Source organism: Aquabacterium sp. (assembly GCF_041909175.1).
Classification (GTDB): domain Bacteria; phylum Pseudomonadota; class Gammaproteobacteria; order Burkholderiales; family Burkholderiaceae_C; genus Aquabacterium.
The window spans coordinates 1-56,461 of sequence record NZ_JAYRDZ010000006.1; the positions used below are offsets into that span (position 1 = coordinate 1).

52 protein-coding genes (1 of these 52 cut by a window edge) are annotated in these 56,461 nt (G+C 60.2%); 32 read left to right on the forward strand and 20 right to left on the reverse strand.

Annotated features, from left to right (window positions below):
* The first annotated feature begins 169 nt into the window (after positions 1–169).
* The gene (locus ACE3PH_RS09970; RefSeq protein WP_374318447.1) at positions 170–829 is read left to right on the forward strand and encodes an EcsC family protein; all 660 of its coding nucleotides are present in this window, start codon (positions 170–172) and stop codon (positions 827–829) included.
* Between the two features lie 144 nt (positions 830–973).
* The gene (locus ACE3PH_RS09975) at positions 974–1,903 is read left to right on the forward strand and encodes a DUF4238 domain-containing protein (protein ID WP_374318449.1); all 930 of its coding nucleotides are present in this window, start codon (positions 974–976) and stop codon (positions 1,901–1,903) included.
* Between the two features lie 715 nt (positions 1,904–2,618).
* Here ACE3PH_RS09975 and ACE3PH_RS09980 read toward each other — a convergent pair.
* Together ACE3PH_RS09980 and ACE3PH_RS09985 are read right to left on the reverse strand one after the other, a co-directional pair.
* Entirely contained in the window at positions 2,619–3,950 is a 1,332-nt protein-coding gene (locus tag ACE3PH_RS09980) for an NRAMP family divalent metal transporter (protein WP_374318451.1), read from the reverse strand.
* Positions 3,951–4,232: 282 nt separating this feature from the next.
* Positions 4,233–5,519 carry an HD-GYP domain-containing protein gene (locus ACE3PH_RS09985; RefSeq protein ID WP_374318453.1) on the reverse strand — a complete coding sequence of 429 codons (1,287 nt, stop codon included), beginning with the start codon at positions 5,517–5,519 and terminating at the stop codon, positions 4,233–4,235.
* A gap of 262 nt (positions 5,520–5,781) precedes the next feature.
* On the opposite strand from ACE3PH_RS09985, the gene phaR reads away from it, so the two are divergent.
* The gene (gene phaR / locus ACE3PH_RS09990) at positions 5,782–6,366 is read left to right on the forward strand and encodes a polyhydroxyalkanoate synthesis repressor PhaR (RefSeq protein WP_374318455.1); all 585 of its coding nucleotides are present in this window, start codon (positions 5,782–5,784) and stop codon (positions 6,364–6,366) included.
* Here phaR and ACE3PH_RS09995 read toward each other — a convergent pair.
* Entirely contained in the window at positions 6,343–7,041 is a 699-nt protein-coding gene (locus ACE3PH_RS09995; RefSeq protein WP_374318457.1) for an arylesterase, read from the reverse strand. The two genes, phaR and ACE3PH_RS09995, sit on opposite strands and share 24 nt — an antisense overlap.
* Between ACE3PH_RS09995 and ACE3PH_RS10000 the strand changes: the two genes are divergently transcribed.
* Together ACE3PH_RS10000 and rlmB are read left to right on the forward strand one after the other, a co-directional pair.
* Positions 7,040–7,780: an ABC transporter ATP-binding protein gene (locus ACE3PH_RS10000; protein ID WP_374318459.1), complete on the forward strand. Its 741-nt coding sequence runs from the start codon at positions 7,040–7,042 to the stop codon at positions 7,778–7,780. The genes ACE3PH_RS09995 and ACE3PH_RS10000 overlap by 2 nt on opposite strands.
* Positions 7,777–8,511, forward strand: a complete 735-nt coding sequence (gene rlmB / locus ACE3PH_RS10005) for a 23S rRNA (guanosine(2251)-2'-O)-methyltransferase RlmB (RefSeq protein ID WP_374318460.1) — start codon at positions 7,777–7,779, stop codon at positions 8,509–8,511. The genes ACE3PH_RS10000 and rlmB overlap by 4 nt, the downstream gene beginning before the upstream one ends.
* On the opposite strand, the gene ACE3PH_RS10010 is transcribed toward rlmB, so the two are convergent.
* The 5 genes from ACE3PH_RS10010 to bfr all read right to left on the reverse strand — a co-directional run bounded on the left by ACE3PH_RS10010 (position 8,512) and on the right by bfr (position 12,215).
* Positions 8,512–9,684 carry an MFS transporter gene (locus tag ACE3PH_RS10010; RefSeq protein WP_374318462.1) on the reverse strand — a complete coding sequence of 391 codons (1,173 nt, stop codon included), beginning with the start codon at positions 9,682–9,684 and terminating at the stop codon, positions 8,512–8,514.
* Positions 9,685–9,734: 50 nt separating this feature from the next.
* Positions 9,735–10,742, reverse strand: a complete 1,008-nt coding sequence (locus ACE3PH_RS10015; RefSeq protein ID WP_374318464.1) for a D-2-hydroxyacid dehydrogenase family protein — start codon at positions 10,740–10,742, stop codon at positions 9,735–9,737.
* Positions 10,743–10,809: 67 nt separating this feature from the next.
* Positions 10,810–11,274: a hypothetical protein gene (locus ACE3PH_RS10020; RefSeq protein WP_374318465.1), complete on the reverse strand. Its 465-nt coding sequence runs from the start codon at positions 11,272–11,274 to the stop codon at positions 10,810–10,812.
* 126 nt (positions 11,275–11,400) lie between these two features.
* A complete protein-coding gene (locus ACE3PH_RS10025; protein WP_374318466.1) occupies positions 11,401–11,625 on the reverse strand; it encodes a bacterioferritin-associated ferredoxin in 225 nt (74 codons plus the stop codon).
* Between the two features lie 113 nt (positions 11,626–11,738).
* Positions 11,739–12,215 carry a bacterioferritin gene (gene bfr, locus ACE3PH_RS10030; protein WP_374318468.1) on the reverse strand — a complete coding sequence of 159 codons (477 nt, stop codon included), beginning with the start codon at positions 12,213–12,215 and terminating at the stop codon, positions 11,739–11,741.
* 213 nt (positions 12,216–12,428) lie between these two features.
* Between bfr and carA the strand changes: the two genes are divergently transcribed.
* The 4 genes from carA to ACE3PH_RS10050 all read left to right on the forward strand — a co-directional run bounded on the left by carA (position 12,429) and on the right by ACE3PH_RS10050 (position 17,937).
* Positions 12,429–13,607: a glutamine-hydrolyzing carbamoyl-phosphate synthase small subunit gene (carA, locus tag ACE3PH_RS10035; RefSeq protein ID WP_374318471.1), complete on the forward strand. Its 1,179-nt coding sequence runs from the start codon at positions 12,429–12,431 to the stop codon at positions 13,605–13,607.
* Entirely contained in the window at positions 13,600–16,866 is a 3,267-nt protein-coding gene (gene carB / locus ACE3PH_RS10040; protein WP_374318473.1) for a carbamoyl-phosphate synthase large subunit, read from the forward strand. Before carA ends, carB begins: the two co-directional genes overlap by 8 nt.
* Before the next feature lie 131 nt (positions 16,867–16,997).
* Entirely contained in the window at positions 16,998–17,474 is a 477-nt protein-coding gene (gene greA, locus ACE3PH_RS10045) for a transcription elongation factor GreA (protein WP_374318475.1), read from the forward strand.
* A gap of 13 nt (positions 17,475–17,487) precedes the next feature.
* On the forward strand, positions 17,488–17,937 hold the full coding sequence (locus ACE3PH_RS10050; protein ID WP_374318477.1) for a DUF4149 domain-containing protein: 450 nt from the start codon (positions 17,488–17,490) through the stop codon (positions 17,935–17,937).
* A gap of 34 nt (positions 17,938–17,971) precedes the next feature.
* On the opposite strand, the gene yhbY is transcribed toward ACE3PH_RS10050, so the two are convergent.
* Positions 17,972–18,445: a ribosome assembly RNA-binding protein YhbY gene (gene yhbY / locus ACE3PH_RS10055; RefSeq protein ID WP_374318479.1), complete on the reverse strand. Its 474-nt coding sequence runs from the start codon at positions 18,443–18,445 to the stop codon at positions 17,972–17,974.
* Between the two features lie 17 nt (positions 18,446–18,462).
* Between yhbY and ACE3PH_RS10060 the strand changes: the two genes are divergently transcribed.
* From ACE3PH_RS10060 to glmM, 4 genes are all read left to right on the forward strand, one after another.
* The gene (locus ACE3PH_RS10060; protein ID WP_374318481.1) at positions 18,463–19,137 is read left to right on the forward strand and encodes an RlmE family RNA methyltransferase; all 675 of its coding nucleotides are present in this window, start codon (positions 18,463–18,465) and stop codon (positions 19,135–19,137) included.
* A 228-nt stretch (positions 19,138–19,365) separates the two neighbouring features.
* The gene (gene ftsH, locus ACE3PH_RS10065) at positions 19,366–21,267 is read left to right on the forward strand and encodes an ATP-dependent zinc metalloprotease FtsH (RefSeq protein ID WP_374318482.1); all 1,902 of its coding nucleotides are present in this window, start codon (positions 19,366–19,368) and stop codon (positions 21,265–21,267) included.
* A gap of 66 nt (positions 21,268–21,333) precedes the next feature.
* Positions 21,334–22,185, forward strand: a complete 852-nt coding sequence (gene folP / locus ACE3PH_RS10070) for a dihydropteroate synthase (RefSeq protein ID WP_374318485.1) — start codon at positions 21,334–21,336, stop codon at positions 22,183–22,185.
* A complete protein-coding gene (gene glmM, locus ACE3PH_RS10075) occupies positions 22,182–23,513 on the forward strand; it encodes a phosphoglucosamine mutase (protein ID WP_374318487.1) in 1,332 nt (443 codons plus the stop codon). The genes folP and glmM overlap by 4 nt, the downstream gene beginning before the upstream one ends.
* 107 nt (positions 23,514–23,620) lie before the next feature.
* Here the strand turns inward: glmM and ACE3PH_RS10080 are convergent, their stop codons facing one another.
* Positions 23,621–24,127: a fasciclin domain-containing protein gene (locus ACE3PH_RS10080; protein WP_374318489.1), complete on the reverse strand. Its 507-nt coding sequence runs from the start codon at positions 24,125–24,127 to the stop codon at positions 23,621–23,623.
* Between the two features lie 238 nt (positions 24,128–24,365).
* Here ACE3PH_RS10080 and pstS point away from each other — a divergent pair, with 238 nt between their 5' ends.
* From pstS to phoR, 7 genes are all read left to right on the forward strand, one after another.
* Positions 24,366–25,400: a phosphate ABC transporter substrate-binding protein PstS gene (pstS, locus tag ACE3PH_RS10085; RefSeq protein ID WP_374318490.1), complete on the forward strand. Its 1,035-nt coding sequence runs from the start codon at positions 24,366–24,368 to the stop codon at positions 25,398–25,400.
* Between the two features lie 187 nt (positions 25,401–25,587).
* A complete protein-coding gene (gene pstC, locus ACE3PH_RS10090) occupies positions 25,588–26,547 on the forward strand; it encodes a phosphate ABC transporter permease PstC (protein WP_374318492.1) in 960 nt (319 codons plus the stop codon).
* Positions 26,544–27,404, forward strand: coding sequence for a phosphate ABC transporter permease PstA (gene pstA, locus ACE3PH_RS10095; protein ID WP_374318494.1), 861 nt, complete (start codon positions 26,544–26,546; stop codon positions 27,402–27,404). Before pstC ends, pstA begins: the two co-directional genes overlap by 4 nt.
* A gap of 38 nt (positions 27,405–27,442) precedes the next feature.
* Positions 27,443–28,228: a phosphate ABC transporter ATP-binding protein PstB gene (pstB, locus tag ACE3PH_RS10100; RefSeq protein WP_374318496.1), complete on the forward strand. Its 786-nt coding sequence runs from the start codon at positions 27,443–27,445 to the stop codon at positions 28,226–28,228.
* Positions 28,229–28,277: 49 nt separating this feature from the next.
* Positions 28,278–28,985 carry a phosphate signaling complex protein PhoU gene (gene phoU, locus ACE3PH_RS10105; protein WP_374318498.1) on the forward strand — a complete coding sequence of 236 codons (708 nt, stop codon included), beginning with the start codon at positions 28,278–28,280 and terminating at the stop codon, positions 28,983–28,985.
* A gap of 27 nt (positions 28,986–29,012) precedes the next feature.
* Entirely contained in the window at positions 29,013–29,711 is a 699-nt protein-coding gene (phoB, locus tag ACE3PH_RS10110) for a phosphate regulon transcriptional regulator PhoB (RefSeq protein WP_374318500.1), read from the forward strand.
* Positions 29,712–29,726: 15 nt separating this feature from the next.
* Positions 29,727–31,061, forward strand: coding sequence for a phosphate regulon sensor histidine kinase PhoR (gene phoR / locus ACE3PH_RS10115; RefSeq protein ID WP_374318502.1), 1,335 nt, complete (start codon positions 29,727–29,729; stop codon positions 31,059–31,061).
* 32 nt (positions 31,062–31,093) lie between these two features.
* Here the strand turns inward: phoR and ACE3PH_RS10120 are convergent, their stop codons facing one another.
* The 4 genes from ACE3PH_RS10120 to trxA all read right to left on the reverse strand — a co-directional run bounded on the left by ACE3PH_RS10120 (position 31,094) and on the right by trxA (position 35,090).
* Positions 31,094–32,779: a hypothetical protein gene (locus ACE3PH_RS10120; RefSeq protein WP_374318504.1), complete on the reverse strand. Its 1,686-nt coding sequence runs from the start codon at positions 32,777–32,779 to the stop codon at positions 31,094–31,096.
* A 93-nt stretch (positions 32,780–32,872) separates the two neighbouring features.
* Positions 32,873–33,127 carry a type B 50S ribosomal protein L31 gene (locus ACE3PH_RS10125; RefSeq protein WP_374318506.1) on the reverse strand — a complete coding sequence of 85 codons (255 nt, stop codon included), beginning with the start codon at positions 33,125–33,127 and terminating at the stop codon, positions 32,873–32,875.
* Between the two features lie 95 nt (positions 33,128–33,222).
* Positions 33,223–34,485, reverse strand: a complete 1,263-nt coding sequence (gene rho, locus ACE3PH_RS10130; protein ID WP_374318508.1) for a transcription termination factor Rho — start codon at positions 34,483–34,485, stop codon at positions 33,223–33,225.
* Between the two features lie 275 nt (positions 34,486–34,760).
* The gene (gene trxA / locus ACE3PH_RS10135) at positions 34,761–35,090 is read right to left on the reverse strand and encodes a thioredoxin TrxA (RefSeq protein WP_374318510.1); all 330 of its coding nucleotides are present in this window, start codon (positions 35,088–35,090) and stop codon (positions 34,761–34,763) included.
* 310 nt (positions 35,091–35,400) lie between these two features.
* Between trxA and ACE3PH_RS10140 the strand changes: the two genes are divergently transcribed.
* Complete coding sequence (locus tag ACE3PH_RS10140) at positions 35,401–37,158, forward strand: serine/threonine protein kinase (protein WP_374318512.1); 1,758 nt, start codon at positions 35,401–35,403, stop codon at positions 37,156–37,158.
* Here ACE3PH_RS10140 and ACE3PH_RS10145 read toward each other — a convergent pair.
* The gene (locus ACE3PH_RS10145; RefSeq protein WP_374318514.1) at positions 37,148–38,182 is read right to left on the reverse strand and encodes a quinone-dependent dihydroorotate dehydrogenase; all 1,035 of its coding nucleotides are present in this window, start codon (positions 38,180–38,182) and stop codon (positions 37,148–37,150) included. The two genes, ACE3PH_RS10140 and ACE3PH_RS10145, sit on opposite strands and share 11 nt — an antisense overlap.
* 11 nt (positions 38,183–38,193) lie before the next feature.
* Between ACE3PH_RS10145 and ACE3PH_RS10150 the strand changes: the two genes are divergently transcribed.
* Together ACE3PH_RS10150 and ACE3PH_RS10155 are read left to right on the forward strand one after the other, a co-directional pair.
* Positions 38,194–38,376, forward strand: coding sequence for a hypothetical protein (locus tag ACE3PH_RS10150; RefSeq protein ID WP_374318516.1), 183 nt, complete (start codon positions 38,194–38,196; stop codon positions 38,374–38,376).
* Complete coding sequence (locus ACE3PH_RS10155; RefSeq protein ID WP_374318518.1) at positions 38,373–40,715, forward strand: Tex family protein; 2,343 nt, start codon at positions 38,373–38,375, stop codon at positions 40,713–40,715. Before ACE3PH_RS10150 ends, ACE3PH_RS10155 begins: the two co-directional genes overlap by 4 nt.
* A 3-nt stretch (positions 40,716–40,718) precedes the next feature.
* On the opposite strand, the gene ACE3PH_RS10160 is transcribed toward ACE3PH_RS10155, so the two are convergent.
* A complete protein-coding gene (locus ACE3PH_RS10160; RefSeq protein WP_374318520.1) occupies positions 40,719–41,531 on the reverse strand; it encodes an SDR family NAD(P)-dependent oxidoreductase in 813 nt (270 codons plus the stop codon).
* A 128-nt stretch (positions 41,532–41,659) separates the two neighbouring features.
* Between ACE3PH_RS10160 and ACE3PH_RS10165 the strand changes: the two genes are divergently transcribed.
* The 3 genes from ACE3PH_RS10165 (at position 41,660) to ACE3PH_RS10175 (ending at position 45,653) form a co-directional block, all read left to right on the forward strand.
* On the forward strand, positions 41,660–43,135 hold the full coding sequence (locus ACE3PH_RS10165) for a flavin-containing monooxygenase (RefSeq protein ID WP_374318522.1): 1,476 nt from the start codon (positions 41,660–41,662) through the stop codon (positions 43,133–43,135).
* 73 nt (positions 43,136–43,208) lie between these two features.
* Positions 43,209–44,279, forward strand: coding sequence for a patatin-like phospholipase family protein (locus ACE3PH_RS10170; protein WP_374318524.1), 1,071 nt, complete (start codon positions 43,209–43,211; stop codon positions 44,277–44,279).
* Positions 44,280–44,297: 18 nt separating this feature from the next.
* Positions 44,298–45,653 (forward strand): hemolysin family protein, encoded by a 1,356-nt coding sequence (locus tag ACE3PH_RS10175; protein WP_374318526.1) that lies wholly within the window; start codon positions 44,298–44,300, stop codon positions 45,651–45,653.
* Here ACE3PH_RS10175 and ACE3PH_RS10180 read toward each other — a convergent pair.
* The gene (locus tag ACE3PH_RS10180; protein ID WP_374318527.1) at positions 45,623–46,759 is read right to left on the reverse strand and encodes an iron-containing alcohol dehydrogenase; all 1,137 of its coding nucleotides are present in this window, start codon (positions 46,757–46,759) and stop codon (positions 45,623–45,625) included. The genes ACE3PH_RS10175 and ACE3PH_RS10180 overlap by 31 nt on opposite strands.
* A gap of 198 nt (positions 46,760–46,957) precedes the next feature.
* Here ACE3PH_RS10180 and ACE3PH_RS10185 point away from each other — a divergent pair, with 198 nt between their 5' ends.
* The 6 genes from ACE3PH_RS10185 (at position 46,958) to ACE3PH_RS10210 (ending at position 54,060) form a co-directional block, all read left to right on the forward strand.
* A complete protein-coding gene (locus tag ACE3PH_RS10185; protein ID WP_374318529.1) occupies positions 46,958–47,689 on the forward strand; it encodes a TetR/AcrR family transcriptional regulator in 732 nt (243 codons plus the stop codon).
* Positions 47,690–47,763: 74 nt separating this feature from the next.
* Positions 47,764–49,173 carry a 3-oxoacyl-ACP reductase gene (locus ACE3PH_RS10190; RefSeq protein ID WP_374318531.1) on the forward strand — a complete coding sequence of 470 codons (1,410 nt, stop codon included), beginning with the start codon at positions 47,764–47,766 and terminating at the stop codon, positions 49,171–49,173.
* A gap of 6 nt (positions 49,174–49,179) precedes the next feature.
* Positions 49,180–50,040 (forward strand): MaoC/PaaZ C-terminal domain-containing protein, encoded by an 861-nt coding sequence (locus ACE3PH_RS10195; protein ID WP_374318533.1) that lies wholly within the window; start codon positions 49,180–49,182, stop codon positions 50,038–50,040.
* 51 nt (positions 50,041–50,091) lie between these two features.
* Positions 50,092–51,381, forward strand: coding sequence for an acetyl-CoA C-acetyltransferase (locus tag ACE3PH_RS10200; protein WP_374318536.1), 1,290 nt, complete (start codon positions 50,092–50,094; stop codon positions 51,379–51,381).
* A 65-nt stretch (positions 51,382–51,446) separates the two neighbouring features.
* A complete protein-coding gene (locus ACE3PH_RS10205) occupies positions 51,447–53,168 on the forward strand; it encodes an AMP-binding protein (RefSeq protein WP_374318997.1) in 1,722 nt (573 codons plus the stop codon).
* A gap of 13 nt (positions 53,169–53,181) precedes the next feature.
* Positions 53,182–54,060, forward strand: coding sequence for a YbgC/FadM family acyl-CoA thioesterase (locus ACE3PH_RS10210; protein WP_374318538.1), 879 nt, complete (start codon positions 53,182–53,184; stop codon positions 54,058–54,060).
* On the opposite strand, the gene ACE3PH_RS10215 is transcribed toward ACE3PH_RS10210, so the two are convergent.
* The 3 genes from ACE3PH_RS10215 to ACE3PH_RS10225 form a co-directional block, all read right to left on the reverse strand.
* Complete coding sequence (locus ACE3PH_RS10215) at positions 54,047–54,988, reverse strand: NRDE family protein (protein ID WP_374318540.1); 942 nt, start codon at positions 54,986–54,988, stop codon at positions 54,047–54,049. The genes ACE3PH_RS10210 and ACE3PH_RS10215 overlap by 14 nt on opposite strands.
* A 28-nt stretch (positions 54,989–55,016) precedes the next feature.
* The gene (locus ACE3PH_RS10220; protein WP_374318542.1) at positions 55,017–55,298 is read right to left on the reverse strand and encodes a DUF4936 family protein; all 282 of its coding nucleotides are present in this window, start codon (positions 55,296–55,298) and stop codon (positions 55,017–55,019) included.
* 183 nt (positions 55,299–55,481) lie between these two features.
* Positions 55,482–56,461: the 3' portion of a folate-binding protein YgfZ gene (locus ACE3PH_RS10225; protein ID WP_374318544.1), read on the reverse strand. 1 nt of this gene lie beyond the right edge of the window; 980 of the gene's 981 nt are visible here — the last part of the coding sequence; only part of the start codon is in view: it crosses the right edge, with 2 bases visible at positions 56,460–56,461; the stop codon is at positions 55,482–55,484.

Consider the following 56,461-nt stretch of genomic DNA (forward strand, 5'->3'; position numbering starts at 1 on the left):
CCATGGACTTCCCCTTCCGGATGAAAAACAGATGAGTTATTCGCACTTCCCATCTTGGTCATTTCAGACCGGTTGCCAAGCTCACCCTTGGCTAGTTCGGGACGGGGAAGTCCCTTTCATTCGTTAGACATCGCATTTCCAAGCGCAAAATTACTTACCTGGAGGGCCCATGAACGCCGTGGTTGAACAAGAGAAGCCAACTCTACTTAAAGCGATCGAACTGGTATTGGCCGATCCTAAAAATATCAAGCAAGAAACAATCAGTCTACTAGAAAAAATCAAAGTTGCACACCCAAGCAAGAGCAACAAAGAAGTTAGGAAGATCGCTTCGGAGAAAGTCATCTCCAACTACAGTTACTATGCAGCGTTCTCGGGAGGCGCTACAGCGCTTACAGGCGTTATCCCTGGGCTGGGAACCGCAATTGCAACATTTGGTGGCGCCACGGCTGATGCCGCACTTTCAATGAAATTTCAGATTGAAATGACGATGGCGTTAGCCACTGTCTACGGGCACGACATATTGCTTGAGGAAGAAAAAAGGCTCTGCCTTATTGTCGCCGGACTTGGTGCCATTAGTGAGGCAGCAAAAGAAGGGGGCAAAAGTGTAGGCTCGAAGGCATTCGTGAAGTTGGTTCAAGAAAATCTTAAGGGAGCAACACTTCAGGCAGTCAAAGAAATTTTCAAACGGGTTGGCATCACATTTTCCAGAAAAGCGCTGGAGAAAGCTATCCCTTTTGGGATTGGGGTGGTAATAGGGTTTAGCGCGAACAAGGGTCTGACCTGGTATGTCGGCACAAAAGCACGGGATTTCTTTTCTATTGAAGAGTAATTTACCTGCGCCAGCGATGTCTAACTGGTCGTTCAGCGCGGACGCCACTACAGGCCATGCCTTCGGCATTCTCATGGCCTGTACGGTACCCTCCGCACTTCGCGCTCCGGCGCCGGTTAATTAGGGCGTTGGGCCTTTATCGATATGCGCACATTCCAGAAAACCGCCCAGCCAAAGCATCGTCATCACTACGTTTGGAGGCAATACCTTCGCGCTTGGGCTAAATCGGAAAAAATATGGTGCCTGACCAACCGTGCCACTGCAAACCCGAATTTAATGAACATTGCTCAAGAGCGAGACTTCTACAAATTTCGCCACCTTGATCAAGCGGATATAGATTTTGTGCGGAAACTCGTTGTTGAGCAGGCAATTCCCGGCCTACGCCCACTTCACGAACGCACACTTAATCAGTATCTCAATGCGCAGCATGCTCTTGTCAAATCCGAGTCCGCCCGCAGCCAAATCGAGAGCATCGACCATGCCGCAAAAGTACTAGAGTGCAACTACCTCGAAGATTGGCATGCCGAAATTGAGGCCAGAGCTATTACACATTTAGCTTGCTTGCAAGAGGGCGATGCCACCTTCTACCAAAACAGCGACGCATGCATCGATTTTGCAACCTTCATGGCCGCACAGCACCTAAGGACGCAGAAGCATCGCGATGCAGTAGTTCATCCAAAATCACCTATTGACCCAAACAGAATTCGCAGAACGTGGCCGCTGGTATCACAGATGCTCGTAACCAACATCGCGTGGTCTATGTACGTAAACCGTAAAGAGCAGCCACTGCGCGTCATTCATAATGCTACTGGCATAAGCTTTCTGACTGCTGATCAGCCCGTACTCAACACACTGGCAAATCCTGAAACTCCTGATACGCCACCGACTCAATCTGCGCTCTACTACCCTATCTCTCCTGCAAAGGCTATTCTCATTGGAAACGATCCCGAAATCGGGAACAGTCTTCACATTCAAGCCTCTACTCAACTTGTGGGATCGTTAAACAGAAGGGTCATTGCAAACGCTCACCGCCATGTGTTTGCAGTGACTGAAGAAGAGTTGCTTACATCATGAAGATGAGCACAGGTAAACATATGGCTTGCTTCCAATCCATCACTAGCCTAGATTCAAGCATCAAGAGTAACACCGCAGGGGTTTGTGTGTTCTCGACACCCCATCCTTCGCACCCCAGCCTAAAGCGTCGTTCAACGCGGACGCGAAGCTTGTCTGACTTTTGTGGACATTTAGACCTAACGGAGAATGTCCCCTATGGCCTAAAAATAGGTCTCAAACTCGTCGGCCGATATTCAGGTTGACTTCAAGCTCAAGGCTGTCTCCATGAGCGACCCGTCCGTTTCTTGATCGAAAACGTCGCTGCTTTCCTTTGCATTCACCCCTTCATGCTCTCGCGTTGGCTCAAGCAGGGCTGGACTGCTGTTGCCGGTGCTTGCGTCAAACGTTTGGCTAATAAAAATCCAGCGTCCCCGCTCCGGTGGTAAGGTGGCAGCAAACCAAAGAGAAAGCATGCAATGGCAAAGCCAAATTACCAGTTCGAAAAGCGTCAACGCGAGCAGCAGAAAAAGCAGAAAAAGGCTGAGAAAGCTCAGCGCAAGGCCCAGCCCGCACAGACGGACCAGTCAAGCGTCCCATCTCCAATTCAGTCAACCTCGTCTACTGACTGAATCATGGGCAAGAGCGCGCTTTCAATGCGCGCTCTTTTCCGCTTTTGCGCCGTAAAAAAAGGGCCACAGCCACAAGATGGTCAAGAAGCCAAAGAAGGACAACAGGCTTACGAAGTAAACGCCATCAACACCACCGCGATGGCCATCACGCCGGTGGCCGCCCAGCCGAGCACGCGGTGCAGGCGCGAGATGGTCAAGTGCCCCATGATGTCGCGAGACTGGCCAATCCACATCATCACGACCATGATGGGCACAGAAATCACGCCATTGACGATGGCGCTCCACACCAGGGCCTTGATGGGGTCCACCTCAAACATGCTCAGCACGGTGCCGATACCGGTGGCCGCCACGATGATGCCGTAGAAGCCGCGTGCTTCATGAAAGCCGTTCGACAAGCCGGCCTGCCAGTCAAACACCTCGCTCACGGCATAGGCTGCTGACCCGGCCAGCACGGGCACGGCGAGCATGCCGGTGCCGATCACCCCCAGGGCAAACAGCATGAAGGCAAATTCGCCCGCCACAGGGCGGAGCGCTTCGGCAGCCTGGGCCGAGGTCTGGATGTCGCTGATGCCATGCATGTTCAGCGTCACGGCGGTGGCCAGCACTATGCACAGGGCAATGAGGTTGGAAAACAGCATGCCCACGAAGGTGTCCTGCCGGATGCGAGACAAATGCTCCTCTGCATAGGCCGGTTCATGGTGCAGGGCGGCGGTGTCCGGGCGGCGCCGGGCGTCTTCCACTTCCTGAGCGGCCTGCCAGAAGAAGAGGTAGGGGCTGATGGTGGTGCCCAGCATGGCCACCACCATGCTGGCATAGGTGCTGATCGACATGCCGGCGGGCATGAAATGCCATGGCTGGATCGATTCCCGCATGGCTTGTTGCCAGGGCACATGCACCACCAGGATCACGGCCACATAGGAAAACAGCGCCAGCGTGAGCCATTTCAGGATGCGGACCGAGCGTTCGTACGAGAAAAACACCTGCCCCAGCATGCTCAGCAGCCCAAAGCCGACGATGTAGGGCCATACATGGCCCCCGGTCAGCAGGCGAGCCGCCTCGGCCATGGCGCCCACGTCGGCCGCAATGTTGATGGTGTTGGCCACCACCAGCAGGCACACCAGCATCAGCGACAGCCAGCGCGGGCACACGCGTGCAATGTTGGCAGCCAGCCCGCGGCCTGTGACCCAGCCAATGCGGGCTGACAGCATCTGGATGCCGATCATCAGCGGCGTGGTCAGCAGCAGCGTCCAGACCAGGCTGAATCGAAACTGAGACCCAGCCTGCGAGTAGGTGGCGATGCCGCTGGGATCATCGTCGGCTGCGCCCGTGATCAGACCCGGTCCCAGGCGGTTGGCGAAGGCTTTGGTTTGCGGCAGATTGCGGCGTGCAGAGGCCACTGCACGAGCCAGAATGGGGTTCGTGGCGAAACGTTCTTGCATGGGGTGCTCCCGACGGCGCCCGTGTCCTGGGCAAAAGCGCCGTGTGCCCACATGTGGGTGTGGGCTGATGTGTTGTCATACCGGGATCGCGCGTTGGCGCAACAAACCACTGTGTGGTTTCCCGGACGGTGAGGGCGAGACCTTCACCGTCCGGTTCTGTCAAACACGTCTTGGTGACGTGCTCACAGACTGGACGGCAAAGGCCAGCGACTAGGGGCTGGGTTCATGGCTTTGGCCGTCAAGTTGAGAAGCGGCGGATTATGTCGGAAGCCTTGTGCGGAATCAAGCCGCCATCGCCATGGACGTCTCTGTCGTGAAGTAGTACGACAGCCGCTTGCGTGGCGCCAGGTAGTCGTAGGCGGCTTGCGGCAATTGGGTCGGCTTGATGGTCTTGCTGACCACCACATCGGGCTCTTGCTCCAGGTCCACGAGGATGGCATCTTCTTTTGGCACAGCCGGGTCGTAGACCAGCAGGGTGGGCTTGAGGGGCCGGCTGCTGTTCACCGATACCACCATGCCCAGTGCGCCGTTGGACAGCACGACGATGGTGCCTGGCGGGTAGACGCCCATGCATCGCACAAACGTGGTCATGGCCATGGGGTCGAAATGCATGCGTTGTTGCGCATACAAGATCGACAGTGCCTCGTGAGGGGTCATCGCCTTGGCCGGGTTGGGCGGGTTGCACAACTCGTCGTAGGCGTTCACCAGCGCCACAATGCGGGCCAGCAAGGACAGCTGCGGCGCCAGCAGCTTTTGCGGGTAGCCGGTGCCATCGGTGCGTTCATGGTGCTGGGCAATCACCAGCAGCGATTCGGGCGGCAACTCCAGTTTCTTGCCGATGTCGACGCCGTACATGCAGTGCTGCTGAAACAGGGCCAGTTCCGCCCGGTTCATGGGCTCCAGCTTGCGGACGATGCGATCCGGGATTTCCTGCTCGCCCACGTCATGGAACAAAGCACCCAGGCCGAGCAGCTTGATGGCCGCCGCGGGCGCTTTCATTTCCTTGGCCAGCATCATGGACAGCAGGGTGACGTTCAGCGAATGGTGGTAGACGTCTTCGCCGCCAATCTTGTCTGCCATCAACTGGATCGCGATGTCGGCGTCAACGAGCATCGAGTCCGCCATGGAGTTGATCAACTCCGTTGCCTGCTCCTTCACCTGAAACGGCTGAGCAAAGACGTTCTGGTTGATCAGCCGGATGGTGCGGGTGGTGGAGAGAAACTCTCTTTCACAGGCAGACACCTTGGCGCGCTGGGCCGCCAACCGCTCCAGCCGCTCGCGCTTGGCCTGGTAAGCGGGGTCGTCCTCGTGAGACACGGCAGGCACTTCTGGTGGTGGCGGCTCTTGAGCAGGCGGCGGCAGTGGCTCCACATCGCTTTTGGATGGCGAAAAGCGGATGCGCTCCAGCCCGAGCGCCCGGATGGTCGAGATCTGCTCTTCGTTCTTGATCTTGAAGCTTGAAAAAGTGAAGGGGTGCTCGACCCAGGTCAGGTCCAGGTGGATGTAGAGGCCCACACGCAACTGACTCGGCGTGATGAAATGATCACTGCCTTCTGCTTTACCACTCACTGCTTCATTCTCCAGGCTCACAGGGCATCCGTTCGACTTGTTTTGATGGCGTATCCGAGGGGCATGACCATTCCCGCCCCACAGACATAAGGGAATACCGCTGTGCTTATTTTCGGCATCCGCAATGGATGCTTGAGGTTTGCAACTGTACGAAAGGTGTCAGTGGATTGCTTGTATGTCGTGGCGACTTGTGTGGATAGCCTTTGCCTAATGGCAAGGCCTGTGCCTAAAATGAACCACTAGCCATTGAACAGAGCCTCACATGAGTACTTCCCGCCGCTCTCCTCGTGCAGCCGCGTCTGCCCAGACTGAAAACGCTGTGCCAGAGCAGGAGACCGAGCAGGCCGATGCGCCGGTTCCTACGGGCGTGCGGGCGATCAAGAAGTACCCGAATCGTCGTCTCTACGATACACAGACCAGCAGCTACATCACCTTGGCTGATGTCAAGGCCATGGTGCTGGCGTGCGAAAACTTTGTGGTTGTTGATGCCAAGACGGGTGAGGATCTGACACGCAGCATCCTGCTTCAGATCATCCTGGAGGAGGAAACTGGCGGTGTGCCGATGTTCTCGACGCAGGCACTGGCACAGATCATCCGGTTTTACGGCAACACCATGCAGGGCTTGATGGGCAGCTACCTGGAAAAGAACATCCAGTCGTTCATCGATCTGCAGTCGCGCCTGACCGAAAACTCCGTGGTGAACCTGCAGGCGCCGCTCATGCAGAACTTCATGGGGGGCTACGTGGAGCAGTCCCGCCAGATGTTTTCTCAGATGCAGGAACAAATGAGCAAGCAGGCCGAAACCCTGATGGGTGGGCTGGCCTCAACGCTGACGCCCAAGAAGTAAGGGTTTCAAACCCTGCCAGATGTTGTCCAGCATCTGTGGGTGTGCTTTGGCCAGTGGGTGAATGCCGTCTGCCTGAAACCAGTTGAGGGCGTCGGGCCGGTCTGCCACGCCCTTGAGCAGGAAAGGCACCAGCGCGCATGAGCGCGCCTTGGCCACGGCAGGAAAGATGGCTGCGAAGTCATCGCTGTAGCGCTTGCCAAAATTGGGCGGCACCTGGATGCCGATCAGCAGCACCTTCGCGCCAGCGGTCTGTCCGAGTTGAATGATCTGGTTCAGGTTGTCTTTCGTGCTGCTCAACTGCAGGCCGCGCAAGGCATCGTTGGCGCCCAGTTCAACCAGCAGATGGGTAGGGCGGTGCTGCTTCAGCAGGGCAGGCAGGCGTGTCAGCCCGCCTGAAGTGGTTTCACCACTGACGCTGGCATTGACGACGGTGGCTGCGATGCCTTCATCATGAAGCCGCTTGTCCAGCAAGGCGACCCAGCCCGTACCTCTGGCCAGCCCGAATTCGGCAGACAGACTGTCACCGAGCACCAGGATGCGAGCCGGTTGGGTGACGCCGGTGGGTTTGGCTGCGTACGCCAGCACAGGCAAGGCGGTGCTCAACCCTGCAGCCAGCGCGATCAGGCGGCGTCGCGTAAAGTCGGGCTCGTGCTTTTCTGATTTCATCTTGTTCATGACAGCAATACCAGTGAAGGTGGCCAGTACGGAGCCTGTGTTGACCGCGTCGGGCTTGGCCAAGACCGTCGAAGACTCCTCGGGGCCGCTGACGATTCTGCACAAAATTGATCTCACGCTGTTGCAAGGGGAGACGGCAGCCATTGTCGGCGCCTCTGGTTCAGGCAAAAGCACATTGCTGTCCTTGCTGGCGGGGCTTGATGTTCCCAGCGCGGGCGAGGTGGTGTTGTGCGGGCAGTCGCTGTTCGATCTGGATGAGGATGCCCGCGCCATTCACCGAAGTCTGCATGTGGGTTTCGTCTTTCAGAGCTTTCAGCTGCTCAGCCATTTGACCGCGCTGGAAAACGTGATGCTGCCGCTGGAGTTGCGTGGTGTGCGCGATGCACGCGCGCAGGCCGAGGCGATGCTGGCGCGTGTCGGGCTGGGTGGCCGCCTGCACCACCGGCCGACGACCTTGTCTGGTGGCGAGCAGCAACGCGTGGCCTTGGCTCGGGCTTTTGTGGTTCGGCCACAGATCCTCATGGCGGACGAGCCAACCGGCAGCCTGGACCACGCCACAGGCCAGACGATCATGTCCTTGATGTTCGATCTGAACCGGGAGCAGGGCACGACCCTGGTTCTGGTGACCCACGACATGCAACTGGCGCAACTGTGTCAGCGCATTTTCCGCATCGATGAGGGCCGGCTGAGCGAAGAAGCGCGCCGAGACCAGCTGGGCTCAGGTACGATCCCGGCATGAGTCTCAAACCACTATTCGGCTTCCATGCCGTGTCGGTGCGCATGAAAGTGGCGCCCCAAACCATTCGTGAAGTGCATGTGGACGCTTCGCGCCGCGATCAACGCATGCGCCAGTTTGTCGAGCGTGCAACCGAGGCCGGGCTGCGCCTGATCGAATCTGACGATGACGCGCTGCAAAAGCTCTGCGGCAACCACCGCCACCAAGGTGTGGTGGCCAAGGTCGAAAGCCTGCCTCAGGTGAAGTCGCTGGACGACTTGCTGGACAGCCTTGAGGAGCCGCCGCTGCTGCTGGTGCTCGATGGGGTCACAGATCCCCATAACCTGGGTGCTTGCCTGCGGGTGGCCGACGGCGCTGGCGCACATGCCGTGATCGCACCGAAGGATCACGCCGTGGGGATCAATGCCACGGTGGCCAAGGTGGCCAGTGGTGCGGCTGAAACGGTGCCTTATTTCATGGTGACCAATCTGGCCCGCACGCTCAAGGAGCTCAAGGAACGCGATATCTGGGTGGTCGGCACTTCAGACGACGCACCCCAGACCCTTTACGGCGCTGATCTGCGTCGACCCACCGCGCTGGTGCTCGGCGCGGAAGGCTCTGGCATGCGACAGCTCACCCGCAAGAATTGCGATGAGCTGGTCAGCATCCCGATGATGGGTGGCGTCGAGAGTCTGAACGTGTCTGTCGCCAGCGGAGTCTGCCTGTATGAGGCGCTGCGCCAGCGCGGTGCCTGATCACTCTGGAACAGCCAGCCGGGCATGCCGGCGCTGTTCCATGGTGTCCTGGACGCGCCAGATCTGAAAGCTGATGGCGCAGCCCAGGGCGAGCCACAGCAGGGCCAGCCAGTGAAGTTGGGTGTAGCCCGAGCGTGCAATCAGCCAGCCGCCGCCCGTTGCGCCCATCGCCTGGCCCATGTAAATGGCTGATGTATTGAGCGAGAGCAGGGCAGGGGCCAGTCGCGGCGAAATGCCCCCCATGCGGGCCTGTTGACCTGAGTTGGTCGCAAAGCCGCCAAGCGCCCAGGGAATCAAAACCACAGCCAGGCCGATCACTGAGGTGGCCAGCGGCCACACCAGCAGACTGATGGCCATCATCGCCAGCGTGATGGTGACCGCCCTGGGCGCCCCCACCTTGTCGATGATCTGGTTGAGCACCAGGTTGCCGCTGAGCGCCAGGGCGCCGAACCAGGCAAACAGCAAGCTGATCTGTTCGGTGCTGGCACCAAAGCCGTCCTTGTAATAGGGGGCGGCGTAGGCCAGGATGGTGAACTGCCCACAGCTTTGCAGCGCGGTGATGGCCACCAGGCCGATCAGCATCGGGCTGGAGAACACCTTTTTCCATGATCGCGATGAGATGGCAGGGGGCTTGATGCCGGCTGGCATGCTGTGGTGCACAGCCCAGGCCGACAGAAACCCGCCAGCAGCCACCAGCGCCATGGCGGTTCGCCAGCCGAAATGCTCACCGATCCAGGCCGCCATCGGCATGCCGGCCACCGATGCGATGGACCAGCCCATGAACACAAACGTGATCGCCCGCCCTCGGTGCGCCGGTGTACTCATGAAGCCCATGGCTGCAGCAGCTTGTGGTGTGAACACGGCGGCAGAGAGCACCGTCAGCGCACGAAAGGGCAGCAACCACTCGTAGTTGGGGGCCACCGCACACAGGATGTGACCCACGCCGTACCAGGTCATGGTGATCGTGAGCAGGCGCCGGCGGTCCATGCGGCCCACCATGCCCGCCATCACCGGGGCACCAATGCCCATCACCAGCGAAGCAATGGCGATCAGGTGCCCACCTTGTTGTACGGACACCCGCAGGTCATGAAGCAGGTCATTGAGTGTGCCGGCTACGACCATGACGCCGCAGCCAATCACGAAATTGCCAAAGAGCAGGGCCCAACGGGCCATGCTCATGTCATGGGCAGACCGGGCTCGCTCTACTTCCATCGTCTACGGGCTCAGCGCTGGGCGCTCAGGGCTTCGGGGTTGACGATGTTGGTCGGGTGGCCGTTGAGGTAGTTCAGCAAGTTGTCAAAAGCCGCGCTGAAATACTGCTCGTAGCTGTCTTGCTCGACAAAGCCGATATGGGGCGTGCAGACGGCGTTTTCGAGCCTCAGCAATGGGTGGCCTTGCAGGATCGGTTCGCTCTCAAACACATCGACTGCGGCCATGCCGGGGCGCCCGCGGTTCAGTGCGGTGACCAGGGCATTTTCTTCGATCAGTTCGGCCCGTGAGGTGTTGACGAGCAAGGCGGTTGGCTTCATCCGGCTCAGGTCATCCAGAGTGATGCCGCCACGAGAGTCATCCGTCAGGCGCAGGTGCAGCGACAGCACGTCGCTGGTCTCGAAGAAGGCTTCCCGACTGGGGGAGGTGCGCAGCCCGTCTGTTTCTGCTTTGGCGCGAGAAGCCTCGCTACCCCAGATCTGCACGTCCATGCCAAAGGCCTTGCCGTAACCCGCAACGAGTTGCCCGATACGGCCATAGCCCCAGATACCCAGCGTCTTGCCTTTGAGGACCATGCCGAGCCCAAAGTTGGTGGGCATGGACGACGACTTCAGGCCAGACTGTTGCCAGGCCCCGTGCTTGAGGTTGCCAATGTACTGGGGCAACCTGCGCATGGCGGCCATCACCAGTGCCCAGGTCAGTTCGGCGGGTGCTTCCGGCGAGCCTACGCCTTGTGCCACCGCAATGCCCAGCTTGGTGCAGGCTTCGACATCGATGTGGTTGCCAACCGGCCCGGTCTGGCAGATCAGTTTCAGCTTGGGGAGCTTTTCAAGCAGGGCGCGCGGGAACTGCGTGCGCTGGCGAATCAATACCAGGGCTTCGGCGTCTCGCAGCCGAATAGACAACTGCCCAATGCCCTTGACGGTGTTGGTGTAGACCTTGGCATTGAGGCCATCCAGCTTGGATGCGCACTTCAGTTTGCGGACGGCGTCTTGGTAGTCGTCCAGGATGATGATGTTCATGAGGGCGGTTCGCAGTAAGCCCTCTATTTTGCAACGTGTACCGGGTGAGCGGGTGTGTCTGTTTGCTTCACCATTGCGTCGTGTGTGACGACCGTTGCTCGGTGCTCCTGGCTGTAATGCGTACGGGAAAGTGGGCGTTCAGGATGTCCAGGCGGGCAGAGGCAATGGCCTGACCTCGGTGCATGGCAACCACATTGAACAAGTCTGCGCGCAAGTGCCACAACTCTCGCAGCGAGTTGGCGCGCTGGACCGCATCGCGTGCGACGGTTGCGGAGGGGGAGTGCAGATCCCACAGTGCTCTGCAGAATTCATCCTTGATGGCATCGAGCCCGACGGCTCTTGCGGATGGCGATGCCTCAGCGCTCACATCCAGATCCCAAAGCCAGTTCCACAGGCGCTGCATCGTTTTGCGCCACATGGGGGTGGTGCGGGTCGACAGGGTCGGGGGGCAGACTTCCAGCCAATGCATGTCCTCGTCATCAGCAGCATGGCGTGCATCCGAGGCGGGGTGGATCTGGAAAAAAGAAGCCATGTCTGTCCCTTTCGCCGTTGGTCGAGCAACGGCATGGGAAGACTATCGTCCGATTAACGCAGGACTTGATGGGAAAACGGGGGCATTCCTGCCAAGTATTCCGGGGTTTGCGGGTTTCCGTCTGGCTCAGGCAAAGGCGGGCATCATGGCCGGTGCAGCCACGGTGATCTCGTTGGACGGCGCCACGGCATGGCGTGCGCGGTGGAACTCTGCTTTGGCGCAGTCGTGGCAGCGTCCACAGCAGGTGCTGACACCGGTTTCAAACTGAAGATCGTCAAACGAGGAGCAGCCAGCCTGGGCGTGACGCTGGATGTCGCGGTCAGAGACTCTTTGGCAGACACAGACAATCATGATGGCAACCCGTTGAACGTATTGTTGCCATTCTAAATGAGAACGATTCGCGGTCAATGGGGAAAATAAAAGCCCCTGATGCCTGTCAGGGGCTTGCGGCTATGGGGCCGGAATCAGCTCGGTTCACCCATCTGCGACTGGAGGTAGTTCTGGATGCCAACCTTGTCGACCAGATCGATCTGCGTCTCCAGGAAGTCGATGTGCTCTTCGGTGTCGTCGAGAATCATCTGGAACAGATCGCGCGAAACGTAGTCACGCACCGATTCGCAATAGGCGATGCCTTCCTTGACCGTGGCTTGAGCTGCGGTTTCGAGCTGGAGGTCGCAGCGGAGGATCTCCGGCACATCTTCACCGATCAGCAGCTTGCCGAGGTCCTGCAGGTTGGGCAGGCCGTCCAACATGAAAATGCGCTCCATGAGCTTGTCGGCGTGCTTCATCTCGCCAATCGATTCTTCGTATTCCTTGCGGGCAAGCTTGTCGAGCCCCCAGTGCTTCAGCATGCGATAGTGCAGAAAATACTGGTTCGTGGCGGTCAGTTCGTTCTTGAGCTGGGCGTTCAAGAGGGTGATGACTTTGGGGTCGCCTTTCATGGGAGCTCCTTGTTCTTCGGTTAGGGGAGATGCCAGCTTAGGTGAACTAGGCCAGCATAGGTTATACTTTACAGGTTTACCCGCAACCAACCCCGCCTAGCGAAACCCGATCTGTTTCCTCAACCGGATTCAATCTCGCTCCACTGTTTGCAGCCTATTTGCAACACGAGCGCGGGTAGAGCTTGGCGCGCACAACAAACGGAGAATTCACCCGTGCTGCCCGTACTGCCCCAAGCTCTTCTGGCCCTCGCAGACGGCACGGTCTTTTTCGGCGCGTCGATCGGTCACACCGGTCACACAGTCGGCGAAGTGGTGTTCAACACCTCGCTGACTGGCTACCAGGAAATCCTCACCGACCCTAGTTACTCTCGCCAGATCGTCACCCTGACGTATCCGCACATTGGTAACTACGGCGTCAACCGTGAGGACGTGGAAGCGTCGAAAGTCCATGCCGCTGGTCTGATCATCAAGGACCTGCCTGTTCTGTCTTCCAACTTCCGCCAGACCGAAACGCTGTCCCAGTATCTGCAGGCCGAAGGCACGGTGGGCATTGCCAACATCGATACCCGCAAGCTGACCCGTCTGCTGCGCACCAAGGGTGCCCAGAATGGCTGCATCGTTGCACTGCCGCTGGGTGAGGCGATCACTGACGCCATCGTGGCCGACGCGGTGGCCAAGGCCAAGGCTGCGCCGAACATGGCGGGCCAGGATCTGGCACAGGTGGTGACCCGGTCCGACGTGGTCGTCTGGGACGAGACCGAGTGGAAGCTGGCCAACACCGAGTTGGACGGCAAGCCGGGCTTCGGCAAGCAGACGGCGCCCAAGTTCCACGTGGTGGCTTATGACTTCGGCGTGAAGCGTAACATCCTGCGCATGCTGGCCGAGCGTGGCTGCAAGGTCACTGTGGTGCCTGCCAAGACGCCGGCTGCCGACGTGCTGAAGTACAACCCTGATGGCATCTTCCTGTCGAACGGCCCTGGCGATCCGGAGCCCTGCGACTACGCGATTGCCGCCGCCAAGGAATTGATCGAAACCGGCATCCCCACTTTCGGGATCTGCCTGGGTCACCAGATCATGGCCCTGGCCTCTGGCGCCAAGACCTTCAAGATGAAGTTCGGTCACCATGGTGGCAATCACCCGGTGAAGGACCTCGACAACGGCCGCGTCAGTATCACCAGCCAGAACCACGGTTTCGCAGTGGATGAAAAGACGCTGCCCGCCAACCTGCGCGCCACGCACATCTCGCTGTTCGACGGCACGCTGCAAGGCCTGGCCCGCACCGACAAACCTGCTTTCTGCTTCCAGGGTCACCCTGAAGCCTCGCCCGGACCGCATGACATCAGCTATCTGTTCGATCGCTTCGTGGCATTGATGGAGAAGAAGAATGCCTAAGCGTCAAGACATTAAAAGCATCCTGATCATTGGTGCCGGCCCGATCATCATCGGTCAGGCCTGTGAGTTCGACTACTCTGGCGCCCAAGCCTGTAAGGCTCTGCGTGAAGAGGGCTACAAGGTCATCCTGGTCAACAGCAACCCTGCGACCATCATGACCGACCCGAACACGGCCGATGTCACCTACATCGAGCCCATCACCTGGCAAGTGGTTGAGCGCATCATCGCCAAGGAGCGTCCGGACGCGATCCTGCCGACCATGGGTGGCCAGACCGCGTTGAACTGCGCTCTGGACCTGCACAAGCATGGCGTGCTGGACAAGTACAAGGTCGAGATGATCGGTGCCAACGAGCACGCGATCGAAAAGGCCGAAGACCGCCAGAAGTTCAAGGAAGCCATGACCAAGATCGGTCTGGATTCCGCCAAGTCGGGCATTGCCCACACGCTGGAAGAAGCTTGGGCAGTGCAAAAGCGCATCCAGGCTGAAATTGGCGGCTCGGGCTTCCCGATGGTGATCCGTCCTAGCTTCACGCTGGGTGGCACGGGCGGCGGCATTGCCTACAACCCGGAAGAGTTCGAAGAGATCTGTAAGCGCGGTATCGACCTGTCGCCCACCAGCGAACTGCTGATCGAAGAGTCTCTGATCGGCTGGAAAGAGTACGAAATGGAAGTGGTTCGCGACAAAGCGGACAACGCCATCATCGTCTGTTCGATCGAGAACCTGGACCCCATGGGTGTGCACACGGGTGACTCCATCACCGTGGCGCCGGCCCAGACCCTGACCGACCGCGAATACCAGTTGCTGCGTGATGCATCGATCGCCATCCTGCGCGAAATCGGCGTGGAAACCGGTGGTTCGAACGTGCAGTTCTCGATCAATCCGGACAACGGCCGGATGATCGTGATCGAAATGAACCCCCGCGTGTCGCGTTCGTCCGCGCTGGCCTCCAAGGCCACGGGCTTCCCGATTGCCAAGATCGCAGCCAAGCTGTCGGTCGGCTACACGCTCGATGAGCTCAAGAACGACATCACCGGCGGTGCCACCCCGGCTTCGTTTGAGCCGTCGATCGACTACGTGGTCACGAAGATCCCGCGTTTCGCCTTCGAGAAATTCCCTCAGGCTGACAACCGCCTGACCACCCAGATGAAGTCGGTGGGTGAAGTGATGGCCATGGGCCGCACTTTCCAGGAATCGTTCCAGAAGGCTTTGCGTGGCCTGGAAACCGGCATTGACGGCCTGACCGAACGCAGCAACGACCGCGAGGAAGTGCTGGAAGAAATCGGTACGCCTGGCCCTGAGCGCATCCTGTTCCTGGGTGATGCATTCCGCCTCGGCCTGAGCCTGGAAGAGGTCTTTGAGGAAACCAAGGTCGACCCCTGGTTCCTGGCCCAGATCGAAGAGCTGATCAAGATTGAAGGTCAGGTCAATGCCCGCAAGCTGGAGTCCCTGTCGGCCGACGAGTTGCGTTATCTGAAGAAGAAGGGCTTCTCGGATCGCCGCCTGGCCAAGCTGCTGGGTACCGACCAGCACGCCGTGCGCAAGGCCCGTCACGCCATGGGTGTGCGCCCTGTGTACAAGCGCGTCGACACCTGTGCGGCCGAGTTCGCCACGCAGACAGCCTACATGTACTCCACGTACGACGAGGAGTGCGAAGCCGAACCGTCCGACAAGAAGAAGATCATGGTGCTGGGCGGTGGCCCGAACCGGATTGGTCAAGGTATCGAGTTCGACTATTGCTGCGTCCATGCCGCGCTCGCCATGCGCGAAGACGGCTACGAGACCATCATGGTCAACTGCAACCCCGAGACCGTGTCGACCGACTACGACACCTCGGATCGCCTGTACTTCGAGCCCGTGACGCTGGAAGACGTGCTGGAAATCGTGGCCAAGGAAAAGCCGGTTGGTGTGATCGTTCAGTACGGTGGCCAGACCCCGCTGAAGTTGGCGCTGGACCTCGAAGCCAATGGCGTGCCCATCATCGGCACCACGCCTGACAGCATCGACATCGCCGAAGACCGCGAACGCTTCCAGGCGCTGCTGCACAAGCTGGGCCTCAAGCAGCCGCCCAACCGCACTGCTCGTACCGAAGAAGCCGCGCTGCAACTGGCGCAGGAAATCGGTTATCCGCTGGTGGTTCGCCCGTCTTATGTGCTGGGTGGCCGCGCGATGGAAATCGTGCACGGCGACAAGGACCTGGAGCGCTACATGCGCGAAGCCGTCCGTGTTTCCGAGAAGTCGCCTGTGCTGCTGGACCGCTTCCTCGATGACGCGGTCGAAGTGGACGTGGACTGCATCAGCGATGGCACCGACACCATGATCGGCGGCATCATGGAACACATCGAGCAAGCTGGTGTGCACTCGGGTGACTCGGCCTGCTCGCTGCCTCCTTACACCTTGAGCGCAACGCTGCAAGACGAACTGCGTCGCCAGACGGCCCTGATGGCCAAGGCCCTCAATGTGGTCGGTCTGATGAACGTGCAGTTCGCCATCCAGGGTGATGTGACCCAGGGGCTCGACAAGTGCACGGTCTACGTGCTGGAAGTGAACCCCCGCGCTTCGCGGACGGTGCCCTACGTCTCCAAGGCAACCGGTCAGCCGCTGGCCAAGATCGCAGCCCGCTGCATGGCTGGTCAGAAGCTGGTCAACCAGAAGTCGCCTGACGGCAAGCCACCGCGTGAAGTCGTGCCTGCGTACTACAGCGTCAAGGAAGCCGTGTTCCCGTTCAACAAGTTCCCGGGTGTGGACCCTGTCCTCGGCCCTGAAATGCGTTCGACCGGTGAGGTGATGGGCGTGGGCGATACCTTCGGTGAAGCCATGCTGAAGTCGCAGCTGGGCGCTGGTTCGCGCCTGCCGAGCAAGGGCACGGTCTGCATTTCCGTCAAGGAAAGCGACAAGGCCCGTGCCGTGGCCGTGGCCAAGGACCTGGTGACCCTGGGCTTCAGCCTGGTGGCAACCAAGGGTACCGCTGCCGCGATCGCCGCAGCCGGCATCCCGGTCAAGCCGGTGAACAAGGTCAAGGACGGTCGCCCGCACATTGCTGACGCCATCAAGGCTGGTGAAATCCAGTTGGTATTCACAACCGTGGAAGAGACGCGTACGGCCATCGCTGATTCGCGCAGCATCCGTACGGCTGCACTGGCCAACCGTGTGACCTACTACACCACCATGGCAGGTTGCGAAGCGGCAGTCGAAGCCCTGAAGCATCAGGATGCGCTTGTGGTGTATTCACTGCAGGAATTGCACGCCAAGTTGAACTAAACTGTGCGCTCCGGTCGACCTGTAACAGGTCGGCCGCTTTCACATATCACGCGGGCCGCCCCCGGCAACCATCTTCGATGGCTACAGGGAGCGGCTCCGTTTTTTTGAGAACACAACCCTGAGAGACAACCATGTCGACCATTCCTCTGACCAAGCGCGGTGCTGAAAAACTCAAGGAAGAGCTGCATCGCCTCAAGCACGTCGAGCGGCCCGCAGTGGTGATGGCCATCGCGGAAGCCCGCGCCCAGGGTGACCTGTCTGAAAACGCCGAATACGATGCTGCCAAGGACAAGCAAGGCTTCATCGAAGGCCGCATTCTGGAAATCGAAGGCAAACTGTCTGCAGCCCAGGTCATCGATCCCTCGTCGCTGGACGCCGGTGGCCGTGTCGTGTTTGGTGCGACCGTTGAACTGGAAATCGAAGCCACGGGCGACATCGTGACCTACCAGATCGTGGGTGAAGACGAGGCCGACCTCAAGCATGGGCTGATTTCCATCAGCTCCCCGATCGCGCGTGCGCTGATCGGCAAGGAGGCAGGCGACCTGGCTGCCGTGCAGGCACCTGGTGGCGTGCGCAACTACGAAATCGTTGAAGTTCGCTACATCTGATCAGGGCTGCCCCATGAAGCTGCTTCGCTTCCAATCCTGGCTCGCCGGGCTCTGGGCGGGTGCCTTGCTGGCTATCGGGGGTATCGCCGCGCCCAGCCTGTTTGCAGTGCTTGACAGGCAGCTGGCGGGGAAGGGTGCAGGGCAGATCTTCTCGATCGAGGCCAAGGTGTCCCTGGCCTTTGCGATGCTGATGTTCCTGTCCGAGCGCCGCCGAGTCCGAGATCAGGCCGAGGCGTCTGGCAGTCAGTCGGTGATGACTGGCAACCTGTTGATCGTGCTGGCGGTGCTGTTCCTGACCGTGTTTGGCGAGTTTGGTTTGCACCCGATGATCGAGGCGGCCAAAGCTGGGCAGCCGACTGCGCTGTCATTTGGCGCGCTGCACGGCATCTCTGCGTCCATGTACTGGGTGAAAACCGTGCTGGTGACGTGGCTGGCGTGGCGCCTGACGGGCCAGCAGCGCTGACCCGTTCTGGCTTCAACCAGCGGATGGCGGCTGATCAGCCGCCTTTTTTCTTGACGCTGGTGACGCGCTTTTTGGCGCGCTTGATCAGGCCGCCGGCGGTCACACGCTGGTTACCCATCACGGTCACCTTCTTGATCTCCGGACGGCGCGTGCCGCTCTTGGAGAACTTGAGGATCTTCACGACACGGGTGCCGGCACCCTTGTCTTCATCCTTGTCGGACTTGTCCTTTTCGGGAATAGGGCGCCACAACACGAGCAATTTGCCAATGTGCTGAATAGGCGCTGCATTCAGTTGGTCGCACAATTGCACGAACATCTCGTTTCGGGCCTCGCGGTCATCACCGAGAACACGCACCTTGATCAGGCCATGGGCCTTCAGGGCAGCGTCGGTCTCCTTGACGACGGCAGGGGTCAGGCCATCGTTCCCAATCATGACGACGGGATCGAGGTGGTGAGCGTCGGCGCGATGGACCTTACGCTGGGCTGTAGTCAATTCAATAGCAGGCATCCCTCTATTATCGAGCCATGAAAGTCAAAACGAAAAGTAAAAAGGTCAACAAGGCCTGGTTGAATGACCATGTGACCGATCCTTACGTGCGTATGGCGCAAAAAGAGGGCTATCGCGCCCGTGCTGCCTACAAGCTCAAGGAGATCGACGAAACCTTGAATCTGATCCGCCCGGGGCAGCTTGTGGTGGACCTGGGCTCCGCTCCTGGTGCCTGGAGCCAGTATCTGCGCCGGCGTTTTGCCCCGAAGGAGGCCGGCATTGGCGGCGCGGCAGTTGGCCATCTCAACGGCACCATCATTGCGCTGGACCTGCTGCCCATGGAGCCGATCGAGGGCGTCAGCTTCATTCAAGGCGACTTCCGCGAAGACGGCGTGCTTGCGCAGTTGGACGAATTGGTGGCCGGACGCCCGGTCGATGTGGTCGTCTCGGACATGGCCCCCAACCTGAGTGGCATCGAGTCGTCGGACGCGGCCCGGGTGGAGCACCTGATCGAGCTGGCCATCGATTTCGCGACACACCACCTGAAACCCGATGGTGCCCTGGTCTGCAAGGTGTTTCACGGGAGTGGCTACAGCCAGCTCGTCGAGTTGTTCCGCGAACATTTCCGTGTGGTGAAGCCGATCAAGCCCAAATCCTCCCGAGACCGTTCATCAGAGACTTTTCTGGTCGGTATTGGCCTGAAAAAAACCTGATCCACGTCTGAAAAGCCGAGGACGCCGTGTTTAATGGCGTAAATCCTCAGACGGCTTATGGAATCGGACAAGCACGTGGGGGCTTGACTCGCATAGAATCATCCCCATGTACCGCGAAGATTGCCAGTGTGGCTGCAAGGCCGGCTTGGTAATTTTTCATAATTTGCAGGTGGCCACCGGGTGCATGGGCACCAATCATCTGCAAAGCGTTAGGAAGAAGGAGCCGCGGTGAACAATCAATGGTTCTCCAAAATTGCTGTCTGGCTGGTTGTGGCACTGGTGTTGTTCACCGTGTTCAAGCAGTTCGACCGCGTCACGACCTCTGGCAACCAGATTGGTTACTCTGATTTCCTTCAGGAAGTCAAAGCCAAGCGCATCAAGAATGTGGTGCTGCAAGAGGGAAACAGTGGTACGGACATCATTGCCACGACCATTGATGACAAGCGTCTGCACAGCACCGCCACCTATCTGGATCGTGGTCTGGTCGGTGACCTGATCAACAACGGTGTCAAGTTCGACGTCAAGCCCCGTGAAGAGCCCTCATTGCTTATGAGCCTGCTGGTCTCGTGGGGTCCGATGTTGCTGCTGATCGGCGTCTGGATCTATTTCATGCGCCAGATGCAGGGCGGCGGCAAGGGCGGGGCGTTCAGCTTCGGCAAGAGCCGCGCCCGCATGCTGGACGAGACCAACAACACCATCACCTTTGCAGACGTCGCAGGTTGCGATGAAGCCAAGGAAGAGGTGAAGGAGCTGGTCGACTTCCTGCGTGATCCCCAGAAATTCCAGAAGCTGGGTGGCCGCATTCCCCGTGGTGTGCTGATGGTTGGCCCTCCGGGTACCGGTAAAACGCTGCTGGCCAAGTCCATTGCGGGCGAAGCCAAGGTGCCGTTCTTCACGATCTCGGGTTCCGACTTCGTGGAAATGTTCGTCGGTGTGGGCGCTTCGCGCGTCCGTGACATGTTCGAACAAGCCAAGAAGAATGCACCGTGCATCATCTTCATCGACGAAATCGACGCCGTTGGTCGCCACCGCGGTGCCGGCCTGGGCGGCGGTAACGACGAGCGCGAGCAGACCCTCAACCAGATGCTGGTCGAGATGGATGGTTTCGAGACCAACCTGGGTGTGATCGTGATTGCGGCGACCAACCGTCCCGACATCCTGGATCCGGCCCTGCTGCGCCCAGGTCGTTTTGACCGCCAGGTCTATGTGACCTTGCCCGACGTGCGCGGTCGCGAACAAATCCTGAACGTGCACATCCGCAAGGTGCCTGTTGGCCAGGACATCAAGCCTGACATCATCGCCCGCGGTACGCCTGGCTTCTCCGGGGCAGATCTCGCCAACCTGGTCAATGAAGCGGCGCTGTTCGCTGCGCGACGCAATGGTCGTGTGGTCGAAATGGTCGACTTCGAAAAGGCCAAGGACAAGATCATGATGGGCCCTGAGCGCAAGTCCATGGTCATGCCCGAGGAAGAGCGCAAGAACACGGCCTACCACGAGGCCGGACACGCTCTGGTGGCACGCCTGCTGCCCAAGACCGACCCGGTCCACAAGGTCACCATCATCCCGCGTGGCCGTGCCCTCGGTGTGACCATGCAGTTGCCGGAAGGTGACCGCTACAGCATGGACAAGGGCCGCATGCTGTCGACCATCTCGGTGCTGTTCGGCGGCCGTATCGCCGAAGAGGTGTTCATGGATCAGATGACCACCGGCGCCTCGAACGACTTCGAACGTGCCACGGCCATCGCCCGCGACATGGTCACCCGCTACGGGATGACAGATGAGCTTGGCCCCATGGTCTATGCCGACAACGAAGGCGAAGTGTTCCTTGGGCGCTCGATCACCAAGACGACCAACATGTCTGAAGAGACCATGCAGAAGGTCGACAAGGAGATCCGCAAGATCATCGATGAGCAATATGGCGTTGCACGCAAGCTCATCGAAGACAATCAGGACAAGATGCACGTGATGGCCAAGGCGCTGCTGGAGTGGGAAACCATCGATGCCGAGCAGATCGAGGACATCATGGCCGGCCGTGAGCCCCGTCCGCCGAAGGACTGGACCTCGCGCTCTACGCCTGGAGGCGGTACCAAGCCACCGATGAGCGCTGATGGCGCTCCGGCAACGGCCTGACAAGCAGTTCTTCATGCAACATGCAACGGGGCTTTGGCCCCGTTGTTGTTTTCGGAGCAGGATTCGATGAAGTGGCAAACGACACGCTTCGCAATCGACCTCTCACGGCCCAAGGTGATGGGTATCGTGAACGTCACGCCAGACTCGTTCTCGGATGGTGGTCAGCACGCGGAGGTGCGGTCTGCGTTGCAGCACTGCGAGCAACTGATCCGTGACGGCGCAGATATTCTGGATATCGGTGGTGAGTCCACCCGGCCAGGTTCACCTACCTTGGCACCCGATGAGGAATGGGCTCGACTGGCTGATGTGCTCGCCGAGGCCGTGAAGCTCGGGGTGCCTGTTTCGGTGGACACCTGCAAGACCGAGGTGATGGCGCGCGCCCTGGATCTGGGTGTGGACATCATCAACGACATCCGTGCTCTGGAGGCGCCAGGTGCCGAGCAGGTGGTGCTCGAGCATGGTCATTGCGGCGTGTGTTTGATGCACATGCTGGGTGTGCCAGCCACCATGCAGGAGCAGCCAAACTACGGGGACGTGGTCTCCGAGGTGCGCACGTATTTGTCAGCGCGTGCAAAAAAGCTGCTGAATGGCGGGATGGTGCGGGATCGCATCTGCCTTGATCCGGGGGTTGGCTTTGGCAAGACGCCTGAGCACAATCTTGACCTTCTGCGAAGACAATCGGATCTGCTGAGTCTGGGGTGGCCCTTGTTGGTTGGCTGGTCTCGCAAATCGACCATTGGCTACGTCACAGGCAAGCCCGTCGAGCAACGTCTGGCGGGCAGCTTGGCTGCAGCTTTGGCGGGTGTTCAGCGCGGCGCACATGTGGTGCGCGTTCATGACGTGGCCGAGACCGTGGATGCATTGAAGGTCTGGCAAGCCGCAGGTATGTATGCCGTGGCAGAAGAAGGAAAAAAATGACTAGAAAATATTTCGGTACCGATGGCATCCGCGGTACGGTGGGCCAGTCGCCAATCACGCCTGATTTCGTGCTGCGCCTGGGGCATGCAGTGGGTCAGGTGCTCAAGCGCACCCAGGCGCGTCCTACCGTGCTCATCGGCAAGGACACCCGCATTTCTGGCTATATGCTGGAATCTGCCCTGGAAGCTGGCTTTGCGTCAGCTGGCGTGGATGTGTTGTTGACCGGGCCTCTGCCTACGCCAGGGGTGGCCTACCTGACACGGGCTTTGCGCCTGAGTCTGGGCGTGGTGATCAGCGCGTCCCACAACCCCTTCGGCGACAACGGGATCAAGTTTTTTTCGGCGCATGGTGAAAAGCTGCCTGATGAATGGGAGCTTGAAGTCGAGTCTGCCCTGGAGTTGGCGCCCAGTTGGGTGCCCTCAACGGATCTGGGACGTGCGCGCCGTCTGGAGGACGCACGAGGTCGCTACATCGAGTTCTGCAAGGCCACGTTTGCCAATGACCTGTCCCTGCGTGGGCTCAAGATCGTGGTCGACTCGGCTCATGGTGCAGCCTATCAGGTGGCGCCTGAGGTGTTTCACGAATTGGGCGCAGAGGTGATCCGCATTGGCGGTGCGCCAAATGGTTTGAACATCAATGATGGCGTTGGCGCCACCCATCCTGCTGCATTGATCGAGGCGGTCAAGGCCCATAACGCCGATTACGGTATCGCATTGGATGGGGATGCTGATCGCCTCCAGTTGATCGATCGTGCCGGGCGCCTGTTCAACGGGGACGAGCTGCTGTATGTACTGGTCGCTGACCGGCTGGAGCGCGGCCAGGCGGTTCCCGGCGCGGTGGGCACACTTATGACCAACATGGCTGTTGAGTTGGCGCTGCAAGACCGCGGCGTGTCATTCGTGCGTGCCAAGGTGGGGGATCGCTATGTGCTGGAAGAGCTGATCTGTCGTGGTTGGCAATTGGGCGGTGAGGGCTCGGGGCATCTGATCGCGCTGGATCGGCATACCACTGGCGACGGCATTGTCAGTGCGCTGCAGGTGTTGCAGGCTGTGGTGCGCTCAGGCCGGAGCGTGGCTGACTGGCTCAATGGCGTCCACCTGTTTCCCCAGTGCCTGATCAATGTGAAGCTGCAGCCTGGTCAGGATTGGAAGTCCAGTCAGGCACTGTCGGCCGCCCAGGAGTCGGTGCAAAAGCAATTGTTGGGTCGTGGTCGTGTCCTGATCCGACCCTCCGGTACGGAGCCTTTGTTGCGTGTGATGGTCGAGGCGCAGGATCTCGAGCTCGCCCAGCGTTGTGCAGAGCAGTTGGCCAAGGCGGTTACCAGCTGAGTGCAGCCTTGAAATAAAAAAAGCCGGCTGGGCAACCAGACCGGCTTTTTTTGATGACAGCGTTTGCGCCGGTTCGCGGCGGTTGCCGCGAACATGGGGCTTCTTATTTACTTCTTGGGGGCGGACAGCACCGTGTCGATGACGTGCACGACACCGTTGTCAGCCTTGATGTCGGCCTTGGTCACCAGGGCGTTTTCGACCGTGATGAAGTCGCCTGCCTTGGCGATGTTCAGCTTGGCGCCGTTGAGGCTGTCCACCGACACGTTTTCCTTGATGTCAGCGGCGGTCAGCTTGCCGTTCACAACGTGGAAGCTCAGGGCTGCCTTCAGGGCGGCAGGGTCCTTCTTCAGGTGAGCCAGCTTGTCGGCGGGCAGGGCCTGGAAGGCTTCATTGCTGGGCGCAAACACGGTCACGGGGCCCGCACCCTTCAGAGTGTCAGCCAGACCGGCTTCGTTGACCAGTGCGTAGAAAGTAGACAGCTCGGGGGCCTGCGCGGCGGCGGCCACCACGGTAGCAGGTTGTGTGGCGACATTGGTGGCGCAGCCAGCCAGGGTCAGCATGGCGCTGAAGACGGCGGTGGCCAGCAGGCGGGTAGACGTGCTGCGGATGGTCATGTTGTAGGTCTCCGGGTTACGACGAGATTCGATCCACGGACCTTCCGTGGACACTGTCGCGCACGATATAAAGCGAATATGACATTCGCGTGACCGCGCAGTGACCAAATAGTCATATATGGATGCCCGATAGATTTATGACAGCTTGCCCCAAAGGTGTCATAGAGTCGTCACAATGGACTTCTACAGTTCGCCGTGTGAAATCTGTCTCTCACAGGTCTTTTCGAAAGGCAAACTCATGAAATTCAAGATGATTCGCGCCACGGTGGCTGCTGCCATGGCTCTGTCTGCTGGCCTGGCTATGGCTCAGGATGTCACGGGTGCTGGCGCGACTTTCCCGGCTCCGGTGTACGCCAAGTGGGCTGACGCCTTCAACAAGGCAACCGGCGTGCGTATCAACTATCAGTCGGTTGGTTCTGGTGCTGGCATCAAGCAAATCAAGGCCAAGACGGTTGACTTCGGTGCGTCGGACATGCCCCTGAAGGACGAAGACCTGAGCAAGGATGGCCTGATGCAGTTCCCGACCGTGATCGGCGGTGTGGTGCCTGTTGTGAACATCAAGGGCATTCAGCCTGGTCAGATCAAGATGACTGGCGAAGTGCTGGCCAACATCTATCTGGGCAAGATCACCAAGTGGAACGATGCTGCTCTGGTCGCTCTGAACCCCGGTGTGCCGTTGCCTGATGCGCCGATCGCTCCGGTGCGCCGCGCCGATGGTTCTGGCACCAGCTTCATCTTCACGAACTACCTGTCCAAGGTCAGCCCCGAGTGGAAGACCAAGGTGGGTGAGGGTACGGCTGTGAACTGGCCTACCGGTGCGGGTGGCAAGGGCAACGAAGGCGTGTCGGCCTTCGTGCAGCGCCTGCCGAACTCGATCGGGTATGTCGAGTACGCCTATGCCAAGCAAAACAAGATGTCTCACGTTGCCATGAAGAATGCCGCTGGCACCTTCGTGCAGCCTGATGACGCTACGTTCAAGGCTGCAGCAGCCAGCGCTGAATGGAACAAGACCTTCTACCAGGTTTTGACCAACCAGGCTGGCAAGGAAGCCTGGCCTCTGACCGGCGCCACTTTCATCCTGATGTACAAGACCCAGGAAAAGCCCGCCCAGGCCGCTCAAGCTCTGAAGTTCTTTGACTGGGCCTACACCAACGGCGACAAGACCGCTTCCGATCTGGAATACGTCGCGCTGCCTGCTTCGGTGAAGGACCTGATCCGCAAGCAGTGGGCTCACATCGCCGATGCCTCTGGCAAGGCTGTGTCCTACAAGTAAGCAAGATAAGTACTGCACTTTGACCAGTTGAAGTGCCAGGCCGGGCGTCCAGTGGGCGTCCGGCTGTTTGTCGGTTGAATGAAGTTTGAAGCTGTTACCGGGATGGAGGCTTGTTGATATGACTGCGATACTCCCGGCATCTCTCGATCGAGATGCTGTTTCTCTATCCAAGGCCAAGCCGAATCCCATGACCAATCCCCCCCCAAGAACTGTGACCAAACCCTGGGCTGACTGGGTGTTTGCAGCCGCCGCGCGCGCGTCTGCCGTGATCACGTTGCTCCTGCTGCTCGGCATCATTGGCTCCCTGATTGTGGGCGCCTGGCCTGCTATTCGTGAATACGGGATCAGTTTCCTGTGGCGCAGCGAGTGGGACCCTGTGCAGGATAGTTATGGCGGTTTGGTGATGATTTACGGCACGCTGATGACCTCAGCGATTGCCTTGTTGATTGCGGTGCCGGTGAGCTTCGGCATTGCCATGTTCTTGACGGAGCTCTCTCCCAACTGGCTGAAGCGTCCCCTGGGTATTGCCATTGAGTTGCTGGCCGCTGTGCCATCCATCGTGTATGGCATGTGGGGCTTGCTGGTTTTCGGCCCGATCCTGTCGACCTATGTGCAGCAGCCGCTGCAAGGTCTGACAGCAGGCATTCCGTACATCGGTGCCTTGTTTTCTGGCCCGCCTGTTGGCATCGGCATCCTGTCTGCCGGCATCATCCTGGCGATCATGATCATTCCCTTCATCGCATCGGTGATGCGTGATGTGTTCGAGGTGACGCCCCCGATGCTGAAGGAATCGGCCTATGGTCTGGGCTCGACCACCTGGGAGGTCGTGTCCAAGATCGTGCTGCCATACACCAAGACGGGTGTGGTGGGCGGCATCATGCTGGGGCTGGGCCGTGCGCTGGGTGAAACGATGGCCGTCACCTTCGTGATCGGCAACATGAACCAGTTGAATTCCTTGTCCTTGTTCGAGGCTGCCAACAGCATCACTTCGGCGCTGGCCAACGAATTTGCCGAGGCAGGCGAAGGGCTGCACCAGGCTTCGCTGATTTACCTGGGCTTGGTGCTGTTTTTCATCACCTTTGTCGTGCTGGCCTTTTCCAAGGTTCTGCTGGCCCGTCTGCAAAAGAATGAAGGAGCTCGTTCATGAGTTCTGCTGCGCTGCAAGCCATGCGCGTCGCCAAGTACAAGCGTCGTGCTCGCACCAATGTCATCGCTTTGATCCTGTCGCTGGGCGCCATGGCCTTTGGCCTGGTCTGGTTGATCTGGATCCTGGTTGAAACCGTCCGGCTCGGCCTGGGCGGCATGGCCTTGGCCACGTTTACAGAGATGACGCCGCCTCCTCAAGAAGCCGGCGGTCTGGCCAATGCCCTGGTGGGCTCGCTGATGATGGTCGGTCTGGCGACCTTGATCGGTACGCCCATCGGGGTCATGGCCGGCGTCTATCTTGCCGAGTATGGTCAGCGCGGCTGGTTGGGGAGTGTCACGCGTTTCATCAACGACATTCTCCTGTCAGCTCCGTCGATTGTGATCGGCCTGTTCATCTATGCAGTGGTCGTCGCCCGCATGAAGACATTCTCGGGCTGGGCCGGCGTGCTGGCCCTGGCGCTGATCGTGATCCCTGTGGTCATCCGGACGACCGAGAACATGCTCGTGCTGGTGCCCAATGCCCTGCGTGAGGCCGCCTATGCGCTGGGTACGCCGAAATGGCGCGTGATCGGTTCGATCACGCTGAAGTCTGCCCGAGCCGGTGTGGTGACAGGGATCTTGCTGGCGATCGCCCGGATTTCCGGTGAAACCGCGCCGCTGCTGTTCACGGCCCTGTCTAACCAATTCTGGTCTGCCGATCTGGGGCAGCCTATGGCCAGCCTGCCGGTGACGATCTTCAAGTTCGCCATGAGCCCTTACGAAAACTGGCAACAGTTGGCCTGGGCTGGCGTGTTCCTCATCACGATCGGTGTGTTGGCGCTCAACATCATTGCGCGCACGCTGTTCCGCCAGCGCTGATCCCGCCTGGCATGTATTGAATATCCGGAGATTCCGACATGGATGCGAAGGTTCAAACCCCCGTCACCCCTCAGGCCAAGATGGCCGTGCGCAATCTGAACTTTTACTACGGCAAGTTCCACGCGCTGAAAAACGTCAACATGGAGTTGCCGGACAAGAAGGTCACGGCTTTCATCGGTCCTTCTGGTTGTGGCAAGTCGACCTTGCTGCGTACCTTCAACCGCATGTTCGAGCTGTACCCCGAGCAGCGTGCCGAAGGTCAGATCCTCCTGGATGGTCAGGACATCCTGTCCAGCAAGGATGATGTGTCGCTGATTCGCGCCAAGGTCGGCATGGTGTTCCAGAAGCCGACGCCGTTCCCGATGTCGATCTATGAAAATATCGCGTTTGGCGTGCGTCTGTTTGAAAGCCTGTCTCGTTCCGAAATGGATGAGCGCGTCGAATGGGCGCTCAAGAAGGCGGCACTCTGGAATGAGGTCAAGGACAAGCTGAACCAGAGTGGTTCCGGTCTGTCCGGTGGTCAGCAGCAGCGTCTGTGTATTGCCCGTGGTATCGCCATCAAGCCGGAAGTGCTGCTGCTGGATGAGCCGTGCTCGGCGCTGGACCCCATCTCGACAGGCAAGGTCGAGGAGCTGATCCACGAACTGAAGAACGATTACACGGTGCTGATCGTGACCCACAACATGCAACAGGCTGCGCGTTGCTCGGATTACACCGCCTACATGTACCTGGGAGAGCTGATCGAGTTCGGTCCGACAACGGACATCTTCATGAAGCCCACCAAGAAGGAAACCGAAGACTACATCACGGGTCGTTTCGGCTGATTCCTCACCTGCATTACTCGAATCACATCTATCTCAGACGGAGATCCACATGACGGAAAAGCACTTGTCCAGCCAGTTCGACATGGAGCTGAGCGGCATTTCGACCCGAGTGCTCGAAATGGGCGGCCTGGTCGAATCTCAAGTGGCGCTGGCCATCTACGCCTTGACCCATTTCAGTGGCGAGACTGCCAGCCAGGTGCTGGAGGCTGAAGAGCGTGTGAACCAGATGGAAGTGGACATTGACGCTGACTTGTCGGCCATCATCGCCCGCCGTCAGCCTACCGCCCGCGACCTGCGCCTGCTGATCGCCATCTCGAAGACCATCGGTAACCTGGAGCGTGTGGGCGACGAAGCCGCTCGCATCGCCCGTACCGTGCAACGCCTGATCAACATGGGTGTGTCCAGCCGCTTGCGCTTGCCAGTGTCGGATGTGTCCTTCGAGGCTGATCTGGCGACATCGTCGCTGCGCAAGTCGCTCGATGCCTTTGCCCGCCTGGATACCCAGACTGCGGTGGAAGTCATCAAGGCGGACAACGAAATCGATGCCGAGTTTGATGGGCTGATGCGCAAACTCATCACCTACATGATGGAAGACCCCCGCACCATCTCGACGGCCATTGACCTGGTGTTTGTGGCGAAGGCCATCGAGCGTGTGGGTGACCATGCCAAGAACCTGGCAGAGCAGGTGATTTACATCGTCAAGGGAACGGACGTGCGTCATAACTCCCCAGCGACGGTGGAGTCCATCATCAAATAAGTCAAAAAGACAAGCGGGAGGAGACCCATGAGCCGAGTTTTAGTTGTCGAAGATGAGGTGGCCATTGCAGAGCTGATTGCGCTGAATCTGCGCCATGCCGGCTTTGAGGTGACCGTCGCCCCCGACAGCGATTCCGCCCAGTTGGAGATCGACCGCGTCCTGCCGGACCTGGTGTTGCTGGACTGGATGTTGCCGGGTCAATCCGGGCTGGTGCTGGCCAAGCGCTGGCGTACCGAGGCGCGGACCAAGGATCTGCCCATCATCATGCTGACGGCGCGCGCGGAAGAGGTGGACAAGGTGGCTGGCCTGGATGCGGGCGCTGATGACTACCTGACCAAGCCGTTTTCAACTCATGAGTTGATGGCGCGGGTCCGCGCGGTGTTGCGTCGCAAGGCGCCCCAGGCTCTTGATTCGGCCGTGGAGGTCGCAGGTCTGCGTCTGGACCCCGCTACGCGCCGTGTGTCTCGCTCTGATCAGGAAGTGAAGATCGGTCCGACCGAGTTCAAGCTGCTGCACTTCTTCATGACGCATCCTGAGCGGGTACACAGCCGTGCCCAGTTGCTGGATCGGGTCTGGGGTGACCATGTGTTCATCGAAGAGCGTACGGTGGATGTGCATGTCAAGCGTCTGCGTGAAGCACTCGCACCAGTGGATCGCTCGCAGTTGATTGAAACAGTGCGTGGTGCCGGCTATCGCTTGACCCAGCAGGTGAGCAACGTCGCCTGATTGAACGCCCTCTCGATGGTAGATACGACAAATTCCTGGCTGCTGTCCCGTGTCAGCGCCCGTTTGATCACGGCCCTGCTGGGGGGCGGACTGGGATGGTGGTTTGGTACGCATATTGGCTATCCAGCGACCACCAGTGTGTTTGTAGGGGCTGCCGCGGTCCTGTCGCTCACGGTCTTTGACACGCTCAAAGGCTACAAGCTGCTTGACTGGTTGCGCACCCCCGAGGCAGAGACCCCAAATCTGCCTGGTCTTTGGGGCGAGGTTGGACACCGCATCTACCGTGTCCTGCGCAACAAGGACATGCAACTGGCTGAGGAGCAGCGGCGGCTCCAGCAATTTTTGTCAGCCATTCAGGCCTCTCCAAATGGCCTGTTGTTGCTCGACGAGAACGAACACATCACCTGGATCAGCGATGCCGCGGCAGATCACTTCGGTCTCGATCCCGTTCGCGATTTGCGTCAGCGCGTGACCAACCTGATCCGCCAGCCGGCATTTGTCCAGTACCTGCAGTCTCGCGACTACAAAGATCCGGTGAAATGTCTGATGCCGCGTGGCATGCAAGGCTTCATATCGGTGCAGGCTCGGCGCTATGGCGATGGGCAGACGCTGATCCTGTCGCAAGACATCACCGAGCGAGAGCGCGCCGACAACATGCGACGCGATTTCGTGGCCAATGTGTCGCACGAAATCCGCACGCCGCTGACTGTGCTCAGCGGGTTCATCGAGACGCTCGCTTCACTGCCTTTGACCGAGGTGGAGCGAACCAAGGTGATTGGTTTGATGTCGCAGCAAGCTGATCGCATGCAGACGCTGGTGGCGGATCTGCTGACCTTGGCTCAGATCGAGGGGAGCCCTCGGCCCGCATCTGACCGGTGGACACCCATCGCCAGTTTGATGCGTCGCCTGCAGGTCGATGCAGAGGGCTTGTCCCGCGGCCGTCACCCCCTGACGTTCACGATAGACAGTCAGGGCAGGGAGGTGGAGTTGGCTGGTGTGGAAAGTGAATGGATCAGTGCCATGGGCAATCTGGTTTCCAACGCCATTCGCTACACCCCGGATGGGGGCAGCGTCGATGTGCGCTGGGCATGCCTGCCTGAAGGTGGGGGCGAGTTCAGCGTGCGTGATGGGGGCATTGGCATCGAGGCGGAGCATATTCCTCGATTGACTGAGCGCTTCTATCGGGTCGACAGCAGCCGTTCACGTGGGACCGGGGGAACCGGTCTGGGCTTGTCTATTGTCAAGCACGTGGTTCAGCGCCATGGTGGTGAGATGCGGATCACCAGTGAACCTGGCCGGGGCTCCACCTTTTCAATTCAAGTGCCTGCAGCCCGAGTCAAGGCGCATTGAAGAAGGCTTGCAAGAGCCGGCTACCAGTGGGATCAATTGGCGCGCCGGAAAATGGCCACCGACTCGGAGTTGCGTGTCCGCTGGTTGACGCGCGCAACCAGCGTCCAGCCAGCCACTTCAGGTGAGCGGGCCTTGGCCGGCAACGTGATCATCAGGGTGCCGCAGCGAGCAGGAACATCGTTGATGGCCCAGGTGCCATTGACTTCATAGTTGCCAAAATATTCCAGGGCCGTGAGCAAGCCGGTCGATGCCTCGGGTGCGGCAACGCACGTTTTGGGCTGAATGTAGGTCTGCACGCGGGTCATGAACAGACGGTAACTGCGAGCCTGGTCAACCGGTGGCAGCATCAACGTCATGGCCAGAAGCCACCACAGCGCAACGCCGCCAGCGGGCAGCACCAGGCTCTTCCACAGAGCGTGGGTGTGGCGTGAGGTGCGCCAACGCACCAGTGCCAGCCACAGGACCGAGCCAAGCAGCGCAGCGAACAAGGCCACGATGGAAAAGTCGTTCACGTAGCCGGGTACCAGCTTGCTGACGTTCGCGGCCATCTGTGCTGGGCGCCCAGTGAACATCGCGCCATATGTAAGCCAGACCAGGATGGCGCCAGCGGTGAAGAAGCAGACAGAGAACCAGTCGAGGGCCGCACCCAGGCTGCGTTGCAGAATGGGCAGCGCGAATGCGGCAAGGATGGACAGGGCCGGCAGGGCCAACAACAAGGCACGATCACTGGCGCCCATGGCCAGGCTGGACACCATGGCGATGAGCGCCACGCACAACGGCACGGCAATGTGCCGGCGCAGCACCTGGCGGCGCCAGTGCCATACGGTCAGTGTGGCCAGGGGCAGGGTAGGCCAGGCAAACCAGGCTGCAAGTCGCAGAAGGTCCGCCAGGTGGAGGCCAAAGGTCACCCGGAGTTGCCATCCTGACAGACCCGCGAAGGTCAACCAGCTTGCCAAGGCGGCTGCGAGGAGGGTTGCGCCGACCACCCAGATGCGATGGTGGTGCATGCCGTCATCATGAGACAGGCTGCACACTGCCGTGCCTGCTACGCCCAGCAACACCGCCACCGTGGGGCTGCCACTCAAGGCCATGCATGCCAGACCGCCCAATGCTGTCAATCTGGCGGCGAGTGGTTTGGCAGGTGCGACGGCCAGGCTGAACAGGAACATGGTGCTGCCGAGCAACTGCAGCAGCTCGGGGGTCGTTTCATGCCCGAGCAACAGCAAGCCCAGGGTAGCGATCAGCGCCAGCAGCGCGCCATCCGCGACAGCTCGCGCATAGTCTTGTGGCTGGGCTTCGCCGCCGAAGGCCAGAGGCAGGGGTTGCGCGGCATCTGTACGGGCCAGGTAATAGCAGGTGTACCAGGTCAAGGCCAGTACTGCGGCCAGAATGAACGCAAATGGAATGCGCGCAGCGAGAGCCGGGTCCAGCCAGGGGCTGGTCAGTGAAATGGATGCTGCACCAAGCCAATACGGCAAGATGCCCCCGCCCGACGGCAGGACGCCACCGATATTCGGGTGCAGCCAGGAGGCCTGCCCGAGCGCGATGCTCCACATGTGGCCGAAGGCCGTGATATCCGCATTTTTCCAGGGGTCGCGGCCGAATAGCCCCGGCAGCACATAGGCCGCGCAGAACAACAGCAAAGCCCAGCGAGGCAGTCGCCGAACCGCTTTCTGGGTGACCAGGGCGGGAGAAATGACGGAAAACGTGGAGGGCATCGGCAGGTGCAAAACAAAAAGGCAGCCGAGGCTGCCTTTTGATCAGTGTGATTGATTCAGCAGGCGTGCTTGGCGCACATCCTAGCCGACCAATTACTTCTTGAGGTGCGCAAACTTGTTGCGGAACTTCTCGACGCGGCCGCCCAGCGAGTCGACGCTCTTTTGGGTGCCGGTGTAGAAAGCGTGCGATTCAGAAGAGGTTTCGAGCTTGAACAGGGGCAGCTCACGACCATCTTCCAGCTTGATCGATTCCTTGGTGGGGGCGCAAGAACGGGTCACGAACTTGAAGCCGTTGGATTGATCAACGAAGCAGACTTCGCGGTAATCAGGGTGGATGCCTTGTTTCATCTCGAACCTTTTGCTGTGAATTTTTGACGTGGAAGCCACGTGCGCCCTATGCGCTCGCACTTTCCGACAGCCTGAAAAACCTCAGATTATAGCACTTATCCGCCGCGGCGCATCATGTCGAAGAACTCGTGGTTGTTCTTCGAGGATTTCATCTTGTCGAGGATGAACTCCATCGCCTCGATTTCGTCCATGGGATAGAGCAGCTTGCGCAAAATCCAGCTCTTTTGCAGGATCTCCGGCTTCAGGAGCAGCTCTTCACGGCGGGTGCCCGACTTGTTCAGCAGAATCGACGGGTACACGCGCTTTTCCGACATGCGGCGATCCAGGTGGATTTCGCAGTTGCCGGTGCCCTTGAACTCTTCGTAGATCACTTCGTCCATGCGGCTGCCAGTGTCGACCAGTGCGGTGCCGATGATGGTTAGAGAACCACCTTCTTCCACGTTACGGGCGGCGCCAAAGAAGCGCTTGGGGCGTTGCAGGGCGTTGGAGTCCACGCCGCCTGTCAGCACCTTGCCGGAGCTGGGCAGGACGTTGTTGTAGGCGCGTGCCAGACGGGTGATCGAGTCCAGCAGGATGATCACATCCTTCTTGAGTTCGACCAGACGCTTGGCGCGCTCGATCACCATTTCTGCGACCTGCACATGGCGCTGGGCCGGTTCGTCGAAAGTGGAACTGATGACTTCGCCTCGCACGGTGCGCTGCATTTCCGTCACTTCTTCCGGGCGTTCGTCGACCAGCAGCACGATCATGTGCGCGTCGGGATAGTTGGCGGTGATGGCGTGCGCCAGATTTTTCATCATCACCGTCTTGCCGCTCTTGGGTGGCGCGACCAGCAGCGCACGCTGGCCTTTGCCGATCGGGGCAATCAGGTCAACGATGCGGCTCGTGATGTTCTCATCGCTGCGCACCTCGCGTTCGAGCTTGAACTGCTCGTCAGGGAAGAGCGGCGTGAGGTTTTCGAACATGATCTTGTTCTTGTTCACCTCAGGAGCCAGGCCATTGACGCGATCTACCTTCACCAGTGCGAAGTAGCGCTCGCCATCTTTGGGCACGCGCACTTCGCCTTCGATCATGTCGCCGGTGTGCAGGTTGAAGCGGCGCACTTGGCTTGGCGACAGGTAAATGTCGTCGGTGCTGGCCAGGAAGCTGGCATCCAGCGCGCGGAGAAAGCCGAAGCCGTCAGGCAGCACTTCGAGGACGCCGTCGCCGAAGACCTGTTCGCCCGCCTTGGCGCGCTTTTTCATGATCGCGAACATCAGCTCTTGCTTGCGCATGCGAGCGACGTTCTCGATTTCCAGGCCTTCAGCCATCTCGACCAGTTTCGAGATGTGCAGTGCCTTCAGTTCGGAAAGGTGCATGGATAGTGACCCTGTGCGTAACCCATATCGGCTGGCGTGCGGAGCAAGCCCTGAACAGTCAGGCAATCGGGTGTCGAGGGGTGGACAAAAAATGACCGGAGGTCAAACGCTTTTGTCGGGAGCCGGCAGTCTGGGTGATCCGCTCATGTACGGAGAGCCATTCATGAGCGTTGACTGTTGCTCCACCATTGGGCTGTTGGGCCGTCAGGTGTGACGCTGACTGGCCGATGTTTTTCAGCCAGTTAGGTGATTATAGGTGTGAAAAACCCTGGAAATTACAGGGTGGCGTCAATGAAGGCTGTCAATTGAGCCTTCGAGAGCGCCCCGACCTTGGTGGCGGCCAGTTGGCCACCCTTGAAGATCATCAGTGTGGGGATGCCGCGGATGCCGAACTTGGCCGGCACTTCACGGTTTTGGTCAACGTTCATCTTGGCGATGCTCAGACGACCGCTGTAGTCTTTGGCCACTTCGTCCAGGATGGGGGCGATCATCTTGCATGGGCCGCACCATTCGGCCCAGTAATCGACCAGAACGGGGGTGGCCGACTGCAGAACATCTGCGTCGAACGAGGCGTCGGTAATGTGCTTGATCAGGTCGCTGCTCATTTAGAAATATCCTAGGTAACGCCGCCGGTCTTTGTACATCCAAGGGGGTGTCCGGGGCACGTTGAGAAGATTCTGACACAGAAGATGACCACTCTGCAGGCGAGTTCAAGAGCCATTTTTGCTATGAGTGTCATAGCCGTGTTTGATGACTGGATGACACAGGATGCTCTAAATCGCTTTACCTTTAGAAAAATAAGGACGATTCCGGCTTGTAGTTGATGGATCGCATGGTTACAAATGCGTTCCAATAGCGACTATTGCTGTACGTGCCCCCAAGGGTTTGAGGCCAGATTTCCTCGTTGATGCTTTCATGACCGCAGTCGCGCCCCCCAATCCACCGCAGGTGATCTCTCGGTTCGGTCGCTATGAGTTGCGGCAGATGTTGTGCCGTACCTTGGCTGCGAGCACCTGGTTGGCGTTTGACCCGCGCGCGGGTCTGGATGTGCTGCTGTATGTGCCCCGGGTTCAGCCTCGTTCACCGCGGGATCTGGACGAGTGGCTGCAGGATGTCCAGTCTGGAGCGAGGTTGCAGCATCCGCGCTTGGTGGAGGTTCTGGAAACGGGCGTGCACGAGGGCTGGCCTTATGCCAGCGCGCACCGTGACGGGCGATTGACGCTGCAGGAGCATTTGGCTCAAAACGGGGTGCCATTGCCTGCAGAGGCTGCTGGATGGATGTCTGACGCCCTGGAAGGGCTTGCCTATGCCCACGAGGCTGGGGTCGTGCACCGTGATATTGGCCTGCACAGTTTGCTGATCGACAGCACAGGGCGTGTCAGTATGGCCGGGTTGGCTGTCGGGCTGATGGCTGATACGCCGGGAAGACCGCGTGGTGCCCCAGTGCGGCAGCATGTGCGTGAAGAGGCCGAGCGCGATGTGCTCATGGCCGGTTTGCTGCTTCATCGTTTGCTGGTCGGTCAACCGGCTCTGGATGATCCTGACCTGGGTAGTGCAGCACAGCGTGTTGGGCCTGAAATTGTCAGATTGCCCTGGAGTGGTGCCCATCCCATACCGGATACCTTGCGCGCGATCGTCAACCGCGCGACGGACCGCCAACAACGTCAGCGCTACCTGAATGCCCGCACCTTGCTGTCGGCATTGCAGGGTTGGATCAAGACCAACGAAGAGGAGTCCGGCGGGCCATTGGCTTTGCTGCTGGATCGCCTGAACACGGTCGGCAATCTGCCCAGTCGGCCGCGTGCTGACAAGGCCTTGTTGCAGTCGCTTGGTCAGGAATTGATGCGGGTGGATGACATTGTCGAGGTCATCACACGCGATCCCGGCCTGGTCTGGGAGTTGCTGCGCAGCGTGAATACCGCGCGGTTTCAGAACGGCACGGGCGAAGATCGGGTGACCACGATCACGCGGGCGATTGTGCTGTTGGGCCAGCAGGGGCTGCGGCGCGTGCTGGGCAGCTTGCGGCCCTGGCCTGGTGCACTGGCCATAGCCGGCCAGACGGCAGGGCTGGAGGCGGGTTCAGCGCAAGTCGCGCTGGGCAAGGCCTTGCGCAGGGCTTGTATATCTGGCCAGATGGCCAGGTTGCTCGCACCTTTTTCCATCAGCGATGAAGAGTCGCTGGTGGCGGCCATGTCACAACGGCTGGGTGAGTTGCTGGTGCTGTATCACTTCCCAGAGGAAGCTGCCCAGATCGAGCGTCTGATGCAGCCTGGGCCCCCGCAGCCGGGTAATACAACACCAACGCCAGGCATGTCAGCGGAAGCTGCAGCGGGTGCGGTGCTGGGCATTGATCTGACTGAACTGTCAGTGGCCGTCATGCGGCATTGGGGTATGGATGACCGCTTGCAGCACGCGGCACGGCCGCTTAATCGGACCCTTGCCGTACGCAAACCCGATGACGCTGTCGAGACGCTCCGTGCTGTGGCCAGCCTGGCTGACGAGTTGGCCGACGCGATCGGGATGGACCCCGCCAAGCAGCAGCATGTGATTCATCATTGCACCACCCGCTACGCGCGGGCGCTGAATCTGCATGCGAAAGAGTGTCAGGAAGTGCTCGATACATCGATCCGACTGGTCGATGCACCGATTCAATTGAACAACGTCAACCCTTGAGTGCCTTGGCGCACTCGGTGACCAGGGCCGGGCCCTTGTAGATCAGGCCGGTGTAGATCTGAACCAGGTCTGCGCCCGCATCCAGCTTGGCTCGCGCATCAGCACCACTCATGACACCACCGACGCCAATGATCGGGAAGCGTGGCCCCAGTGCGGCGCGCAGCTGACGGATCACCATGTTGCTGGCCTCGAATACCGGGGCGCCACTGAGCCCGCCGGTTTCTTCGGCGTGTTGCAGCCCTTTGACCGCATCTCGGCCAATGGTCGTGTTGGTGGCAATGACACCATCGATGCCATTGTTCTGCAGCGTGGCAGCAATCACGGATACTTGGGCTTCGCTCAGGTCCGGTGCGATCTTCACGAAGATCGGCACCTGACGATGGTGTTCAGCCTGCAGGGTCACGCGGCGCGCTTGCAGGGCGCCCAGCAGGCGGTCCAGGGCTTCATCGCTTTGCAACTCACGCAGGTTCTTGGTGTTGGGCGACGAGATGTTGACCGTGACGTAATCGGCCCATGGGTAGACCCCGTTCAGGCAGGCAAGGTAGTCATCCACCGCATTGTCGATGGGGGTGGTGGCGTTCTTGCCGATATTCAGCCCGAGGATGCCGCCTTGTTCACGGAAGCGCGCCTTGCGCACATTGGCCACGAAGGCATCAAGGCCGTCGTTGTTGAAGCCCAGGCGGTTGATCAGTGCGTTGGCTTCAGGCAGGCGGAACATGCGCGGCTTGGGATTGCCAGGCTGCGCCTTGGGGGTCACGGTGCCCACCTCGACGAAACCAAAGCCGAGTGCGCCCAGTCCGTCAATGCAGCGGCCATTTTTGTCCAGGCCTGCGGCCATGCCAATGCGGTTGGGGAAGGTGATGCCAGCCAGCTCCACTGGGTCTTCCACACGCTTGGCACCCCAGGCGCAGGCGAGCGGGGTGTTCTGGAATCGGGCCAGGGCGCCCATGGTGAGTTCGTGGGCGAGCTCGGGGTCCAGGCTGAAGAGAATCGAGCGGGGCAGGGCGTAGGGGATCAGGGACATGACCGGTTGGGGTGTTCTTCAATGCCAGCGAACAGGCCGGCGCAACCTCGTATTGTCCCTCATTCGCAGCGCCCTTCATGTACGGTTGTGAAGTGCCGGGCTGTGGCAAACTGCGCGCCCTGATCGTCGCCGGCGCGGCTGATGGCGCGATCAGTTTTTGTGTCGACCGACAGCCGATGAAAGCGCAAGCTTGAACAAGATCCTGATGCAACTGGCGGCTGAACTGAAGGTTCGGCCTGCACAAGTGAATGCAGCTGTGGAGCTGCTTGATGGTGGGGCAACCGTGCCTTTCATTGCGCGTTACCGCAAGGAGGCCACCGAGGGGCTTGATGACGCGCAGCTGCGTGAACTGGAAGTGCGCCTGACCTACCTGCGTGAGCTGGAAGATCGGCGCGAAGCGGTGCTCAAGAGCATCGACGAACAAGGCAAGCTGACGCCGGAATTGCGCGCAGCCATCGAGGCCGCCCCAACCAAGCAGGATCTGGAAGACCTGTATCTGCCCTACAAGCAGAAGCGGCGCACCAAGGCAATGATCGCCCGCGAGGCGGGTATCGAGCCGCTGGCCGACAAGCTGGTTGCCGACCCATCGCTGGATCCGCAGGCCGAGGCGGCGAGCTTCATCAACGCCGAAGCAGGCTTTGGCGATGTCTTGGCCGTGCTGGATGGCGTGAGGGATATCTTGTCCGAGCGTTGGGCAGAAGACGCCACGCTGGTTGGCAAGCTGCGTGAGTGGCTCTGGGAAGATGGGTTGTTCCGCTCCAGTCTGATGGCCGGCAAGGATGAGAACAACCCTGACGTGGCCAAGTTCCGCGACTACTTCGACTACGACGAGCCGATTCGCACGGTGCCCTCGCACCGCGCCCTGGCTGTGTTCCGCGGGCGCACCCAGGAAATCCTGGATGCCAAGTTGGCGCTGGATGAGGAACTGGTTCCTGGGCAGCCGTCGATGGCCGAAGGCCGCATAGCCCGGCACCTGGGCTGGAGCCATGCCAAACGTCCGTCAGATGACTTGATTCGCAAGTCGATTGCCTGGACCTGGAAGGTCAAGCTGAGCTTGAGCCTGGAGCGTGACCTGTTTGCACGCCTGCGCGAAGAGGCTGAAAAGACCGCCATCAAGGTGTTTGCTGAAAACCTGCGTGACTTGCTGCTGGCTGCGCCTGCTGGCAAGCGTGTGGTCATGGGGCTGGACCCCGGTATCCGCACCGGCGTGAAGGTGGCGGTCGTCAATGAAACCGGCAAGGTGCTGGACACATCGACGATTTATCCGCACGAACCCAAGCGCGATTGGGAGGGCTCGATTCACACGCTGGGCCGGCTCTGCGCCAGCCATGGCGTCAACCTGATCGCCATTGGCAACGGCACGGCCAGCCGCGAAACCGACAAGCTGGCAGGCGACTTGATCAAACGCATTCAGCAATTGGCTCCGGGCACACCGATCGACAAGGTGGTCGTGTCCGAGGCCGGTGCGTCGGTCTATTCGGCTTCGGAGTACGCCAGCAAGGAGTTGCCCGAGCTGGACGTCAGCCTGCGTGGTGCGGTGTCGATTGCACGGCGCATTCAGGATCCGCTGGCCGAGTTGGTGAAGATCGACCCCAAGAGCATCGGGGTGGGGCAGTACCAGCACGACGTCAACCAGAGTGACATGGCGCGCACCCTCCATGCCGTGGTCGAGGATTGCGTGAACGGGGTGGGCGTTGATTTGAACACCGCCTCGGCACCGTTGCTGTCTCGGGTATCGGGGCTGAGCACGGCGGTGGCCAACAGCATCGTGCGCTGGCGTGATGCCAATGGGGCGTTCCGCAACCGCAAGCAGCTGATGGATGTGGCCGGTCTGGGTGCCAAAACCTTCGAGCAGGCCGCCGGTTTTCTGCGTATTCGTGAGGGTGACAACCCGCTGGATGTGTCGGGTGTGCACCCTGAGACCTACCCGGTTGTCGAGCGCATGCTGGCTGCCGTGGGCAAGCCAATCAGCGAGGTGATGGGGCGTGCCGAGGTGCTGCGCACGCTGAAGCCGGAAGTGTTTGCCGATGAGAAGTTTGGTGTCATCACGGTCAAGGACATCCTGGCGGAACTGGAAAAGCCGGGCCGCGATCCGCGTCCGGACTTCAAGGTGGCCCGATTCAATGACGGAGTTGAAGACATCAAGGATCTGCGCGAAGGCATGGTGCTGGAAGGCACGGTCAGCAACGTGGCGCAGTTTGGGGCGTTTGTGGATCTGGGTGTCCACCAGGATGGTCTGGTGCATGTCAGCCAACTGGCGAACAAGTTCGTCAACGATGCCCGCGAGGTGGTCAAAACGGGTGACATCGTGAAGGTGAAGGTGCTGGAGGTTGATCTGCCTCGCAGCCGAATTTCGCTGACGATGAAACTGGATGCTGCAGCCGCACCCAAAGCTGCAGGGGCAGGGCGGGACAACGGCTTCCGCCCGGCAGCGCGCAATGAGCGGGCTGGGGGCGGTCAGCGAGGGCAGCAGGCAGCACCAGCGCAGTCGGCCATGGCCGCCGCGTTTGCCAAGCTGCAAACGAAGCGTTGAGCCTCAGTGGGGCGTGTGGCCGGTGGTGCGAGCCAACCGACGCCGCCCCAACCAGATCATCAACCCAAAGACCGAACTGGTCAGGCCGGGTGCCAGGCTGGCAGTTTTGGCCAGCAGGGCGCGCCAACCAGGCAGGATGATCTCCACCGGTGCCTTGTTCATGGCCTTCAGAACGGCTTGAACGACCTTGTCCGGCGGCATTGGCCCCGAGCCGGAAAAGATCATGGCCGCCTCCGGGCGCAGGTTGTCTGGCCCCAGCATGGGGGTGGCCACGGCGTCCGGGCAAATGGCCGTGACCTTCACGCCATGTGCGCGCAACTCCTGCGCCACACTCAGGGAATAGCCACGCGCTGCGAACTTGCTCGCGCAATAGATCGCACAGCCTGGTACGGGCGACACGCCGGCAATCGACGCGATGTTGATGATGTGGCCATGGCGACGTGGCACCATCAGGCGTGCGGCAGCCTCGGTCCCGAAGATCAGCCCCTTGGTGTTCACATCGATCTGCAGGTGGATGCTGGCTGTGGAGGTTTGCCCGACATACTCGGGGCGAAGCACGCCCGCGACGTTCATGACCGTATCGAGTTGGGGCCATTGAGCGGCGATGTCACCCATCAGGCGTTCCCAGGCTTCGGCGTCGCGCACATCCAGCGCACCCGTGCGCAAATGAGCGGGACTGGATGCGTGCACCTGCAGTTTGCTCAAGCCTGCGACATCGAGGTCAACCGCCCAGACGTGATCGCCGCGGCGAAGCATGGTTTGTGCAATCAGAAAGCCGATGCCGCTGGCTGCGCCGGTGATGAGGTGATGGGCCACGAGGGTCTCCGTTTCAAACAGGAACTCAGGGATTTGTCCGAATGGTGGGAAAACAGTCTTCCTGACACCATGTGTATTCAGATTTGATCACCACGATGCACTCCCGTGCTACCCAAGGAATCCCCAGCATGAGTACTTCAGATTTGCGGACGCGACCTGGTCGCACGGTCATCATTGGTGCCGGCTTCGGGGGGCTGGGCATGGCCATCGCCTTGAAGAAGGCCGGGTTCGACGACGTGCTAATCCTGGAAAAAAGCCAGGATGTGGGCGGCTGCTGGCGTGAAAACAGCTATCCGGGGGCCGCATGCGATGTGCCTTCCCATCTCTACTCGTTCTCGTTCGAGCCCAATCCGCGGTGGACCCGCAAGTACGCCCCACAGTCCGAGATCCATGCCTATCTGCAGCATTGCGCTCGCCAATACGGGCTCATGGACCGCATCCGCTTTGGGGCGGAGGTGGCCTCTTTGCGTTTCCTTGGCGTGGAGGACGGTTGGGAGGTGACGCTGTCGCAAGGCGAGGTGCTGCATGCGCAGTTCGTGATCTCGGCCTGTGGCCAGCTCAGCACGCCCCAGTTGCCTGCTATCGAAGGCTTGTCCTCCTTCAAGGGCCCTCAATTTCACTCGGCCCACTGGGACCATGGCTTGTCACTTGACGGGCTCAAGGTGGCGGTGATCGGTACCGGGGCGAGTGCCATCCAGTTCATCCCCGAGGTGGCCCCCAAGGTGGCCGAGCTGACCGTGTACCAGCGCTCGGCGCCCTATGTGATCCCGAAGGATGATCGCCCTTACACACCTTCAGAAACAGCGCGCTTCACCCGGTGGCCGAAGCTGCAGGCACTCAGCCGTGCCTGGATTTATCTGACACATGAGGCGCGTGCGCTGGCGTTCACCCATGTGCCGCAGGCCATGTGGTTTGTGCAGCAATCATTTCTGCGCCACCTGAGGCAGCAGGTGCCTGACCCCTTGTTGCGCGCCCAGCTCAAGCCCGACTACACCGTGGGCTGCAAGCGGGTGCTGATATCCAATGACTTCTATCCGGCGATGTCTCGCCCGAACGTCAAGCTGGTCACCGATGCGATCACCCGCGTCGTCCCCGAGGGCGTGGTCACGGCGGGCGGTCAGTTGCATCCGGCGGATGTGATCATCTACGGCACGGGCTTCGCAGCAACCCAGTTCCTGACCCCCATGAAAGTGACTGGGCGCGATGGGCTCGACCTGCACGACGTCTGGAAGCGTGGTGCGCAGGCCTACCTCGGCATGACCGTGTCGGGCTTCCCCAACTTCTTCATGTTGTATGGACCGAACACCAATTTGGGACACAACTCGATCGTGTACATGCTGGAAAGCCAGATCGAACACATCAGCCGCTGCATGCAAGCCATGCGCAACCAGGGCGTGAAGGCCATTGAGGTTCCACGCGCCCGATTCGACCAGTTCAATGACCGCATCACTGCCGGACTCAAGCGCACGGTCTGGGCCGCAGGGTGCTCCAGCTGGTATCAGACCCGTGACGGCGTCAACCCGACCAACTGGCCAGGCTTCACCTTCAGCTACCGCTGGCTGACGCGTCGGGCTGATCTTGGCGATTACCAGGTACTTGGCTGACGCGCTGCACGTTTGGCTGCTGTCCGGTATCCTTCAATGCATCGCGGCCTGTTGGCCGCTTTGTCGTTGAACCATGAAAGCGTTGCACATCCATGCCGGGCCGGTTGCCCGTCGTCACATTGAACAGCATGGGCTGCGTCCATCCGACGTGGCCCTGGTCCCCGCCGCAGCCGGAGGCCCTAAGGGCCTGATTCTTTCGCACATCGACCGTCAGTTGTTTGGTAGCTGGTTCAACGAGGTCGATCACCCTTTGCATCTGGTGGGTGCGTCCATCGGGGCATGGCGCATGGCGGCTGCGGCGATGCCCAACCCGGTCAAAGCGTTTGAAGACCTGGCGCAGGTTTACATCTCCCAGCGTTACGACCTTGAACCGGGCAAGAAGATGCCCACGCCTGCCAGCGTCAGCCGCGGGTTTGAAGAGACGCTGCGCGCCTTCTTTGAGCGTGACCTGCAGTCCGTACTGCATCATCCGACGCGCCGTCTGCATGTTCTGACCTCGCGAGGGCGGCATGTGCTGCGCGCGGGTGGGCGCGTGGGTGCTCCGCTTGGCTTTGCAGGGCTGGTGCTGGCTAATGCTGTGTCGCGTCGGGGCGTCGGGGCTTTTCTTGAGCGGCATGTGTTTTCCACGCCAGGTGATCGGCTGCCGATTGCGCTCGATGATCAGCCTACACGGCACATCACGCTGACCGAGGCGAATTTCCTGCCGGCCGTGCAAGCCTCCTGCAGCATTCCGTTCGTGCTGGATGGTGTTCGCAACATCCCGGGGACGCGCCGTGCCACTCACTGGGACGGTGGGCTCATCGACTATCACCTGCACTGGGATTACGCAGGCATGCCTGCCGGCTTGGTGCTGTATCCCCACTTTCAGCGAACCATCGTGCCGGGCTGGCTCGACAAGGTGTTCAAGTCGCGTCATCGACCCACTCCCGGGCTGGATAACGTGGTGACACTGGTTCCCAATCCGGAATGGGTGGCGTCGTTGCCCAATGGCAAGCTGCCAGACCGCAATGATTTCAAGGCGCTGGGGGAAGCCGAGCGCATCCGTGACTGGACCAAGGCTGTCGCTGAAAGTGCACGCCTGGCTGATGAATGGCAGATGTGGCTGGATAAAGGGTGCCCTGTTGAGGTGATTCAGCCTCTGTGAGGCCACTACACTGCAGACATGGATACCTCTGTCAGCCTGTTGCTGATTGCCCTTCTGATTGCGCTCAGCGCGTTCTTTTCGACTGCGGAACTCGCTGTGGCGGCATCACGTCGCGTGCGTCTGCGTCAGTTGCTCGACCAGGGCGAGTACCGGGCCCAGGCGGTGCTCAAGGTGCAGGAAGAGCCTGGTGACTACTTCACTGTCATCCAGATCGGGCAGAACAGCGTGGCCATTCTGGGTGGCATCGTGGGCGAGGGCGCCTTGTCTCCTTTTGTCCAGCAACTGTTGTTGCGCGTGGGCGTGGCGATGGAGACTGCACAGACCGCCGGGGTGTTGACGTCCTTCGTGGTGGTAACCAGTCTGTTCATTCTGCTGGCAGACCTTTTTCCCAAGCGTCTGGGCATGGTTGCACCGGAACAAGTCGCTGTGCGGGTGGTAGGCCCGATGCACTTCTTTCTGGCAGTCTTCCACCCCATCGTGTGGTTCTTCAGTCGGCTCACCGATGCCTTGTTCAAGCTGTTGAACCTGCCGCAACGGCGTGATGACACCATCACCTCGGACGACATTCTGGCCATGGCCGAAGCCGGGGCTGAGGCGGGCATCCTCGATGCCAGCGAGCACGAGGTCATCGAAAACGTGATCGAGCTGGACACCCGCACGGTGACCAGTGCCATGACCGGTCGGGAGCGCATCGTCTACTTTCTGCTCGATGACAGTGACGAGCTGATCAAGGCCCGGATTGACCAGTACCCCCATTCCACCTACCTGGTGTGCGATGGCGACATCGACCATGTGGTCGGCTATGTCGACTCGAAGTTCCTGCTCAGCCGCGTGCTGAAAGGGCAACCCTTGTCGCTGCGCTCAGAGGGCCTGGTGCACAAGGCGCTGATGGTGCCCGACCGTCTGACCCTGTCCGAGGTGCTGGACCAGTTCCGGCAGGCCGCCGAAGACATCGCTGTCATCCTCAATGAATACAGTCTGGTCGTGGGCATCATCACCATCAATGACGTGATGAACACCGTGATGGGCGGGCTGGTCAGTCCGCTTGATGAAGAGCAGATTGTTCAACGGGATGCCGATTCCTGGCTGATCGATGGCGTGACCCCCATCCCGGATGTGTTGCGCGCGCTGGAACTCGATGGGTTGCCCCATCAGGATGACTACCAGACCCTGGCAGGTTTCCTGATGGTGATGCTGCGCCGCATTCCCCGCCGGACCGATGCAGTGGAGTGGGGTGGCTATCGCTTTGAGGTGATGGACGTCGACAGCCACAAGATTGACCAGGTCATGGTGACCCGCCTGCGCAGCGGTCCGGATGGTCCGGGCGGGGCCGCGCAGCAGGCTCACATGGATTCGGCGAGCAAAGCCCTGTAGTCGTCCGCCGAGGGCGTGCGCGGGTTCGTCTTGTGGCAATGGTCTGCCAACGCGCCCTTGATGATCTGGTCAAACCAGTCACGCTGTACGCCGAGTTGTTCAAGCCCGGAAGCCAGACCAAGCCGGGCATTCATGTCGCGGATGGCCTGCGGAATGAGTTCACCCGATGGCAGGCCCATGACACGCGCCATGCGGTCCAGTCGGCAGTCTTTGCGCATGGATTCGGCCTCGGCATTGAATCGGATCACGGCGGGCAGGAACATGGCGTTGAGCGTGCCGTGGTGCAGCTTGGGGTTGATGCCGCCGAGGCTGTGGCTGAGGCTGTGTACGGCCCCCAATCCCTTCTGGAAAGCCATCGCGCCTTGCATGGACGCGCTCATCATGTTCAGTCGGGCCTCTCGATCCTGACCATCTCGTGTCGCCCGTTCGATGTGGTGCCAGGCGCGCTCCAGACCATCCAGCGCGATGCCATCGGCAGGCGGGTTGAAGGCCGGCGCCATGAAGGTTTCCATGCAATGGGCGATGGCATCCATGCCGGTTGCCGCAGTGAGCGCCGATGGCAGCCCAACGGTGAGTTCGGGGTCGCAGATCGCGGCCTTGGGCATGAGGTTCCAGGAGTGGAACCCGAGCTTGCGTCCATCTTCCACGATGATGATGGCGCCCCGCGCGACTTCGCTGCCGGTACCTGCGGTCGTGGGCACGGCGATCAGCGGGGCGGCATGTGGTGTGATCAGTGGCGAGCCACCTTCGATCGTGGCGTAGCGTGTCAGTGGCCCTTCGTGGGTGGCGACGATGGCCAGCCCTTTTGCCAGGTCGATGGCTGAGCCTCCCCCTACAGCGATCAGACCATCACATTCGCCTGCGATATAGGCTGCCTTGGCCGTCAGCACGGCTCTTTCTGTCGGGTTGGATGGGGTGTCGCTGAAGATGCTCACCGGCCATCCAGCCAATTGGTCCAGCGCTGTTTGCAAGACACCAGCGGCCTTGACGCCAGCATCGGTCACCACCATGGGGCGGCGGATGCCAACCCGTTCGCACTCCGCTGGAAGCGTCGCAATGGCACCGAAGTCGAACTGGATTTGGGTCAGGTAGAGGATGGTGGACATGGTCTGATGCGGCTGAATGTGGGTCCGCTGCATCGTATCGCCACTTGAGTTAGGTACTTACCCTGCATGCCGACCCCCGTTATTCGGGGGTAATTTAAAAAAAGAGCGTGCAACAGGGTGTCACATCAAAAAGCTTGACCTACCATACGCTTCGATGGATAAAACGAACGTTTGAAACGTTCGTATTCGGAGCAGCAATTGACCACCTCTTCAGTCACCCGCCTGGTACCGGCTGATACCAAGACCCGCATCCTTGACGCAGCAGAGACCCTGTTCGTCACGGGCGGCTATGAATCGATGTCGATGCGGCAGATTACCGCATCGGCCAATGTCAACCTAGCCGCAGTCAATTATCACTTTGGCAGCAAGGATGCACTCATTCAGGCCGTACTGGCCCGACAACTCGACCCTTTGAACGAGCACCGTGTCGCATTATTGCAGTGGTTCGACAAGGAGTTGGGCGACAAGCTCACTTGCGAGCATGTACTGGTCGCCTTGTTTCTGCCGGCCGTGCGCATTTTCAGGGGTGATGGCCCACATGCCGAGCGCTATCTGCATTTCATCGGGCGGGCCTACACCGATCCCTCGCCGGTGGTGCGCGACTACATCAACAGCCGCTACATCGAAACGCTGGGAGGCTTCTTCTTCGCCTTTCAACGCACCTTGCCCAGCCTGAGTCGCGATGAACTCGGGTTCCGCCTGCACTTCGCGCTGGGCGCGCTGTCGGGCATCCTGGCTGGTGGTGAAACCCAGCGTCTCATCCGTGATTTCACCAGAGGTGAGGGGGATGACGAGGCGCTCATCCTCGCGCGCTTGTCCTCGCTCATGGTGGCTGCGCTCAACGCCCCCTTGCCAGATGCGGTGCAGTCCCGTGTCTTTGGCGCCATCCTCAACAGCCCGGGCATGCCACTCAATGGCCCGTTGGGCTGACGCCTGACATCTTCACCTCCTGTTTCAACCTCGCCGTGCCCCGGCACAGGCATCACCCACAGCGACGTATCAGCATGAAAGACGGTTACCTCGACTTTGCCAATTCCCCGATGGGGGCCAAGCTCGTCAACGCCCTGGGTCTGCCCAAGCCGATGCCGCTGGAGCGGTATCAGCAGGGGCAGCCGGTCATCCAGGGGACAGTGCTGGTCGGTGGTGGGGACAAACCGCAACTGCTGGAGGCCCTGGCATCGGTTTTCAAGTCCATCGGTGCACAGACGCTGGCACATGCGCGCCTTCCGCAATGGGTGGCTGTTGCCAACAAGGCAGGATTGACAACCGGACGCTGGGGTCATGACGGGCAGCCGGGCGAGAAGGTCAAGGCCCTGGTGTTCGATGCCACGGGGCTGGACGACAGTACGCAGTCAGATGCGCTGTACTGGTTCTTTCACGAAACGGTGCGGTCCCTGCTGCCTTGTGGCCGGGTGATTGTGTTGGGTCGTCCGCCTGAGTTGTGCGCCTCCCCACGCAAGGCCACCATCCAGCGCGCACTGGAAGGGTTGGTGCGCTCGCTGGGCAAGGAGTTGAAAAAGGGCGTCAATGCGCAGCTCGTCTATGTAGCCGAAGGCGCCGAGGCGCACATCGAGTCCACTTTGCGCTTTCTGCTCTCCCCCAAGTCGGCTTATGTCTCGGCGCAGGTCATTCGCGTTGGGGTGGGCACGGGCGCTGTGGTGGCGCCGGCCGACTGGAGCCTGCCCTTGGCGGGCAAGAAGGTTCTGGTGACGGGGGCGTCTCGCGGTATTGGGGCTGCCATTGCGGCTGTGATGGCGCGCGATGGTGCAGAAGTCATTTGCCTGGATGTGCCCCAGGCCCAAGCACCCCTCGACGAGGTCGCCAAACAGCTCGGTGGCCAGGCCATTGCGCTGGACATTGGCGCGGCCGATGCGCCACAGAAGCTGGTGGATGCCGCTCAGGCCCAGGGTGGCTGGGATGTGGTGGTGCACAACGCCGGTATCACCCGTGACAAGACCATTGCCAACATGAAGGAAAGCCTGTGGCAACTGGTAGTCAACGTGAACCTGTCAACACAGGAGCGCATCAACGAGGCGCTGGTGGCCTCTGGGGCCCTCCGTCCGGGCGGCCGCATCGTGTGCGTGTCATCCATTTCCGGTATCGCCGGCAACATGGGGCAGACCAACTACGCGGTCTCCAAGGCCGGTGTGATCGGGATGGTGCAAAGCTCGGCGCCGGTGTTCAGCGAGAAGGGCATCACCATCAATGCGGTGGCGCCGGGCTTCATCGAAACGCAGATGACGGCGGCCATTCCCTTTGCGATCCGTGAAGCAGGCCGCCGCATGAACTCGATGAACCAGGGCGGGCAGCCTGAAGATGTGGCCGAGGCCATTGCGTGGTTTGCCAGCCCGGCTTCGAGCGCCATCACTGGCAATGTGGTGCGGGTGTGTGGTCAGAGCCTGTTGGGTGCCTGATCAGCGATGGACACCATCGAGATCAACAAGCTGGCGAGTCCGGTCTCGCTGTATCTGGGGGCATTGCAGTCCAGCAGCAAGCGTCCGGGGGCTGTGGACGCTTTGCCAGAGGTAACGCTGGTGCGGCCGAAGGTCTGCCTGGAAGAGGCTCACGTCGCGGCTTATGCTCGGGTCTGCGGTTTCTGCAAGGTGCATGGCGTGCCGATTACCTACCCGCAGATGCTGGCCTTTCCACTGGCCATGACGTTTTTCGGGTCGAAGTTCAATCCCTGGCCGGCCATGGGCACGGTCCATCTGGGCAACTGCATACGGCAACATCGCCATCTGAATGTGGGTGACGAGGTGCGCGTGGAGTTGAGCACGGGGCCCTTGTTGTCCCACGAAAAGGGGCAGGTCTACCGCCTCGACATGCGCGTGTTGCGTGGTGACGATCTGGTCTGGGAGGGCGAGCAATTTCTGCTGCGCGTAGGCGCACGTCAGCCACGCGGCGAGGCTTATGTCTCGGCCTTGGTTGACCCTACACCCTTGTCGCACCAGGCCGATTTCGTGGCCTCGGCTGGCATTGGTCGCACATATGGACATGTGTCGGGCGACATCAATCCGATTCACCTCTCTGCGATCACGGCGCGTGTTTTTGGCTTCAAACGGGCCATTGCACATGGCATGTGGACCAAGGCCAAGGCGCTGGCGACGTTGCTGCCACGTGACGTGATCGACCAGGCCGAGGTGATCGCGGAGTTCAAGACGCCGCTTTATCTGCCATCCAAAGCCTCGTTGTGGTCATCACGTCGAGACGACGGTGCGCTGTTTGAGGTGCGCAACGCCAAGGGCGACAAGCCACATGTGCGTGGACGCGTGACCTACTGATTTCGATTCAACGCTGTTCTTTTACCCATTTCTTCCTGCAAGGCCCAGAGCATGAGCACCATCCGTCGCGTCGCCATCATCGGCGGCAACCGCATTCCGTTTGCCCGGTCGAACACGGTCTATTCGCATGTGTCCAACCAGGACATGCTGACCTCGACCATCCAGGGTTTGGTTGATCGCTTCAATCTGCATGGCGAACGTCTTGGTGACGTGGCGGCTGGCGCGGTGATGAAGCATTCGCGTGATTTCAATCTGGTGCGCGAATCGGTCTTGTCCACCACCTTGGCACCGGAAACCCCAGCATATGACCTTCAGCAGGCATGCGGTACTGGCCTGGAGGCCATCATGTTGGTGGCCAACAAGATTGCGCTGGGGCATATCGAATGCGGCATTGGCGGCGGGGTGGACACCACCTCTGATGCTCCCATCGGCATCAACGAAAAGATGCGCCAGATTCTGCTGGAGGTGAACCGCGCCAAGACGACCAGCCAACGCCTGGCCTTGCTGTCGAAAATCCGCCCCAGCATGCTGGTCAAGCCGGTGATTCCCCGCAACGGTGAGCCGCGTACCGGTTACTCCATGGGCGAGCACGCCGAGTTGATGGCGCGCGAGTGGGGCATCAGCCGGGAAGACCAGGATCAACTGGCCTATGCGTCGCACAAAAATCTGTCGCGCGCCTATGACGATGGTTTTTTTGCCGACCTGATGACGCCGTTCAAGGGTGTCAGCAAGGACAACAACCTGCGTGCGGAACTGACACTGGACAAGCTCCGTTCGCTCAAGCCCTGCTTCGACAAGAAGGTCGCGCCAGGGCAGGGCACCTTGACCCCGGGCAACTCGACGCCCTTGACAGATGGGGCATCGGCCGTGTTGCTGGGCAGCGAGGAGTGGGCCCAGGCTCGCAATTTGCCGGTCCTGGCGTACATCACATTCAGTGAAGTGGCTGCCGTGGACTTCTTCAACAAGAAGGAAGGCTTGTTGATGGCGCCGGCCTATGCCGTGCCCCGCATGCTGCAACGCGCCGGGATCAGCCTGCAGGACTTCGATTTCTACGAGATTCACGAAGCCTTCGCAGCGCAGGTGTTGTGCACCTTGAAGGCCTGGGAGGACCCTCGCTACTGCAAGGAGCGACTGGGGCTGGACAAGCCGCTTGGCAGCATCGACCGAAGCAAGCTCAACATCAACGGCAGTTCGCTGGCAGCAGGGCATCCGTTTGCAGCGACGGGTGGCCGTATCGTGGCCACCCTGGCCAAGATGTTGGCGCAAAAAGGCAGCGGTCGTGGGCTGATCTCCATCTGTGCCGCAGGCGGCCAGGGCGTGGTCGCGATCATTGAGCGCTGAGGCGCGCTGTCTGACAACCATTCAGGAGACCCCCCATGAGCTCAGCAGCCCTCGCAGCCGAACCGATGCGCACCCCTCTGGTCAAGCCGGACGGCAGTACCAACCGCATCTGGTTGAAGTCCTACGTGGAGAGTGTTCCCCACGAAATCGATCTGCACAAGTACCAGTCGCTCAACGACTACTTCGATGAGTGCATCAACAAATACCGTCAGCGTCCGGGGTTTGTCAGCATCGGTACGGAGATGTCATACGACCGTCTGGAGCGGCTCGTGCTGGCCTTTGCGGGCTGGTTGCAAAGCCAGGGGGTGAAGAAGGGTGACCGCGTCGCCATCATGCTGCCCAACACCTTTCAGTATCCCGTGGCACTGTTTGGTGTGTTGCGCCTGGGTGCCGTGGTGGTCAATGTGAACCCGCTCTACACGGCGCGTGAACTGAACCACCAGTTGCGAGACAGTGGTGCGGAAACCATTCTGGTGATGGAGAACTTTGCCAGCACCTTGCAGGAAGCCTTGCCTGGTACGCAGGTCAAACGCATCGTGTTGACGCAGATTGGGGACTTGCTGTCCGACGGCATGCTGAACCTCAAGGGCCGACTGCTGAACTTGGTGATCCGCAAGGTGCAGAAGATGGTCCCCGCCTATCAGTTGCCTGGGGCACTGTGGATGCGCGATGTGCTGCAGGCCGGGGCCAAGGTGAAGGTGCGCAAGGAGCGTCTGTTGCCTGAGGATCTGGCCTTCCTGCAGTACACCGGTGGCACCACCGGGGTGGCCAAGGGCGCCATGCTGTCGCACCTCAATGTGCTGGCCAACTGCCAGCAGGCCATGGCCTGGTCGGAAGGGCAACTCACCGGTGAGACGGAAACCATCGTCACACCCTTGCCGCTGTATCACATCTACTCGCTCACGGTGAACTGCCTGATTTTCATGGGCATGGGCGGGCGCAATATCCTGATTGCCAACCCCCGTGACACCAAGCGGGTGATGATGATCCTGAAGAAGGAAAATTTCAGCGGCATCACCTGCGTCAACACCTTGTTTGCTTCATTCCTGGATGACCCGGAGTTCCGCAAACGCAACTTTTCCAACCTCAAGCTCACCATGGCCGGCGGCATGGCCTTGCAGCGCGCGGTGGCAGAGCGCTGGAAAGAGGTGACCGGCAATGCCATCGTCGAAGGCTACGGCCTGACCGAGTGTTCGCCGATCGTGACGATCAACCCGGTTGATGTGTCTCGCCCCATGCCGACTTTCACGGGCTCCATCGGGCTGCCCGTGCCTTCTACCGAAGTGCGCATGCGCCGAGAGGACGGCACGTGGGCCGATCTTGGTGAGCCGGGCGAGCTGTGCGTGCGTGGGCCACAGGTCATGCAGGGCTACTGGCGGCGCCCGGAAGAAACGGCCAAGGTCATCGATGCAGACGGCTGGCTTGCCACTGGCGACATTGCCGTGATGGACGATGAGGGCTTCATCCGCATCGTCGATCGCAAGAAGGACATGATCCTGGTGTCGGGCTTCAACGTGTACCCGAATGAAATTGAAGATGTGCTGGCCAGCCATCCGGACGTGAAGGAAGTGGCGGCCATTGGCGTACCGGACCCAGTTGCAGGTGAACGTGTGAAGGTGATCATCGTGCCGCGCACGCCTGCCTTGACCAAGGAGTCGGTCATCGAGCATTGCCGAGCCAATCTGACGGGGTACAAGATTCCGCGGATTGTTGAATTCCGCGACGCCGAGTTGCCGAAGTCACCGGTCGGCAAGATCCTTCGACGAGAATTGAGGGACGGCAAGTAACCCTCTATCCACCATGAGTCTGTCTCCCGCACCGTTTCCCTTCCACCACCGCTTGCGTGTGCGCTGGGTTGAGGTCGATGCACAGCAGGTGGTCTTCAACGGACACTACCTGATGTACGTTGATACGGCCGTAACGGAGTACTGGCGGACGGTTGGCTTGCCTTTTCCAGAGGGGCTCGCGCATTTCGGTGGCGAGGTGCTGGTGCGGCGCAATGAGCTGGAATACCACGCACCGGCTCGGCAGGATGACTGGCTGGATGTGGCCATCCGTTGCGACCGCATGGGGCGCACGTCCATGACGTTTGCCTGGCAGATCCGCTCTGGCGGTCGCCTGCTGGTGTCCGGCGAGACGGTTTACGTCATGACCGACCTGGCTACTCGCAAGCCCATGGCGGAGCCCGACGCTGTGCGCACGCAGATCGAGGCGCACGCGCGGTGTCAGCCCGTTCATGTGGTGCAGCTGGGCGACTGGAGCAGCCTGTGTTCGGGGGCGCAGGCTGTTCGGCGAGCCGTGTTCATCGAAGAGCAGGCCATACCCGAATCAGAAGAATGGGACGATGAGGATGCAACTGCCTGTCATGCCCTGGTGAGCAACCTTGCAGGCTTGCCGTTGGCCACGGCGCGCTTGATCACGCATGGTCTGGCGCCAGGGCATGCCAAGATCGGTCGCATGGCTGTGATTCGCAGCAGCCGTGGTGTCGGCTTGGGCGAGCGCCTGTTGCAAGCCTTGATCGACGAAGCCCGCAGGCAGCGCATCACCCAACTGAGCCTGCATGCTCAGACCAGTGCCCAGGGCTTTTATGCCCGGGCAGGGTTCGTGCCAGAGGGGGATGAGTTCGATGAGGTGGGTATCCCCCACGTGATGATGCAGATGGCGCTCACAGCGCCTTGATCAAGCTGCGTGCCCGGCTCTTCTTGATGGGCTGAGCAGCTGTGGTCGTCAAGGTGTGACCATCTTGCTCCGACACGGCACTGCTCTCGAATTCATCCATGGCCGCATTGGTGGCCTCGCTGTGACGTGGTGGCCAGTTCTTCAGTGTGACCCGCCGCAGCAACGCCACGCTGGTGCTGGGTGAGTATGTGCGTTCCATCACATGGGTCACCAGGCGTTTGTTCACCCGTTCCGTGATGATCAGGGTAGAGCACCGCGTGCCATACCGCCCATCTGGCGACTTGATCATCGCCGATGACAGCAATCGCTCCCACTCGAGTGACACCCCCGTTGCTGGCAGGTGCTCATCGGCATATTGGCGTGGGTCGGTGAGGGCCTCGAACAGCTGCATGCTGAGTGCGTCGACATCGGCGGCGTGTTGAACGGCCTCCTTCATGCGTTTTTTCAACGCCAGCGTCTTCGGCCAGGGGGTGTCGAGCAGACCATTCGACAGTCCGAAAAGGCCTTTTTCAAGCCGTCGGGGAAACGGGGCACCATTGTTGACCCAATAACACTCACCCATGGCGAAATCGAGCGCCAGCAGGTTGAAGCCGTTGTAGCCGGTCATGGCCAACTGTGGCCAGAGCCGGTCCATGCTCACATTGCCGTTCAGCCATTGCGGGACGATGTCGCCCCTCGATGGAGCATCCGGATCCAACTTGAAAGGGTCCCGCACATTGGTCACCACACCCAGGCGGCCAGCCGCAGTCAGGCCGAGCCACGTGCCGCCAGCTTGCAGATCGCGTCCACCCAACACTGCAGCGCCCCCCTGTTCTGGCTGCCACCAGCTGAGTCGCGCGGCCGGCCGCTCGAAGAACTCGTCGCGGTTACCGGCCAGTACAAATGGGAAACGGCTGCTTTGATCCAGCGCCAGGGCTACCAGGCACATGTCTTGTCCTCGAAATAGCGGGGTGCGGTCAGGCACCCACAAATGATTCAGTGTGTCGTTCACCCACACGCCCGGCTGGCAAGGTAGCACCAGCGTGCTCAATGGCCTGCCGCAGCGCCCGGGTCACACCTCTTGGGTGTTCGTATGTTTCCATCCAGGTCTGTTGCTCACCCAGCGCGTCGGTCCTGATCCACAGCCTGGCATTCAGGCCCGGATACTTGTCCATCAAATCGGCCTGCATTTTGCGAGTGGCGGTGGCCAATCCTTCGGCGTGGTGTGCATCTACCTTGTAGTAGGTGAACAGGGCCACGCCGGAAACTGCACGTGAAGAAGGCTGAAGCAGCGACACGGGTTGCAATCAGTTAGGGTTCAGGAAGGAACCCCCATAGGTTACCCGTACGGAGCGCCGAAGCAAGGGCATATGCCGCAACGCAGCATATGGCAGCAGGGCAGCCGGCCACAAATTGCCGGATTTCAGGCAGGAAACAAATCCTTACGCGTTGTCTTCGGCTGAAGGCAGGGCGTAGGGCAGTTCAGCAAGCCGCAAGGCAGGGCCTTCGGCAGCGCCCACATGCCAGGGGGTGTCGAGCGCCTGGATCTTCAACTCGACCAAAGCCGAGTAAGTGCCCGACGCATCCGGACTGGGGGCCGCATTCACGACCATGCCACCAGGTTGCGTTGGGTCAGCAGCAGAGAAAACCTCTTGCCCAGCCTGCATGGGTGCATCGGCATGGCAGAGATAGGTTCGGCGCTTGAGCGTGCCACGGTACTGGCTACGGGCAACCACCTCTTGTCCGGGGTAGCAGCCCTTCTTGAAGTTCACCCCGCCGACGAGCTCGTAATTCACCATCTGCGGAACAAATTGCTCGACCGTGGCAGGCTCAATGCGGATGACACCACTCATCACCTCCAGCCAGGCCCATTGGTTTGCGCTCACCGCAGGCAAACCCTGCATGACGGCCTCCAGGGCGGAGCGAGGGCCCACCCAGAGCGCGCGCTGAACGCCGTAGGCATCAGACAGTCGGATCAGCACGCCTTGCCCGGATGCGTGGAGAGCTGATGCCATGGGCGTGGTACCCACTGTGGCAGCCTCACAGGCTGTCTGTGCCGCAGCCCCCAACAGACCAACCACAGCGAGATCAGCCCGGGCATCGAGCACCTTGACCTTGCTGCGCAGCACGAACATGCTCAGGCGCTTGGCGATGGCGGGCAACACACCGGCATCTGTCAGCAACCAGAATGTCTCGCTGTCCGGGCGCACGACCGTGAAGCTGGCCTGCATGCGCCCCTTGGCTGAACAAAAGGCCGCCAGACGCGCCTCTTTGGCTGTCAGGGAGTTCATGTCCTGACTGAGCTGCCCGTGCAGGAAGGTGGCGGCATCCGCCCCCTGAGCCGATATGACACCGGTCTGGTCCAGCAGGACGGCACCGTTGAAAACGGCGATATCTGGGGTGGGGGTGGCAGATGCGTGCA

Excerpts from the sequence above, each read along its gene's own strand:
- ACE3PH_RS10200 (WP_374318536.1), top strand. The coding sequence starts at position 50,092 with ATGAGCACCATCCGTCGCGTCGCCATCATCGGCGGCAACCGCATTCCG.
- bfr (WP_374318468.1), bottom strand. The coding sequence starts at position 12,215 with ATGAAAGGCGACCCCAAAGTCATCACCCTCTTGAACGCCCAGCTCAAG.
- ACE3PH_RS10080 (WP_374318489.1), bottom strand. The coding sequence starts at position 24,127 with ATGACCATCCGCAGCACGTCTACCCGCCTGCTGGCCACCGCCGTCTTC.
- pstB (WP_374318496.1), top strand. The coding sequence starts at position 27,443 with ATGGATGCGAAGGTTCAAACCCCCGTCACCCCTCAGGCCAAGATGGCC.
- greA (WP_374318475.1), top strand. The coding sequence starts at position 16,998 with ATGTCGACCATTCCTCTGACCAAGCGCGGTGCTGAAAAACTCAAGGAA.
- ACE3PH_RS10010 (WP_374318462.1), bottom strand. The coding sequence starts at position 9,684 with ATGGCCCGTTGGGCCCTGCTCTTTGGCAATTTCGTGATTGGCTGCGGC.
- carB (WP_374318473.1), top strand. The coding sequence starts at position 13,600 with ATGCCTAAGCGTCAAGACATTAAAAGCATCCTGATCATTGGTGCCGGC.
- pstA (WP_374318494.1), top strand. The coding sequence starts at position 26,544 with ATGAGTTCTGCTGCGCTGCAAGCCATGCGCGTCGCCAAGTACAAGCGT.
- trxA (WP_374318510.1), bottom strand. The coding sequence starts at position 35,090 with ATGAGCAGCGACCTGATCAAGCACATTACCGACGCCTCGTTCGACGCA.
- ACE3PH_RS10145 (WP_374318514.1), bottom strand. The coding sequence starts at position 38,182 with ATGTCCCTGATCCCCTACGCCCTGCCCCGCTCGATTCTCTTCAGCCTG.
- ACE3PH_RS10165 (WP_374318522.1), top strand. The coding sequence starts at position 41,660 with ATGAGTACTTCAGATTTGCGGACGCGACCTGGTCGCACGGTCATCATT.
- ACE3PH_RS10060 (WP_374318481.1), top strand. The coding sequence starts at position 18,463 with ATGAAAGTCAAAACGAAAAGTAAAAAGGTCAACAAGGCCTGGTTGAAT.
- ACE3PH_RS10210 (WP_374318538.1), top strand. The coding sequence starts at position 53,182 with ATGAGTCTGTCTCCCGCACCGTTTCCCTTCCACCACCGCTTGCGTGTG.
- ACE3PH_RS10000 (WP_374318459.1), top strand. The coding sequence starts at position 7,040 with ATGACAGCAATACCAGTGAAGGTGGCCAGTACGGAGCCTGTGTTGACC.
- ACE3PH_RS10175 (WP_374318526.1), top strand. The coding sequence starts at position 44,298 with ATGGATACCTCTGTCAGCCTGTTGCTGATTGCCCTTCTGATTGCGCTC.
- ACE3PH_RS10205 (WP_374318997.1), top strand. The coding sequence starts at position 51,447 with ATGCGCACCCCTCTGGTCAAGCCGGACGGCAGTACCAACCGCATCTGG.
- folP (WP_374318485.1), top strand. The coding sequence starts at position 21,334 with ATGAAGTGGCAAACGACACGCTTCGCAATCGACCTCTCACGGCCCAAG.
- ACE3PH_RS10195 (WP_374318533.1), top strand. The coding sequence starts at position 49,180 with ATGGACACCATCGAGATCAACAAGCTGGCGAGTCCGGTCTCGCTGTAT.
- glmM (WP_374318487.1), top strand. The coding sequence starts at position 22,182 with ATGACTAGAAAATATTTCGGTACCGATGGCATCCGCGGTACGGTGGGC.
- ACE3PH_RS10050 (WP_374318477.1), top strand. The coding sequence starts at position 17,488 with ATGAAGCTGCTTCGCTTCCAATCCTGGCTCGCCGGGCTCTGGGCGGGT.
- ACE3PH_RS09975 (WP_374318449.1), top strand. The coding sequence starts at position 974 with ATGCGCACATTCCAGAAAACCGCCCAGCCAAAGCATCGTCATCACTAC.
- ACE3PH_RS10180 (WP_374318527.1), bottom strand. The coding sequence starts at position 46,759 with ATGTCCACCATCCTCTACCTGACCCAAATCCAGTTCGACTTCGGTGCC.
- ACE3PH_RS09995 (WP_374318457.1), bottom strand. The coding sequence starts at position 7,041 with ATGAACAAGATGAAATCAGAAAAGCACGAGCCCGACTTTACGCGACGC.
- ACE3PH_RS10190 (WP_374318531.1), top strand. The coding sequence starts at position 47,764 with ATGAAAGACGGTTACCTCGACTTTGCCAATTCCCCGATGGGGGCCAAG.
- pstC (WP_374318492.1), top strand. The coding sequence starts at position 25,588 with ATGACCAATCCCCCCCCAAGAACTGTGACCAAACCCTGGGCTGACTGG.
- phaR (WP_374318455.1), top strand. The coding sequence starts at position 5,782 with ATGAGTACTTCCCGCCGCTCTCCTCGTGCAGCCGCGTCTGCCCAGACT.
- ACE3PH_RS10120 (WP_374318504.1), bottom strand. The coding sequence starts at position 32,779 with ATGCCCTCCACGTTTTCCGTCATTTCTCCCGCCCTGGTCACCCAGAAA.
- ACE3PH_RS09980 (WP_374318451.1), bottom strand. The coding sequence starts at position 3,950 with ATGCAAGAACGTTTCGCCACGAACCCCATTCTGGCTCGTGCAGTGGCC.
- rlmB (WP_374318460.1), top strand. The coding sequence starts at position 7,777 with ATGAGTCTCAAACCACTATTCGGCTTCCATGCCGTGTCGGTGCGCATG.
- pstS (WP_374318490.1), top strand. The coding sequence starts at position 24,366 with ATGAAATTCAAGATGATTCGCGCCACGGTGGCTGCTGCCATGGCTCTG.
- phoU (WP_374318498.1), top strand. The coding sequence starts at position 28,278 with ATGACGGAAAAGCACTTGTCCAGCCAGTTCGACATGGAGCTGAGCGGC.
- ACE3PH_RS10140 (WP_374318512.1), top strand. The coding sequence starts at position 35,401 with ATGACCGCAGTCGCGCCCCCCAATCCACCGCAGGTGATCTCTCGGTTC.
- ACE3PH_RS10170 (WP_374318524.1), top strand. The coding sequence starts at position 43,209 with ATGAAAGCGTTGCACATCCATGCCGGGCCGGTTGCCCGTCGTCACATT.
- phoR (WP_374318502.1), top strand. The coding sequence starts at position 29,727 with ATGGTAGATACGACAAATTCCTGGCTGCTGTCCCGTGTCAGCGCCCGT.
- ACE3PH_RS10015 (WP_374318464.1), bottom strand. The coding sequence starts at position 10,742 with ATGAACATCATCATCCTGGACGACTACCAAGACGCCGTCCGCAAACTG.
- ACE3PH_RS10020 (WP_374318465.1), bottom strand. The coding sequence starts at position 11,274 with ATGGCTTCTTTTTTCCAGATCCACCCCGCCTCGGATGCACGCCATGCT.
- ACE3PH_RS09970 (WP_374318447.1), top strand. The coding sequence starts at position 170 with ATGAACGCCGTGGTTGAACAAGAGAAGCCAACTCTACTTAAAGCGATC.
- ACE3PH_RS10025 (WP_374318466.1), bottom strand. The coding sequence starts at position 11,625 with ATGATTGTCTGTGTCTGCCAAAGAGTCTCTGACCGCGACATCCAGCGT.
- yhbY (WP_374318479.1), bottom strand. The coding sequence starts at position 18,445 with ATGCCTGCTATTGAATTGACTACAGCCCAGCGTAAGGTCCATCGCGCC.
- ACE3PH_RS10215 (WP_374318540.1), bottom strand. The coding sequence starts at position 54,988 with ATGTGCCTGGTAGCCCTGGCGCTGGATCAAAGCAGCCGTTTCCCATTT.
- ACE3PH_RS10125 (WP_374318506.1), bottom strand. The coding sequence starts at position 33,127 with ATGAAACAAGGCATCCACCCTGATTACCGCGAAGTCTGCTTCGTTGAT.
- phoB (WP_374318500.1), top strand. The coding sequence starts at position 29,013 with ATGAGCCGAGTTTTAGTTGTCGAAGATGAGGTGGCCATTGCAGAGCTG.
- rho (WP_374318508.1), bottom strand. The coding sequence starts at position 34,485 with ATGCACCTTTCCGAACTGAAGGCACTGCACATCTCGAAACTGGTCGAG.